This is a genomic window from Terrabacter sp. NPDC080008 (assembly GCF_040702505.1).
Taxonomy (GTDB): domain Bacteria; phylum Actinomycetota; class Actinomycetes; order Actinomycetales; family Dermatophilaceae; genus Terrabacter.
This window is the reverse complement of sequence record NZ_JBFBLC010000007.1, coordinates 54221-110047: the sequence shown is the minus strand read 5'-3', so window position 1 is coordinate 110047 and position 55827 is coordinate 54221. Positions and strand designations below refer to the sequence as shown.

Sequence of the window (55827 nt, the reverse complement as noted above, 5' to 3'; positions counted from 1 at the left end):
ACTGGGCCTCGGTGATCCGCGCCATCGTCATCGGCCTGCTCATCGCCGGGGCCTTCGCCGCCTGGGTGCCGACGAGCTGGCTGCAGTCCTTCTTCCTCGAGGGGCACGGGCTGCTGTCCTCGATCTGGGGACCGATCGTCGGGCCGCTGCTGGCGGTGGCCAGCTTCGTGTGCTCGGTCGGCAACGTGCCCCTGGCCGCGGTGCTGTGGAACGGCGGGATCAGCTTCGGCGGCGTCGTCAGCTTCCTGTTCGCCGACCTCATCACGTGCCGATCATCGTGATCTACCGGAAGTACTACGGCGCGAAGGCAGCCATGCGCATCACCGGCACCTTCTACCTCGCCATGGTCCTCGCCGGCTACGTCGTCGAGCTCGTGTTCACGCCCCTTGGGCTCATCCCGCAGGAGCGCAACGCCAGCGTCGTGAGCAGTTCGATCACGTGGAACTACACGACCTGGCTCAACATCGTCATGCTCGTCCTCGCGGCCGTGCTGCTCGTCCGCTTCGTGCGGACCGGCGGCGTGCCGATGCTCCGGATGATGGGCGGCAGCCCCGATGACGGCGACAGCGAGCACGCCGGGCACGAGCAGGCGGGGCGCGAGGACGAGGCCCCCGAGCCGGCCGGCGGGAGGCGCTCGAGCGAAGAGGCGTCGGGATGACCGCGATCGTGTGGTGGGACGCCGCACGGGCGTTCCTCATGGCGCTCGGCCTCTACGCGTTCGTCGTCCTCGCCTTCCGCGCCGGCAAGCGCCGCACCGTGGCCGAGCTCGCGCCCTTCGACCTCGCCGCCGTCATCGCCGTCGGCGCCATCGTGGGCCGCACGGCGACCGGGGGCAACCCGCTGGCCGTCGGGATCACAGCGGTGGCGGGACTGCCCGTCGGTCACGCCGTCGTCTCCCGGCTGCGACACCTGCGGTCCTTCCGCGCACTCGTCGACCACCCCACCTCCGTCCTCGTCGTCGACGGAAGGATCCGGCCCGTGGAGCTGCGACGGTCGGGCCTGACGCGTGGTGACCTCGAGGCCGCGCTTCGCAGCCACGGCGTCCAGGACATCGGCGACGTGGCCGTCGCGGTCTTCGAGACGCGCAACGGCGTCTCGATCCTCACCAAGCACGGTCCGGCACCGCTGTGGCAGCACCTGTCCGACGAGGAGTCGGCGACGGCGTCCTCCGACTGAGCCGCAGACCGGGCAGCGCCCAGGCCCTTCTGACGGGCACACCGGCGTACGCTGCTGGAACCGGCGTACTTGTAACCCACGGGGCCACCGGCCACGAGACGGTAGGTCCAGACATGCAAGACCCCGAGCGCGCAGCGTCCCCGCTGGCCGACCAGTCGGCGCCGGAACGACAGCACAGCAGCCTCGAGATCCCGCCCGAGCAGCCCGTCGAGCAGCTCGAGCCTGCTGAGCCCGTCGAGCGCGTCGGCGGCCTCGTCGACTCGACGCTGCTCGAGGAGATCACCCTGCTGTCCGACGTCATCACCGACGTGGCCGGCTACTCCGGGCACCTCGACCCCGAGGCGGTCGACCACGTGCTCGGCGTCGACGAGCCGGTGAGCTAGCAGGCCCGAGCGACCGCGGCTTCCCAGCCCTCCCGATCGCGCCTGTCGTGCCAGTCCTGCCCGTCGTGCCGGCCGTCACACCCAGCGGCGGACCTGCTTCTTGCGGAACGTGCGCCACTGGCGCTCGAAGTCGGCCTCGGCCTGCTCGGCACGCGCCTGCTCCAGGGCGTGCAGCCGTCCGAAGGTGAACGCGTTCTGCCCGTCGAGGTGGGCCTGCATGCCGTACTCGCGCAGCCGCTGGCGCGCCACCACCGTGTCCTGGTGGATCCCGAGGATCTCCTGGATCTTCTTGGTGTCCGCAGCGAGCGAGCGGGCGCGCTTGCCGAGCACCGGGACGGCCGACTCGGCGGCATACCGCAGCCGCTTGGCCTTCTTGCGCGCCTCGTGGAAGGCCGGGTCGCGGTCGGTCGGGGCAGCCGCCGCCTCGATGGCGCGCACCGCGCGCCGCAGCCTCTTGACGTCCCGGGCCAGCAGGCCGGGCATGACCTTCCTCGCGGGGCGGTCGCCGTCGGAGCGCAGCGGGGGCGACGTGCTGAGCTGCTCGAGCGAGCCCAGGAGCCGCACGTAACGCTCGCTGTCGAGCGCACGGACCGCAGCCTCCCGGCCACTGACGTATGCCGCACCGAGCTCCTCGTCGAGGCGCACCTCGACCGCGCCCACCACCAGCTCCGGGGGCTCGGCGGCGAGCACCGCACCCAGGTGGTCGCGCAGCACCTGCGCGTCCCTCGCCCGCGCGAACTCCTCACCGAGCCAGCGCAGCTCCTCGCGCACCGGGTCGGTGACGGTCGTGTCGAGCAGCGGACGGAAGGTGGTGAGCACCGAACGCAGCCGCCGGGCGGCGATGCGGACCCGGTGCACCGCCTCCGTGCGCTCCGCCCGGACACCGGCGTCCTGCTCGAGGAGCCGGTCCAGGTGCTTGCGCAGCTGCGCGGCCAGCAGCCGCTCGACGCTGGCCTCCTTGCCGGGTGGCGCGGTCGAGCCCGCGCTCTCGGGCAGCTCGCCCAGCACGCGCGCGAGCTTGGAACCGATTGTGGCCACGGTGGCGCCGGCCTCCAGGAGTCGGCGCTCCACGACGTCCAGCAGGTGGGCGGTGCCCGCGACGAGCTCGACCTCCCACTCGCGCCACACCAGCTCCTCCCGGTCCCCGCCGAGGCGCTCGGCGTGGACGCTGTCGTCCGCGACGAGCGCCATGACGGCGCCCCCGACGTCGTGGAGGGGATACTCGCGGCGCCTCGTCTCGATGGTGGCGACCGGCTGCAGGGCCCGGCCCCGGGTCAGCGGGCGCACCCGCAGGACCAAGCTCTCGGGAACTGCGGCCTCCTCGCCGCCCAACGGCTCGCGCAGCTCCGTCCGGGTGTCCGTCCCGGCCGGTAGCTTGAGGTGCCACCCGGCATCCGTGCCGCCGGTGCGGCACCGGAGCGTCACGCCACTGCGCACCAGGTCGAGGTCGGGGGTGTCGAAGTAGACCGCCTCGAGCCGGTGCTCCAGGGGCTTGCCGACGGCGTGAACGCCGTCGGCCTCGGCGAGGTTCGGGAAGACGGTGGCCGCGTCGACGTCGTACTTGCGTTCCGTCTCGTCGTGGTGTGAGGCGCCCATGTGCTGATCCTCGCTCACGCAGCCCGTGCCCGGGCCCGAGTTCGAGCCCGACTTCAGGTTCGTGCCACCGCAGGCGCTTCGTGCCGAGGCGCCGCCAGAGTCGGCACCGCCGGCGTCGACCCGGACCGCCCGCGCGGCCTGCGCAAGGTCACCGAGACCTTCTGAGCGACGCAGGTCTTCCCCACCTCACGGCATGGGGACGGCCGGCTCGCCGGCGAGCGCGGCGGTCATGATGCGCCGCCAGATCGGGGCCGCGTAGCAGGCGCCGGTCATGGCGGTGCAGCTCTTGCCGGCCATGGAGACGTTGAACATCCGGCGCGTCTGGTCGACCGGGTTGCCGACCCAGACCGCGGTCGTCAGCTGCGGCGTGTAGCCGACGAACCACGACTGCGCGTTGCCGTCCGCGGTCCCGGTCTTGCCGGCCGAGGGCCGTCCCTTGAGCTGGTTGAGGATGCCGGAGCCGTGGGTCATGTTGTACATCAGGTACTGCGTCGCCTGACTCACAGAGCCGGCGTCGGCCACCCGGTGGCACGACGGCTGAGAGGCCAGGATCACCTTGCTGCCCTGCGTGATGCTCGTGACCGGCCGCGTCCGGCAGAGCACGCCGCCGGCTGCCAGGGCGGCATACGCGTTGGCGAGGGTCTGCGGCGAGACCTGCTGGGCGCCGAGCACGACCTGGGGCGGGAAGGTGCCGATGGGGGCACCGCTGGCGTCGTGCATCCCGAACGCGGTCATCGTCTTGTGGATCGCGCAGACGCCGATCTTGCTGGCGAGGGCCACGAAGGCGGTGTTGGTGGACTGGGCGGTCGCCTCCATCAGCGGCATGGTCCCACCGCCCCAGGCCGTGTCGTTGTAGACGTGCCACGCGTTGTAGAGGCCGCACGGCTGGGGGAACTGGCTGCGGCTGAAGGTCGCGGCCTGGCTCGGTCCGGCGGCCGGCGCGTCGATGGAGGCGTGGGTGCCCAGCCCCTGCTCCATGGCCGTCACGAGCGAGAACGCCTTTGCCGTCGATCCGAACTGGAAGCCGCGGGACCCCCCGTAGGCCGTGTCGACCGCGTAGTTCACCTCGGTCTGCCCCGCGCTCGCCGAGGTGCCGTATGCCGTGTCCTGTCCGAGCGCGAGCAGGTTGCCGGTGCCCGGCTGCGTGACGTAGGCCGCGGCCGCGACTCCCAGCCCGTTGTTCTCCGGCGCGACGGCGCGCAGGGCCTTGTTCGCGTCCTTCTCGACGGCCGGGTCGAGGGTGGTCTGGACCGTGAGGCCGCCGCGGAAGAGCAGGTCGCGCCTGGCCTGCCGGGTGGGCCCGAGCGCGGGCTGGTCCTCGAGCCAGTTGATGATGAAGGAGCAGAAGTAGGGGTAGGGCGACGCGGGGCAGGTGGCGCGTGGATAGGTCACGTTCAGGTCGGCCGTCACCGGGTGGCGCACGGCCGCACGCATCTGAGCGGTGGTGATGAGTCCGAGCTCGTGCATGCGGCCGAGCACGACGTTGCGGCGGGCCGTCGCCTCCTTCGGGTGGTGCACCGGGTCGGTCGTGCTCGGGCTCTGCACCAGGCCGGCGAGCAGGGCCGCCTCGGGCAGCGTCAGGGCGCTGGCGTGGACCCCGAAGTAGTGCCGGGCGGCCGCCTCCACCCCGTAGGCGCCGTCGCCGTAGTAGGCGAGGTTGAGGTAGCCCTGCAGGATCTCGTCCTTGCTCCACGTGCGCTCGAGGCCTGTGGCATAGCGCAGCTCGGTCAGCTTGCGGGGCAGGGTCTTGGCGACGGCGGCCTCGGCGGCGGCGTTCTTGCCCTCGCGCAGCGCCTGGGCCTGCAGGGTGAGCTTGACGAACTGCTGGGTCAGGGTCGAGGCGCCCTCGCTGGCCGTGCCCGTGCGCACGTCCTGGATGACGGCACGTGTGAGGCCGGTGAGGTCGATCGCCCCGTGGGTGTAGAAGCGGCTGTCCTCGATGGCGACCTGAGCCTGCCGCATGATCGGGGCCACTTGGCTGAGCCTGACGACCTTGCGGTCCTCCTCCTCCGGGGTGGCGATGACCGTGCCGTCGGCGGCGAGGATGCGTGAGCCCTCCGGCAGCTGCTTGACCGTGAACGAGGAGGGCAGCGACATGAACGCCTCGTCGCCGGCCGACGTCAGCGCGCCGAGCGCCGCCACGGAGGGCACCGAGAGCCCGGCCGCCAGCACACCGAGGACGGTGGCGGCGACCAGGAAGGCGACGAGGAGCGGCACCAGCCGGTGCAGTCCCCGTCCACGTCCACGAGCGCGGGCCATGTCTCGACGGTAGGCACGCTCTCTGCGCGCCCGCTGGAACTTCGCCGAGTCCGGCTGTGAAACCCGCCGGGGGCCCTAGAGGCACCCGGAGGTGTCCGGGGCGCGGTCACGCCGTGCACGCTCCGGCATACGGCCACGACGTCATGGCCGGCTCCGGCGACCTAGCCTTGGGGCATGGATCTCGGCCTGGACTTCGGCACGACGCACACGGTGGTCGCCCACGCCGACCGGGGCAACTACCCGGTGGTGGCGTTCCTCGACGAGCAGGGCGACGCCCACGACCACGTCCCCTCCGTCGTCGCGGACGACGGGGGCACGCTGGTCTACGGCTTCGCGGCGCTCGAGGCCGCCCGACGCGGTATGCCGTCCGTCCGCTCCTTCAAGCGCCTGCTGGCCGAGCCTCGGGTGAGTCCGGACACGCCCATGCGCATCGGGGAGCGCGAGGTGCCCCTCTTCGACGTGCTGACCGGCCACTTCGCCGCCGTGCTCGAGGCCCTGCGGTCCTCGTCCGCCGTGGAGGGCCGGCTCGACGGGACGGCCGCGCCCCGCGCCGTGCTCGGCGTGCCGGCGCAGGCCGGGAGCGCCCAGCGGTTCCTCACGCTGGAGGCGTGCCGACGCGCCGGCTTCGAGGTCGCGGGCCTGGTCAACGAGCCCTCGGCGGCCAGCTTCGAGTTCGCGCACCGCCAGGCCCGCTCGATCACCTCGCGGCGCGACCTCGTCATCGTCTACGACCTCGGCGGCGGGACCTTCGACGCGTCGCTCCTGCGGCTGTCCGGCACCCGGCACGAGGTGCTCGACTCGTTCGGCGTCAACCGGCTCGGCGGCGACGACTTCGACGAGGCGCTGGCCACCACCGCCCTGCAGCTGGCCGGCCGCTCGCGCACCGCCCTGGCCGACGACGCCTGGGACGAGCTGCTCGACGACTGCCGCGAGGCCAAGGAGCGCATCGGGCCGCAGTCGCGCCGCGTCGTCGTCGAGGTCCCCGGTGGCGACGGTGAGACCGGCACCGGATCCGGCACCGCCGTGACGGTGCCCGTCGACGACTTCTACGCCGCGGTGACGCCGCTCGTGGCGGCGACCACCGAGGCGATGGAGCCGCTCGTGCAGTCGCTGGGATCGCCCGAGGACGACGTCGATGAGCTGCAGGGCGTGGCCGGCATCTACATCGTCGGCGGCGCGAGCGGGCTGCCGCTGGTCCCCCGGCTGCTGCGGTCACGCTTCGGGCGCCGGGTGCATCGGTCACCCATGCCGAGCGCGTCCACTGCCGTCGGGCTCGCGATCGCCGCCGACCCCGACGTTGGGTTCTCGCTGCGCGACCGGCTCTCCCGCGGCTTCGGCGTCTTCCGGGAGCGCGAGGCGGGGGCCGCCGTGTCGTTCGACCCGGTGCTCGACCGGTCGCTCCCGACGGCAGACGCGCTCGGCGAGCCGGCCTCCGCCGAGCCGGTGGTGGTGACCCGCCGCTACCGGGCGGCCCACAACATCGGCTGGTTCCGCTTCGTGGAGTACTCCTCGGTCGACGACCAGGGCGAGCCGCGGGGCGACCTCGCACCGGTGGCCGAGATCGTCTTCCCGTTCGACCCCGAGCTGCAGGCCCGTGACGGGCGCTCCGGTGGTGGCACCGACGGGTCGCACCTGGCCACGGTGCCCATCGTTCGCAGGGAGGCCGGGCCCCTGCTCGAGGAGCGCTACACCGTCGACCCGGCCGGCATCATCGAGCTGTCGCTGACCGACCTGACGACCGGCTACCGGCAGGAGCACGTGTTCCGCGCCTGAGCCGGACCGCCGCCGACGGCGCGGCGGCCTCGTCGTCCCGGTGTGCCGGTCAGGTCAGCCGGACGGCGAGCATGCAGACGTCGTCGGCGCGCTCGGGAGCATCCAGCAGCCCTCGCTCTGCGACGGCGCACAGCTCGTCGGCCGTGCCGGTCGCCGCCTCCGCGAGGGCGTCCGTCAGGGCCGTCAGCCCTTCGTCGAGCGAGCGGCCACGGCTCTCGATCAGGCCGTCGCTGTAGAGCAGCAGGCCGCACGGGCGCGCCAGCGCGCGCTCGGCCGTCGCGTAGCGTGCCGACGCGACCGCTCCCAGCAGCAGGCCCCCGGCGGCGTCCAGCAGCTCGGGCGCACCACCGTCGACCAGGACGGGGGGCGGGTGGCCCGCGGACGCGTACGCCAGCCGCCCGGTCGCCAGCTCGAGCCGGCCGTAGAACACCGTGGCCAGCGTGTCCGGCAGCAGGCGCCGCACCGCCCGGTCGGTCCGTTCCAGCACGCTGCCGGGGTCCGAGTCGTCGACGGCGTAGGCGCGGAGCGCGTTGCGCACCTGGCCCATGGCCGAGGCGGACCCCAGGTCGTGGCCGACGACGTCACCGATGACGAGCGCGAGCCGGTCGTCGTCGACGAGGAACGCGTCGTACCAGTCACCGCCCACCTGCGTCCCCTCGGTGGCCGGCAGGTAGCGCAGGGCGAGGTCGAGTCCCGCCAGCGCCGGGAGCGCCTCCGGCAGCACCGCCCGCTGGAGGGTCTGGGCGACGCTGTGGTCCCGGGCGAACTCCTCGAGGTTGGCCAGTCCTGCGCCGAGCCGCCGTCCCAGCTCCTCGACGACCTGGACGTCGGAGGCACCGAACGGCGTGCGGTCGCCGCTGCGGCCCACGATCAGCAGCCCCGCCCGCCTGGTGTGCGTGACCAGGGGGACGGTGACGAGGCTGTTGGCCGACAGCTGCTCCATCGCCGTGGCCAGTCCCGTCCCGGAGGCCGCCCAGCCGCTGCGGGCGGCACGTCCCGGCCGCAGCAGCTGGGCGCCGGTGGCGGTGAACGCCGTCTCCAGCGTCCATCCGCGACCCGGTCGGGACGAGTTCGGCCGATCCACCGCCTCGACGAGGCTGCGACGCTCGGGGGCCACGTGGTCGGCTGCCGCGACGGTCAACCGCCCGGACCGGTCGGGCAGCAGGACGGCCACGAAGTCACCGATGACGGGCACGATGAGACCTACCGACTGCTGAAGCATCTGACGTGGGTCGTGCGTGGCGGCCACCACCGCGCCGGCACGGAGCAGCAGCCCCAGCCGCTCCTCGACCTGCTGCGCCTGGGCCCGGGCGCCTTCGGCGGCCGACCGCAGCCGCGCCCGTTCGGCCTCGGCCGCGTGCCGCTCGGACTGGTCGAGGATGAAGGTGATCCACTGCAGCGGCTCGTGCCCGATCACGGCGGCCCCGAGCAGGATGGGCACCCGGTGCCCGTCGACGTGGAGGTACTCCTTTTCGAAGGGACGGCACGACCCGGTCGACCGCAGCTGCTCCAGTGCGGCGGCGTCGAGCGGCGCCCACTCGGGCGGCGTCATCTCGGGCCACCGGATGCGACCGGCCGCCAGGTCATCCGTGGTGTAGCCGAGCATCCGCAGGAAGGCCCCGTTGGCGTCGAGGATCCGGCTCTCGTCGGCCAGCACGATGCCGAGGACATCCGCGTCGCGCAGGCGGCCGATGAGCCTGTCCCGTTCCTGGAGGGCAGCGGCGGTGTGCCGCTGCAGGGTGACGTCCTCGAACATCGCGTAGACGCGCCGCGGCCGCCCATCGGGGCCGAAGCTGTCCGGCACGGCGGTCACGGACAGCCAGCGACGCTCACCCGTCCTGCCGTGCCGGACGCCCATGACCTGCCCGCGCACGGTGGTGCCGGTGCGCAGCGCCACCGCCGCCGGGTGCTCGTCACCGGCGAACGGGAAGCCGTCTTCCCGGACGGCATTCCACTGCTCGTCCTCCGGGCCCAGACCCACGAGCCGCTCGGGGTCGACACCGAGCATCTCCCCCGCCGCGGGGTTGGCGGCGATGATCCTCCCGTCCGCACCGTGGTAGACCACGCCCTGCACCATCGTCCGGAACAGGCTCTGGTAGCGCTCCTGCTCCTCGGCCACCTGCTGCGCGAGCTGCTCGAGCCGCTGCCGGTCGTGCACGTGCTCACTGACGTCGGCGGCCTGCACCAGCACTCCGCCGGGCACGCCGCCCTGGTCGCGCACCGGCTGGCAGACGAGGTCGACGAACCGCTCGAGGGCCCTCCCGCCGGGGTCGGTCACCAGGAGTCGGGACTCATCGGCGTGCTGTGCCTCGCCGGTGCGCAGCACGCGGTCCAGCAGCTCGACGTAGCCCTGTCGCTCCAGCTCCGGCAGCGCCTCGCGGATGGTCGCGCCCTCCACCAGCCGTCCCCCGACGAGGCGCCGGAAGGCGTCGTTGGTGAGCTCGAACCGGTGCTCCGGACCGCTCAGGTAGGCCACCGCTGCCGGCAGCTCGGCCAGCAGCTCACCGATGAGCTCGGCGCCCAAGCGTGGGCCGTTCTCGTGGATGGAAACCACCGACACCTCCCCCACCCGGGCAGCAGCAGGAACGACCGTGGCCCTCGGCGTGGCCAGTGGGAACAAGGGTCGCGCACCCGGCCGGTGTCGTCCTCGGAATGGACACGAACGCTCGACGGGTCTGCGGCCGACGGTGTGCGGCCGCCGGGTTCGCTCGCCGAAAAATGGCATGCCGGTCCCACGCGACGGCGCTACGTTCTCGTCGACGATTCCGAAGGAGCAGACCGATGACGACACGCACCTACCGCGTCCAGGTGGCCGGTCAGTTCGCTGGGCTGAGCCCGGAGCTTGCGGCCCAGCTCCGCCGCGAGCAGGCCGACCACGACGTACTCGTCTCGGCTTTCACTTCGGAGGGCTCCTTCACCTACACCTCCAGCCTGACCCGCTTCACCCTGCGCTACCTGCTCGAGCTCCAGGAGGGATCGGCAGCCGAAGCGGACGAGATCGCGCCGGCCGAGGGCGAGCTGCGTGCGGCCGACTTCCTCGACAGCCGCGGCATCACGCACCAGCCGCTCAGCGTCTCGGCTGTCTGCCTGCAGGACGTCAAGCCCCGCCGCCGCTGAGGAGCCTCAGACGCCGTCGGCGACCAGCAGGTGAAGGGCGGCACCGACGGCCATCGCGGTCTCGTCGTAGACCACGTCGTCGGAGTGGTTGAAGGAGGTGTTGCCGGGCCCCTGCGCGCCGAGATACACCATCGCCCCCGGCCAGCGATGGAGGAAATAGGCGAAGTCCTCGATGACCATCGACGGCGCCGACATCCTCGTCACGCTCGCGGAGATGTCGGCCTCGCTCAGCCGCGAGATGAGACGGCTCGTGAATGCCGAGTCGTTGACGACCGCGGGATACCCCTCGTGGATCGTCACGTCCCCGCTCAGGCCATGCCTGTCGACGACTCCGGAGACGATGCCATCCAGACGCTCCATCAGGGCCGCCCGTGATCGGGGGCTGAGACTGCGCAGAGTGCCGCGAAGGCGACCGTAGGCGGGGATCACATTGACGGTGTTGCCGATCCGGCTCTCGGTCACCGTTGCGACCACGGCGTCGGCCTCCGAGAGCTCTGCGACGGCGCGCCTGAGGGATGCTGTGATCTCAGCCGCCGCTTCCACCGGGTTCCCGACGAGGTGAGGTTGGCTCGCGTGACCTCCTGGGCCGCGCAGCTCGATCGTGAACCAGTCTCCGTAGGCCATGAAGACATCGGGTCGCCAGAGAACCTGTCCCGGAGGCGCCGTGGCGTGGACGTGCACCGCGAAGGCCTGGGCCTTGCCGCTGAGGCGCAGGTTCGCGTGCTCGAGGACGGCCAGGGCCCCTCGATCCGACTCCTCCCCCGGCTGGAAGACGAGGACGGTGTCCCTGCAAGGCGGCGTCTTGGTGAGCACCTTCGCCGCTCCCAGCAACATGGACATGTGCAGGTCGTGCCCACACGCGTGCATGGCCCCCTCGTTGAGCGACGGGTAGGGCACGACGGCCCGCTCGGTCACAGGAAGCGCATCCATGTCTGCACGCAGGACCGCGGTGACGCCGTCCGGAGCGCTGCCGGCGATTCGAGCGCTGAGCCCGCCCGCGGCGTGCGCCTCGACATCCAGGCCGAGGTCACGGAGGACGCGCGCGACGTAGTCGTGCGTCTCCGGAAGATCGAGACCCACCTCGGGGTGCTGGTGCAGGTGTCGCCGGTGGGCGACCATCCACGCGAGCGTGTCTCGCGCCTGTTCCAGACGGGTCACAGCGACCTGGCGTCCGCTGAGCCAGGGGGATGTGCCGCGGGGTCGGGCTGGGCACCACGGTGCAGCGTGCTCCGCCCGGCGACCTCGATGGCGCTCTCGACGCTCTCCCGCAAGGTACGTCCTCGAGCTATCCCGAACGCGAGCGCACCGCAGAAGGCGTCTCCGGCCCCTGTCGTGTCGACCGGTTCGACCCGTAGCGCCGGGAGGTGCTCCGGGTCGCTGCCCGGCTCACGCACCATGGCCCCGTCAGAACCGAGAGTCACGACAACCGAACCCTCGAACGCGAGGCTGTCCAGGCACTCCCTCACCTGCGCCAGGGTGCGCGGCTCCTCCTCACCGGCCAGCTGCCCCAGCTCCTTGCGGTTGGGGACGAGCACGTCGACGCGGCGCAACAGGTTCTCCAGAACCCTCCCGTCGGGAGGCATCGGTGCCGGGTTGAGCACCAGGACCGCGTCGCCGGCGATGACGGCAGCAGCCGCTTCAAGTGCTGCCACAGGGACTTCGAGCTGCGCGAGCACCACTTTCGCGGAGGTGCCCGAGAGCACGTGTCGCACCCAGAGCCCATCCAGCAGCGCGTTGGCCCCGGGCTCGACCACGATGAGGTTCTCACCCGAGTCGTCCACGAGGATCATGGCCGTTCCCGTGTCGCTTCCCTCGAGCTGCGCCACCCCGGCGACATCGACATCGAGACCGCTCAGGTGCTGGAGATAGCTCAGTCCCTGCTCGTCCTGACCTACCGCTCCGACGAACTGGACCTCGGCACCGAGCGCAGCGGCCGCCACGGCCTGGTTGCCTCCCTTGCCGCCGAAGGAGCGGGCCCGGTCGACGGCCAGGACGGTCTCGCCGGGAACCGGCATCATCCTGACCCGGTAGCTGACGTCGACGTTGAGTGACCCGACGACGCTGATGAGGCTCACGGGCGGCGTCCGACTCGGTCGATCGCTTCGATGACGAGATCCCAGTAGCGGCCGGCGTCGAGGGTCATGGCGACCTGGCAGTTGGGACGTTCCTCTGCATACCGGTGGTGGAGGTCCACGACCGTCGTCCCTCGCGTCCACCTACCGTCCAGCTCCACCGCCACGAACGCCTCACGCCACGAAATGACATCGGGATCGATCAGGGCAGCAATGGTGCACGGGTCGTGCACAGGCGGCGCGTCGAACTCCCACACCTTGTTGTAGGAGTCGCCGAAGAAGCCCATCCACGCCGCCGACGTCTGACCCACCGTGTGATCCATGGCGGCCATCCGCCTGACCACTTCAGGCGTGGCGAGGGCCTGGTGCGTGAGGTTGAGGCCCACCATCCGGACCGGCAACCCACTCCGCAGGACGACGTCGAGGGCTTCGGGATCTGCGAACGTGTTGAACTCAGCGGTGGGCGTGTGGTTCCCGCGCTCCGTGGAACCACCCATGAAGATGATCTCCGCGATGCCGTCCTTGACCTGAGCGTGGTCGAGCAGGAGCTGGGCCACGTTGGTGATCGGTCCAGTGGCTGCCACCGTCACCGGCTCGTCACTCGACTCGATGACACGCCGGAGCAGCTCCACCGCCCCCTCCTGCGCCACCTCGAACGCTGGATCGGGCATCGCAGGACCGTCCAGCCCGCTGGCCCCGTGCACGTAGTTGCCCAGCGTGGACACCCCGTCCAGCGCGCCGGCCGCTCCACGCGCCACCGGCACGTCGGTGACGCCGGCCAAGGTGAGGATCTGGACCGCGTTGCGCGTGGCATCGTCGACGGAGCAGTTCCCGAAGGTCGTGGTGACCGCCCGGAGATCGATCTGCGGCGACCCGACCGCAAGCAACAGGGCCACCGCGTCGTCGTGCCCGGGGTCGCAGTCGATGACCAGGGGGCGCGCAGACGTCACGATGCGCGCCCCGCACCGAGCCAGCGCAGCATGGATCCCACGAGCGGAGCGAAGCCCTCCCACTCGAGGAACTCCGTGGGGCACCAGTGCGGACCGATGTCGGATGTCCACACGAGCGACCGACCCTGCCCGAACTCCCGCGTGGCGATCAGCACGTCGTCGTCCACGGTGGCGACAACCTGCGCGTCCGGCTTGGCGGTCACGACGTTGTATCCCAGCAGCTGCGGGGCCTCCCCCGGCCACGCTGCTGCGATCTCGTGCTCGCGCGCAACCACGCGGCATACGGCGCCCTGGGGCGTCTCCGCACGGTCGTCGCTCGTCAGCATGTCGACCGGGAGCACCTCGGCGATGGGGCTGCGCGCGAAGTTGGCGCGAGCCTGGAAGCCCTGGAAGCTCAGATAGCCGCCGGCCATCATGAGCCCACCGCCGGCGCGGGTCCACTCGACGAGGGAGACGAGGGCGTTCTCGGTGCGCTCGCCGCGCAACCACACGGAATTCGGCAGGACGAACGAGTTGTAGCCGATGTCGGAGAGGACGACGACGTCGTACGCCGACAGGGCCTCGACGGTGCGCGGGAAGCGGTCAGGCACGTCGTGGGCGTACATCTGGTCGACCTCGATGCCTTGGGAGCGGGCGGCCTCGATGAAGGCGTCCGCCCCCGTCTCGAACGTGGTCGACGAGAAGCTGTCGAACCCCTTGTAGTGGGTCGACTGCGAAATCCAGCTCTCGCCGGCGAGCAGCACGCGCGCCATGTCAGTTCTCCTTCTGTGCGGTCTCGAAAAGAGTGCGGGGGTTGGTGATCAGCAAGTGGTCGATGTCGGCAGCGGTCATGCCGAGGCGGCGTAGCCGCGGGACGAAGTACTGCAGGATGTGGCCATAGCCCGGTCCGCCGTAGTGGCGCAGCAGCGACTTGACGAAGATGTCCTGGGAGATCAGCAGTCGCGAGAGATGGCCTGCCTCGGCGAGGCGGCAGAGCCATTGCGCGTTCTCCTCGTCGGAGGGGCACTGCACGCCCTGGTCGGCATAGAAGACCTCCATGCCGATCATGTCGTACTGCACCCAGGCGCCCCGTCGGAGCAGCTCCATCTGGTAGTCGAGGTCGTCACCGGACGGGCCCATGTGGCAGAGCACGACCGCTGCGGGGTCGACGCCGTGGCGTTCTGCGAGGTCCAGCACCTCTCCGCCGCGACGGAACCATCCCGGCAGGTGCACCTCGACGGGCAGACCCAGTTCCCGCTGTGCGCGCAGCGCACCCTCGAGGCTTGCCCGCTCCGCCGGCGTGAAGTCGGCACTCACCCCGATCTCACCGATGATGCCCGGCCGGATCCCGTCGACTCCCTCGCTCACGTCCTCCACGATGTGCTCTGCGATGGCCTCCGGCGACAGCCCCTTGACCTGCTGGGGCATGGCGCCGTCGAGGTAGTAGCCGGTGCCGGCGACGACTCGCACTCCGGTGCGCTCACTGACGCGGCGCAGCAGTGGCAGGTCACGGCCGATCCCCAGGCCGGTCGCGTCGATGATCGTCGAGCCGCCGAGGCCGGCGAACCGTCCGACCTCGGCGACGGCGAGCTCCTCGTCGTCGAGGCGGCAGTTGTCCCGGTTGCCGAAGGGGTCCTGCTTGAGGTCCCAGACGATGTCCATCGTCACGGGATGCTCGGCGAACTGCTCTGGATCCCAGCCGGTGGAGCAGGTGGGCTGCCACCACGACGTGACGTCGTTGACGATGTGCTCGTGGGTGAGCGTCGTGCCGAGGTCGGCCGCATCCACCGGGCCGGTGACGGTCATGACCGTCGTCATCGGCGTGACCTCACGAGTCGACCGAAGAGCTTGCTGTTGAGGAAGATGGCGACGATGAGGATGATGCCCTGGACGATCGGCACCCAGTAGACGTCGACCTTGAGCAGGACGAGACCGTTGCTGATGATGCCGAGCGTGAGTGCGCCGATCGCGGACCCGAGGATCGAACCACGTCCACCCATCAGGCTGGTGCCGCCGAGCACGACAGCGGTGATGACCTCGAGCTCGAACGCGGTGCCGGAGTTGGACGAGCCACTGCCGAGCCTGGTGGCCGTGATGATGCCGGCACCTGCCGCGAGGATCCCGGTGATGACGAGCACCGCCATCTGGATTCGTCGGATGTCCACGCCGGAACGCCGCAACGACTCGGCGTTCGAGCCAACCGCCGTCACGTAGCGCCCGAAGCGCGTGCGCGTGAAGACGTACCAGGCGATGACGACGATCGCGATCGCGATCCACGTCGGGGTGTAGAGGCCCAGCAGCTTGCCGTTCCCGATGGGCAGCAGGACCGTCGAGTCGATCGGGGTGCTGTAGCCCTGCGTGATGAGCAGCGCGATACCGCGCACCGCGGTGAGCGCCGCCAGCGTCACGATGAACGACTGCAGCCGGCCGTATGCGGTGAGGGCGCCGTTGATCGCGCCGATGACTCCGCCGATGAGCAGGGTCAGGAGCAGCGCGACGATCGGGTTCCCGGACTTGGCGAAGATCGCGAGCGCCGACGCGGTCAGACCCACGATGGATCCGACCGACAGGTCGATCGCACCGGTCGTGATCACGTAGGTCATGCCCATGGCGACCACCACTGTGGGGGCGATCTGCCGAGCGATGTTGACGAGGTTCTCACCGGTCAGGAACGCGTCGGCGCGGGCGCTGAAGAAGAGGAACAGCACCGCGAAGACGACGGAGATGGACAGCACTCCGAAGTGTCGACCGATGAACTCGGTGCGGGCGCCACGGGACAGCCGGGCGGTCTTGGTGATCGTGGTCACGGACGTGTCACTTTCCCATCATCGCGGTGACGAGACCGCCGAGGTCGGTCTTCGCCGGGTCGAGCTGCTGGTGGATGGTGCCCTCGTAGAGCACGACGAAGCGGTCGGCCACTTCGAAGAGGTCCTGCAACCGGTGAGTGATGAGAACCACGGAGACGCCTCGGGCCGAGACGTCCTTGATGAGCTGCAGGACCATCTCGACCTCCTTGGCGGCGAGTGCCGCCGTCGGCTCGTCGAGCACGAGGACCTTCGGGTCGAAGGTCACCGCGCGAGCGATGGCGATCGCCTGCCGCTGCCCGCCGGACATGTTGCCCACGTCCTGTCGGGTGTTGGTGATGCGGATGTGGAGCTTCTTCAGCTCCTCAGCGGCCTCGTCGTGCATCCGGTCGGTGTCGAGCCGTCGGGTGACGGGGTGGTACTGCTCCCGCCCGAGGAACAGGTTGGCCGTGACGTCGAGGTGGTCGCACAGCGCCAGGTCCTGGTACACCATCTCGATGCCGTGGGCTCGCGCCGCTCGGGGACCCGTCCCTGTCATCGCGAGCCCGTCGACGAGGATCTCGCCTCGGTCTGGTGTCTCCGCGCCGGCGAGCATCTTCATCAGGGTCGACTTGCCGGCGCCGTTGTCTCCGACGAGGCCGATGACCTCCCCGCGCGCAATGGAGAGGTCCACGCCCCTCAGCACGTCCAGAGCACCGTATGACTTGCGGATGCCACGCATCTCGACACGTGGAGGAGTGCCGTGCGCGCTCCCTGGGGTAGTAACTGGGCTGGTGCTCATCGAGGACGGTCCTTCTCTCCTGCTGTGCGTGACATGTCCGGGCCGCCGATCAGGGGAAGACCTTGCGGTACGGGTCGACGTTCGCCTTGGTGACGATCGTGATCGGCACGTCGATGAAGCCCTTGGCGGAAGCCCCACCGAGGACGGCCTTGATCTCCTTGACGGCCTCCTTGCCCTCTGTCTTGGGGTCCTGCTGGATCACGGCCGTCACGGCGCCACTGTCGATCCCGGAGATCACCTCGCGGGTCAGGTCCCAGCCGACGATCTTCGTGCTGCTGTTGCTGCCCAGAGCGCTGACGGCTCCGACAGTCGCCGGCTCGCCCGTGGTGTAGACGAAGTCGAGGCCTGGTTGGGCCGTGACGAGGTTCTGCGCCGCGGTGGCTGCCTTCTCCTGGACGTTGTCGCCGCTGACGCTCTGCGTGTAGGTCGCTCCGGCCGTGTCGATGGCCTTGCGGAAGCTGTCTTCACGCTGGTTCTGGATGAAGGAGTTCTTGGCATCGACGACGCCGTACTTCTTGCCCTTGACCAGGCCCTTGTCGATCATCCACTTGGCGGCCTCGTTGCCCGCCTTCTCGTTGTCCACGCCAACGAACGTGTCCACCGTCCCTTCGGCGAGCTTGGCGTCGATCGCGACGACCTTGATGCCTCGCTCGCGCGCCGCCTTGACCGCGGGGACAACGCCGTTGACATCGATCGCCACGACGATCAGGCCGGTGACGTTCTGCGTGACGAAGTTCTCGATGTCACTGTTCTGCTTCGACGAGTCGTTGTTGGCGTTGGCGATGGTGAGGTCGCAGCCGATCGCCTTGGCCGCTTCCTGCGCGCCCTCGTTCATCTGGGTGAAGAACGCCGCGGTCTGGTTGATCTGCGTCATGCCGATGACGCACTTGCCACCTGCACTGGCGCTCGAACCGGCCCCACCTGCGGCCGCCGGCTCGTTTCCGGTGCTGCAGGCGGACGTCGCGGCAAGAGCAGCGATACCGGTGATCGCGAGCAGGGAACGCGCTCGGGACGTAGACATCTTTGTCATGCTGGCCTCCTCATTGAGCTTCGGCAATCGATTACCGAGATGCGAGTAAGGTACAGGCATCGCCCCCACCAGTGAGGTCACAATTGCGTAACGACGACGATGCGGTCGCCAATCCGCCTGTCGGGCAAGAGAACTCGACTCGTCCTGTGACGATGGCCGACGTGGCGGCACGCGCCGGCGTGTCCGTTGCCACGGTGTCACGTGTCATCAGTGAGTCGCGCCCCGTCGCAGAGTCCCTGCGTGAGGCCGTGCTCGGCGCGGCCGCTGACCTCGGCTACCAGGTCAATCTCGTGGGTCGGGCACTGCGCAAAGGCCGCACGTCCACCGTGGGCCTTCTCGTCCCTGACCTCGACAACCCGTTCTTCTCATCCTTGGCTCAGCACCTCTCCACGGCGTTCAAGGGCTCGACGACGGACATGCTGGTCTTCAGCACGTGCGGCGACCTCGGGGTCGAGCGCCGAGGGGTGGAGTCATTCCTCGGTCGACAGGTCGATGCCATCGTGATGATCCCCTGTCACGAGACGGACAGCGCGGACTCCGTGCGGCGCGCGTCGCAGGCCACGCGGACGATTCAGCTGGACCGCCAGGTTGTCGATGCCGACGTCCACTTCGTCGGCTGCGACAACGCGTACGGCATGGAGCTGATCGGGGACCATGTCAGGCAGAACGTCGCCACGGTCGACGGGCCCGTGATCTACGTCGGTGCACGCGCGGTGTCGTCCACCGGACACGAGCGCTACGAGCACTTCGACCGCGACTTCCCCGGCAGCCCTGCCTACCTGGGCGAGTTCGACTTCGGTTGGGGACAGGAAGCGGTTGATCTGCTCCTCGAGGACGGCCACACCAGCGGAACCATCGTCGCCGCAGCCGACATCATCGCCCTGGGTGTCATGGCCCGCCTGCATCACCGTGGGTACAGGGTTCCCGAGCACTTCCGTGTGATCGGCTTCGACGGCATCGGCGTTGCCCGCTTCGCGCAGCCAAGCCTCACGACCGTCCGGCAACCGGTGGAGGAGATCGGCCGAACGGTCCTCGACCTGATCTCGGACGCCCCGGACTCCATCTCGCAGACCATACGGATCCAACCCGAGCTCGTCGTCGGTGAGTCCAGCCCGGTCCAGCCATGACCTGAGCCTCCTTCTCGCCCTGGCCATCCCGGCCCGCCACCCGCCGGTCGTTCCGGCGGCTGCTCGATGGTGGTCTGCTCAGAGCAGGACGACGGTGCGGTTCCCATGGAGGACGACGCGGCCCTCGCAGTGCCACTTGACGGCGTTCGACAGTGCCCGGCACTCGGTGTCGCGGCCGGCCGCGACGAGGTCCTCGGGCCCGAAGGAGTGGTCGACCTCGCGTACCTGCTGCGAGATGATCGGCCCCTCGTCGAGCTCGCTGCTGACGTAGTGCGCCGTCGCGCCGACCGTCTTGACCCCGCGCTCCCAGGCCTGGTGGTAGGGCTTGGCACCCTTGAAGCTCGGCAGGAACGAGTGGTGGATGTTGATCGCCCGGCCGGTCAGCTGGGTCGTCAGGTCGTCGCTGAGGATCTGCATGTAGCGCGCGAGCACGACGAGCTCGACCTCGAACCGGTCGACGAGCTCGAGCAGCCGCGCCTCCGCCCCGGGTTTGGTCGCGGCGGTGACCGGCACGTGGAAGAACGGGATGCCGTGCCACTCCACGAGCGCCCGGTGGTCGGGGTGGTTCGAGACCACCGCCACGATCTCGGCCGGCAGCTCGCCGATCCGCGACCGGAAGAGCAGGTCGTTGAGACAGTGCGCGAACTTCGAGACCATGACGAGGACCCGCCGCTTCGCCGAGGCCTCCCGCAGCTCGAAGCGCATCGTATGCCGTGTCGCCAGGACCGCGAACGCCGCGCGGAGGGCGTCAACGCCAGGGTCCTCCTGGTCCTCGGCGATGGCGAAGTGCACCCGGAGGAAGAAGTGGCCGCCCCGGTTGTCGTCGAACTGCTTGAGCTCGCGGATGTCACCGTGGTGCTCGAGCAGGAAGCCGGTGACGGCGTGGACGAGGCCCGGAGCCTCCGGGCAGTCGAGCGTCAGCACGTAGCCCGCCCCGGCCGATGGACCCGCTGTGCTCATCCCACTGCTCATCCCACTGCCCATCCCACTGCTCATCCCGATGCACCTCTCTGTGCGTAGCTCGACAGTCGGCGTCGTGACGCCGCCTCAACACTCGATGACGTTGACGGCGAGGCCACCTCGCGACGTCTCCTTGTACTTGATCTTCATGTCGGCGCCGGTCTCGCGCATCGTCTTGATGGCCTGGTCCAGGCTCACCCGGTGCTCCCCGTCGCCCTGCCGGGCGAGCCGGGCGGCGTTGACGGCCTTGACCGACGCGATCGCGTTGCGCTCGATGCACGGGATCTGCACCAGTCCCCCGACCGGATCGCAGGTGAGTCCGAGGTTGTGCTCGATGCCGATCTCCGCGGCGTTCTCGACCTGCTCCGGGGTGCCGCCGAGCACGGCACACAGGCCGGCTGCGGCCATGGAGCAGGCCGACCCGACCTCGCCCTGGCACCCCACCTCGGCGCCCGAGATCGAGGCACCGAGCTTGAAGAGGATGCCGACGGCAGCCGCGGTGAGGAGGAACTCGACGACGCCGTCGTCGTCAGCCCCGTCGACGAAGCGGGTGTAGAAGTGCAGCACAGCCGGGATGACGCCGGCCGCCCCGTTGGTCGGCGCGGTGACGATGCGGCCGCCCGAGGCGTTCTCCTCGTTGACCGCGAGCGCGTAGAGGTTGACCCACTCCATGGCCCACAGCGGGTCACGGCCGCCAGTCCCCTCACGACGCAGCGCGTCGGCCTCCTGCTGGCGCAGCCGCTCGCGGAGCTCGGGCGCACGCCGCCGCACCTTGAGCCCGCCGGGCAGGGTCTGCTCGGCGCGGGTGCAGCCGCTCTCCACGCACTCCTGCATGACGTCCCACAGGTGCAGCAGCCGCGCGCGAACCTCGCTCTCGGGCCGCCACGAGCGCTCGTTGGCCATCATGACGCCGGCGATCGACAGCCCCGACTCCCGGCAGCGCGCCAGCAGCTCGGCCCCGGTCGTGAAGGGGTGGGGCACCGGTGTCTCGTCGACGACGACGCGGTCGGCGCCGACCGCCTGCTCGTCGACGACGAAGCCGCCGCCGACGGAGTAGAAGGTGCGCTCGCGCAGTGACCGGCCGGTGTCGTCGAAGGCCTCGAAGGTCATGCCGTTCGGGTGGGCGGGCAGCGCCTTGCGGCGGTGCATGACCAGGTCGGTGTCCGGGTCGAAGCCGATGCGGTGATCGCCGTTGAGGGCGATCTTGCGGTCGGCACGGACCGCCTCGACCCGCTCGACGGCGTGCGCGGTGTCGACGGTCTCGGGGTCCTCACCCTCCAGGCCCAGCACGACCGCACGGTCGGACCCGTGGCCGTGGCCCGTGGCCCCGAGCGAGCCGTAGAGCTGGGCCTCGACCCGCGCCGTGCGGTCGAGCAGCCCCGACTCGGCCAGCCCGGCGGCGAACCGCCGGGCTGCCCGCATCGGGCCGACCGTGTGGGAGGAGGACGGGCCGATCCCCACGGAGAACAGGTCGAGGGCGCTGAGAGCCATCAGCGGTACTCGCGCATCCCGTCGAGGAGCCAGCGCACCACGTGGGTGGCGAACGAGGCCCGGGGCAGGACCCGCCAGGTCTCCTCGCCCGTGCGCCACAGGATGACGCCGGTCGAGTCGAGGAGCGTCGCGACGGCCTGTCCGACCGCAAAGGCCCGGGGGTGCAGGTCGAGCTCGCAGCTCTTCTGCAGCACCGAGAGCGCGCGCGGCCCGGAGAGCTCGAGGGTCGTGCGGTTCGCGGACACGTCCACGACCTGCCCCGGCTCGCCGGCCACGGCCTCGGCCAGCTCGCCCACCCACACCTCCGGGGAGACGCCGCTGTCGGCCTCGTCGGGACCGACGGCGAGCATCTCGTCCGGCGAGAGCCACAGGACGGCGACCCCGTTCCCGTCCGCAGCGCCGGCGACCTCGCCCGCCCGGGTCGGGAGGGAGAGCCCGAGAGCGGCGCCGAGGGCCTGCGCCGTGCGGCTGCCCGACGACGCGCGCACCGCGACCTGGGTCAGGAACGGCACCTCGCGCAGCTGCACCGCCTCCCCAGAGCCGGCACGCATCTCGTCCACGAGGTCGTGGGCCGGACTGCGCCGGTGGGCGAGGACCCGCGCCCGCGCCGCGGCGACGCCGGGGGAGGAACCGCCGATCGAGGAACCTCCGCCCAGCGAACCGCCGGCCTCCGTGTCGCGCTCGTCCATGGTCAGTGTGCTGTCAGCCATCTCGCTTGGCTCCTTCCGAGTCGTAGAGCACCGCGTCGGCCACCTCGACCTCGGCGAAGCGTCCGGAGAAGGACGCGATGAGGGTCTGGCCGATCCGGTCACGGCCGCCCTTGACGAGCGCCAGGCCGAACGAGCGGCCGAGCGCCTGGGAGTGGTAGCTCGACGTCACGTGGCCGAGCATGGGGATCGGCTTCCCGGGCAGGCCCTCCCCCGTGTAGTCGCCGAGCGCGTCGCGTTCGACGAGCTGGGCGCCCTCGGGGAGCCGCAGCGACCGGTCGACGGGCAGCACGCTGACGAGCTGCTTGCGTCCCTCGGCGTGGTGCGAGGCCCGCGAGTAGGAGCGGTTGCCGATGAAGTCCTTCGTCTTGGAGACGATCCAGTCCATCCCGAGGTCCTGAGGCGCCACCGTCCCGTCGGTGTCCTGACCGACGATCGGGTAGGCCTTCTCGGCGCGGAGCACGTGCATCGTCTCGGTGCCGTAGGGCGTGATGTCGAGGTCGGCGCCGGCCTCGGCGACGTCCTCCCACACCTTGAGGCCGTACCACGTCGGCACGTTGATCTCGAAGGCGAGCTCACCGGAGAAGGTGATCCGGCAGATCCGGGCGGGGATGCCCGAGGCGAGCTCGGTCTCCCGGAACTCCATGAAGCCGAAGCCCTCCTTCGACACGTCGAGGCCGGGCGCCATCCGGGCGATGACCTCACGCGACTTCGGACCGACCACGGCGATCGTGGCCCACTGCTCGGTCACCGAGGTGCAGACGACGTCGAGGTCGGGCCACTCGGTCTGCGACCACTCCTCGAGCCACTCGAGCACCCGGGCCGCGCCGCCGGTCGTCGTCGTCGCGAAGTAGCGGTCCTCCTCGAGGCGCAGCACGACACCGTCGTCGAAGACCATGCCGTCGGGCTTGCACATGACGCCGTAGCGCGCCTTGCCGACCCCAAGCGTCTTGAACGCGTTGGTGTAGATGCGGTTCAGGAACTCGCCGGCGTCGGCGCCGCGGATCTCGATCTTGCCCAGGGTCGTCGCGTCCATGAACGCGACGCCCTCGCGGGCGGCCCGGCATTCTCGGGCGACCGCGGCGTCCATGTCCTCGCCGGGGCGGGGGTAGTACCACGGCCGCTTCCACTGGCCGACGTCCTCGAAGAGGGCGCCGTGCTCGACGTGCCAGGGGTGGATCGGCGTCGTGCGTGCGGCGTCGAAGAGCTCCCCGCGCGAGCGTCCGGCGAGGGCCACGAACGCCACGGGCGTGAACGGAGCGCGGAACGTCGTGTTGCCGATCGTCCCCGGCGTCGGGTTCGCCGCACCGGCATTGCGTATGCCGTCACGCGGGCTCCCGGCGCCGAGCGCACCCTCGTCCTGGCCGGGCTGTCCGGGCGGGATGGCGCGGGCGTCGTCACCGGTCAGCACGCGGGTGAGCAGGCCGATGGCGTTGACGGCCCCGATCTTGCCCTGGTCGACACCCGTGCTGATCGAGGTGTAGCGCTTGACGTGCTCCACCGAGCGCATGCCGGCGCCGGTGGCGCGCAGCACGTCGGCCGCGGTGTTGTCGCGCTGCGGGTCCACGAAGTGGGTCGCGTAGCTGCCGTCGCGGCCCTCCACGAGCCACAGCTGGCGGGTGCGCCCGGCACGGGCCACGCGCTCCTCGTCGACGGCACCGACGTCGAGCGGGCTCGCGCCGCTGTCGTCGTCGGGCTCGAACCCCGCGGCCGCAGCCGCCGCACGCCCGGCCGCGCCACCCTCGACGAGGCAGCCCTCGGTCCAGTAGGTGCCACGGACGGCGCCGGCCAGGTGCTGTGCCGCGACCGGAGCCGTCGGCACGAAGCCGGCGAGGTCGTCGTCCCAGTGCAGGGCGCCCTGACGCTGGCTGTGCAGGCTGACGTTGGGCGTCCACCCGCCGGAGACCGCGACGAGATCGCAGGCCACCCGCTCGGGGGCGCCGACGCGGTTGCCCTCGTCGTCGAGTTGAGCCAGCCACACGGCCTCGACGGCTTCCTCACCGTCGACGCCGATGACGGCCGAGCCGGTCCGGACCGCGATGCCGGCGGCGCTAGCCGCGGCCGCGACGGCCTCGCTCGCTCCCTCGTCGCGGGCGTCGACGACCTGCACCCGGGCACCGGCCTGGAGCAGCGCGTGGGCGGTGGCGTAGCCCGAGTCGTTCGTGGTGAAGACGACGGCGTCGCGACCCGGCACGGCGGCATACCGGCCGATGTACGCGGACACCGCGGAGGCGAGCATGACGCCGGGGACGTCGTTGTCGGCGAAGACGATCGGGCGCTCGAAGGCTCCCGTGGCCAGCACGACCTGACGGGCGGTGACGTGCCACACGCGCTGGCGGGACACCCCGTCACGGGCCTGAGCGGTCAGGTGCTCGGCACGCTTCTCGACTGCGATGAGATAGTTGTTGTCGTAGCTGCCGAAGGCAGTTGTCCGGGTCAGGACCGTCACCTCCGGAGCGGCCTCGAGCTCGGCCGCGACGTGCTCGACCCAGCTCTCGGCCCGCTCACCGTCGACGAGGGCGTCCGGCTGGGAGACCAGGCTGCCGCCGAGACGGAAGTCCTGCTCGAAGAGGACGACCCGGGCCCCGGTGGCGGCGGCCTCACGGGCCGCGGCCAGGCCGGCCGGCCCCGCACCGACGACGGCCACGTCGGCGTGGACGTGCATCTTGTCGTACTCGGCGGGATCGGGTCGCTGGTCGAGCACCCCGATGCCGTCGAGCAGCTTCAGGTCGAGGCCGGGGACCAGCTCGAGCGTGGTGGCGGGCAGCATCGACTCGTCGTGCTCGCCCTTGACGAGGACGAAGGCGTTGGGCTCCTCGACCCCGGCTGACAGGATGCCGCGCGGGCGGCGCCGGTAGATCGAGTCACCGACGCGCAGCCGGCCGTTCGCGACGAGCGCCGAGGCGACGGTGTCGCCGGCGAAGCCCGTCACCGGGGTGCCGTCGACGACGACCTCGATCGGCGTGGACCGGTCGATCGTGCCGCCGGACTCGAGGCGCTGGGGCTGGTTGGCTCCCATGGTCAGGCTCCCTTGCTGAGGTCGGGTCGGGGCTCGTCCAGGCCGTAGACCCGGGCGATCTGGTAGGTGCGGGTGTCACGCACCGCGTTGAACCACTTGCGGCAGCCGGCCGAGTGGACCCAGCGCTCCGCATACGCGCCCTTGGGGTTGTCGCGATAGAAGAGGTACTGCGCCCACTCCTCGTCGGTGAGGGCGTGCGGGTCCTCGGGGTAGGCGACGTGGGCCTGGCCGCCGTAGCCGTACTCGGTCTCGGGCCGGGGCCCGCAGTTCGGGCAGTCGATGATGAGCATCGTGTCGTCCTTTCGATGCGTGGGCGGTCAGTGGGCCACGGCGGCTGCGCCGTGCTCGTCGATGAGGGCGCCGGTGACGAAGCGGTCGAGGCCGAACCCGCGGTTCAGCTCGTGCGGCTCGTCGGTGGCGATGGTGTGCGCGTAGGCGAAGCCGGCACCCGGCACGGCCTTGAAGCCGCCGGTGCCCCAGCCGCAGTTGACGTACATGCCGTCGACCGGGCTGCGGCCCATGACCGGGGAGGCGTCCATCGTCACGTCGACGATGCCGCCCCAGGTGCGCAGCAGGTGGGCGCGCGAGAAGGCGGGGAACAGCTCGACCGCCGCCGACATCTGGTGCTCGATGACGTGGAAGGAGCCGCGCTGACCGTAGCCGTTGTAGGAGTCGATGCCGGCGCCCATGACGAGCTCGCCCTTGTGCGCCTGCGAGACGTAGACGTGCACGTGGTTCGACATGACGACCGTCGGGTGGATGATCTCGTGCAGCTCGGAGACCAGGGCCTGCAGCGGGTGCGACTGGATCGGCACCCGGAACCCCGCGAGCTCGGAGAGCACCGAGGTGTGGCCGGCGGCGCAGAGCGCCACCTTACCGGCGTTGATCCGGCCCCGGCTCGTCTCGACGGCGGTCACCCGGTCGCCGTCCATGACGAAGCCGGTCACCTCGCAGTTCTGGATGATGTCGACCCCCAGCTCGCTGGCCCGGCGGGCGTAGCCCCACGCGACCCAGTCGTGCTTGGCGATGCCGGCGCGCGGCTGGTAGGTGCCGCCCATGACGGGGTAGCGGATGTCGTCGCCGATGTTGATGATCGGGCACAGCTCCTTCACCTGCTGCGGGTCGACCCACTCGGCGTCGACGCCGTTGAGCCGGTTCGCCTCGACGCGGCGCACCGAGTCGCGCACGTCCTGCAGCGTGTGGGCGAGGTTGAGCACCCCGCGCTGGGAGAAGAAGACGTCGTAGCCCAGCTCGTCCTCGAGCCCCTCCCACAGCTTGAGGGAGTGCTCGTAGATCGCGGCCGACTCGTCCCACAGGTAGTTCGACCGGATGATCGTGGTGTTGCGGGCCATGTTGCCGCCGGCGATCCAGCCGCGCTCGAGGACCGCGACGTTGGTGATGCCGTGGTTCTTGGCGAGGTAGTAGCCCGTCGCCAGGCCGTGCCCGCCGGCGCCGACGATGATCACGTCGTAGCTGCTCTTGGGCTCGGGGTTGGCCCAGAGGAAGTCGGGGTGCTCGGGGAGCTCACGCTGGTTCATCGTCACTGTCCCTCGTCGAGGTTCGGGTTGAGGTTCGGGTGGAGGTTCGGGTAGAGCGGGAAGCGGGCGGCGAGGTCGTCGACGCGGGCCCGCAGGGAGCCGCGCGCCTCCTCCGAGCCGTCGCCGGCGAGCGCGGTCGCGATGATGTCGGCGACCTCGGTGAAGGCGCCCTCGTCGAAGCCGCGGGTGGCCAGCGCCGGCGTACCGATGCGCAGGCCGGAGGAGACCATCGGGGGCCGCGGGTCGAAGGGCACGGCGTTGCGGTTGACCGTGATGCCGATGGAGTGCAGCAGGTCCTCGCCCTGCTGGCCGTCGAGCTCGGAGTGCCGCAGGTCGACGAGGACGAGGTGGACGTCGGTGCCGCCGGTCAGCACGCTGATGCCCTTGGCGGCGACGTCCGGCGCGGTCAGGCGGTCGGCGAGGATCGCGGCCCCCGCGAGGGTGCGCTGCTGCCGGTCGCGGAACTCGTCGGTGGCGGCGACCTTGAAGGCGACGGCCTTGCCGGCGATGACGTGCTCGAGCGGGCCGCCCTGCTGGCCGGGGAAGACGGCCGAGTTGATCTTCTTGGCGATGTCGGCGTCGTTGGTGAGGATGATGCCGCCGCGCGGGCCGCCGAGCGTCTTGTGGGTCGTCGAGGAGACGACGTGCGCGTGCGGCACCGGCGAGGGGTGCAGCCCGGCCGCGACGAGGCCGGCGAAGTGCGCCATGTCGACGAAGAGGTACGCGCCGGCCTTGTCGGCGATCCGGCGGAACTCGGCGAAGTCCAGCTGCCTCGGGTAGGCCGACCACCCGGCGACGATCATCCGCGGCCGGTGCTCGAGGGCGAGCCGCTCGACCTCCGCCATGTCGATCACGTGGGTGTCCTCGCAAACGCCGTAGGCCGCGACCTTGTAGAGCCGGCCCGAGAAGTTGAGGCGCATGCCGTGCGTCAGGTGGCCACCGTGAGCCAGGTCGAGGCCGAGGATGGTGTCGCCGGGGCGGAGCAGCGCGTGCATGACCGAGGCGTTGGCCTGTGCCCCGGAGTGCGGCTGGACATTCGCGAACTCGGCACCGAAGAGCGCCTTGACCCGCTCGATCGCGAGCGACTCGATGACGTCGACGTGCTCGCAGCCGCCGTAGTAGCGCCGGCCGGGGTAGCCCTCGGCGTACTTGTTCGTCAGCACCGAGCCCTGCGCCTGCATGACCGCGACCGGTGCGAAGTTCTCCGACGCGATCATCTCGAGCGTCCCCTGCTGGCGACGCAGCTCCGCGTCGATGGCCGAGGCGATGGCGGGGTCGAGGTGCGCGAGCTCGGTGTCGAGGGTCGACGGGGCAGTGGTGACCTGGGACATGGGCCCTCCGTGCGTTGATATGACTGTCGTCGATGACTGATATATCATCGGTCCGGCAATAGTATGTCTGTCGTGGGACCCCGTCAACGGTCAGTTCCACCCCGTCACCGCCAGCTTCACCACCGCTTCACCACCAGCTTCCCCACCGGCTTCACCGCGACCCAGGAGGACCTGTCATGGCTGCAGAGGCGTCCGCACTGCCCTACGGCTCACTGGCCGAGCAGGCCTACCACGTGCTCCGCGACCGTCTCGTCATGCTCGACATCGCTCCCGGGGCCCCGATCAACGAGGGGCGGCTCGCCGGCGAGCTCGGCATCGGGCGCACCCCCATCCGCGAGAGCCTCAAGAAGCTCGAGCTCGACCACCTCGTCGTGTCCTATCCGCGGCGCGGCACCTTCGCCACGCAGGTCGACATCACCGACCTCGCCGAGATCTCGGAGATGCGGCAGGTCCTCGAGCCGCTCGCCGCCCGCCGGGCCGCCCTGCTGGCCCGCGTCGACCTGCGCGCCGAGCTCGCGGCCAAGGCCGAGCAGATCGCCTCGATGGGCAGCGAGCCCGACGACCGGCGCCTCATGGAGTACGACATCGACGTCCACCGCCTGATCTACCGCGCCGCAGAGAACCCACACCTCGAGGAGACCCTCGTGCGGCTCGACAACCTCGCCACTCGCATCTGGTGCCTCGTGCTCGAGCGCCTCCCGTCCGTGTCGGAGCACATCAAGGAGCACGTCGCCCTGCTCGAGGCAATCGTGGCCAAGGACGCCGACCGCGCGGCCGAGCTCGCCGGGGAGCACGTCACCCACTTCGAGGCAGCCATCCGCGCCGTGCTCTGACGCGATGAGCGGGTGACCGGCCGGCTCGTGCGCATTCTCCCGGGCTCGGGCGGGTCAGCCGCGGGCGTCGTCGCGCAGCTGGGCGCCGCCGCGCACGAGCCGCACCGCGAGGGAGAGTGCGGCGAGCTGACCGCGACCGCGCGGGTCGCCGCCGAGGGCCTGGAAGATCCGGCGCAGCCGCTTGTGCAGCGACTGCCGCTCGAGGAAGAGCACCTGGGCCGACTCCGTGGCGTTGCAGCCCGTCGAGAGCCAGACGTCGAGGGTGCGCACCAGGTCTCCCCCGTGGCGCTGGTCGAGACGGACCAGCTCCCCCAGCGTCTCCTCGACGAGCGCGTCGACGACGCCCCGGGACAGCGACCGCTCGGCCATCCGCTCGACGAGGAAGTCCGAGGCGTCGTAGACGGCGTCGGGCCACTTCGCGGACCGGCCGAGCCGCCAGGTGGTGCGGGCCTCGGCGAGCGAGAAGGCCGCCTGCCGGACGGTCGGGGCCGTGGGCCCGAGCGCCCCGGTGAGCCCCGTCCCCGCCCCGGCCGAGCGCAGCGCTGCGAGCGCCTCGGCCCGCTCGGCGTGGGTCGCGGCGCGGAGCGGCATGAGGATGTCGAGCCAGTCGCCGTGGGCGACGACGAGCGTCGAGGGCAGGGCCCGGCGCGTGCGTTGCTCGGTGTCGACGTGCCCCTCCGCCGGACGCCGCACCACCGCCATGGCCAGGGGATGTTCGGGGTCGATCCCGCCCGCCTGGCTGAGCTCGATGAGCCGCTCGCCGCCGCCGCCGGCGCCGATCAGTCGGAGCAGCTCGTCCTCGGCGACGCGGACCAGGCTCGGGCGGCTGTGGCGGGCGAGCGCCAGCGAGACGATGCTGCGGACCCGGGTCAGCACCGTCTCCAGCGTCTCGAGGTCCGCGTCCGCGCCGCCGACGAGCTCGAGGTGGGCCACGCCGATCCCGTTCACGGCGAGCTCGGCCGCCCGGCGGTCGGCGTCCTCCTCCGGCTCCGGGCCGGCGGCCCCCAGCAGCCCTCCCCTGGTGTCGAGCACCCGGACGTGGACGCCCAGCGCGTCGGCGACCTGCTCCAGCAGCGGCTCGAGGGCCGTGCCCGAGCTGGCCATGCGCTCGGTGAGCGCCTGCGAGAGCTGGTCGGCGGCCCGCAGAGCGGCCACCTGCGCCGACACGATGCGGCGGTTGACCTCCTCGGCGACCTCGACGAAGGGGACCACCTGTCGCAGCTCGATGAGCGGCAGCCCGGCTGCATCGGCCGCCGCCATAAGCTCGGGCGGCAGGTGGCGCCCGCTCCCGGCGGTCTCGACGGCGAGCGCCGCGACGCCGCGTGATGCCAGGCTCCAGACGTACTCCGCCTGCGCTGCCGGCTTCAGGGCGAGCAGCGCCGTGCCACCGGTGAGGAGCAGCTCGCCGCCGGAGAGCAGCGGGGCGATCTCGAGCACCTCGCTCGAGTGCACCCACCGCACCCGGGCACGCGACACCGTGCGGGCGCCGGCGACGACGGCGGGCGAACCGGCGGCCAGGACGCCACCGGCGAGGATCTCGCTCAAACGGAGGGACATGACCGAACCGAGCTCGAATGCGGTGGCTGAGCTGATGACTGCGCCGTCCTCATGGGTGACACTCTGTCACCCGAGGATGTGCCCACAGGCGACACCACGCGGCTGACGGTGACGGGAGGGAGAACCTAGCGTTGACGCCAGCCGGCAAGCCATCCGCAGGGGAACCACCCGAGAAAGCAGTCCCCACATGAGCCTTTCAACGCACAGCCACTCGGAAGACGTCACGCAGACCGTCGAGGACGTGCTGCAGCCCGTTCCGGAGTCAGCCCGGACCACGAAGCTCTCCGGTCAGTTCTGGATCTGGGCCGGCGCCAACGTCGCGCCGATCAACTGGATCCTCGGAGCCCTCGGCATCGGCCTGGGCCTCGGCCTCTGGGACACCATGATCGTGCTGGTCATCGGCAACGTCATCGGCATGGTCGGCTTCGGCTTCTTCGTCCTGCTCGGCCAGAAGACCGGAGCGACGGGCATGCTCCTCGCCCGCGGCGCCTTCGGCCGCCGGGGCGCCTACCTGCCGGCCGCCATCCAGGCCGTCGTCGCCGTCGGCTGGTCGGCGGTGAACACGTGGGTCATCCTCGACCTCGTCATGGCGCTCTTCGGCATGATCGGCTGGGTCGACCCGGCGCAGTCGAACCTGCCGTGGAAGATCGCCATCGCCGCCGTGATCATGAGCATCCAGGTGGCCATCTGCTACCGCGGCTACAGCGCCATCGCGAAGTTCGAGCGCATCACGATGCCGCCCACCCTGCTCGTCCTCGTCGCCATGTCGGTCATCGCCTGGACCAAGCTGCCGATCCAGTGGAGCTACGCCGGCCCCGCCGGGCACGTGCTGCAGGGCGGCGAGCGCATCGCCGCGATGTCCGGGATCATGACGGTCATCGGGATCGGCTGGGGCATCGGCTGGTTCACCTACGCACCGGACTACTCGCGCTTCGTGTCGTCGAGCGTGCCGAAGGTGAAGCTGTATGCCGCCTCCGTCCTCGGCCAGTTCCTGCCCGTCGCGTGGCTGGGCCTGCTCGGCGCGAGCCTCGCGACGATCAGCGGGTCGGTGGACCCGGGCCAGCTCGTCGTCAAGAGCTTCGGGGTGCTGGCGATCCCGGTGATCCTGCTCGTCATCCACGGCCCGATCGCGACGAACATCATCAACCTCTACACCTTCGGCGTCGCCTTCCAGGCGCTGGACGTGCGGATCTCGCGCAAGCGCCTGTCCCTGCTCGTCGGGATGCTGTCGATGGCGGCGGTCGTGCTGTTCCTCTTCGCCGGCGACTTCGCGACGCTGCTCGACAACTGGCTCGGCACGATCGTGGCCTGGGTCGCCACGTGGGGCGGCATCATGGCGGTCCACTACTACGGCTTCGAGCGGCGCCACCACAGCTTCGACTACCTGTTCCTCAGCCCGCGCGACACGCGCCTGAAGTCCGTCAACACCGCGGCGCTGGTGGCCTTCGTCGCCGGACTCGTCATGACGTGGATGTTCATGTACGGCTCGCTGCCGATCTTCCAGGGCCCGATCGCGACCGCGATGGGTGGCGTCGACCTCTCCTGGCTGGCAGGCACGCTCACCTCCGGCACCGTCTACTTCGCGCTGGGCTACCCCCGCTTCCGGGCCCGCATCCACGCCGGCGTTCCTATCGGGATCCGGTCCGACGTCAGCGACGAGGACTACCTGCGTGACCACGGTGACGCGTGCGAGCACCAGCGTCCCGGCACGACGACCGAGCCCGCGGCACCTGCCGCGCTCGGGTCCACGGCGGCCACGGATCCCGCGAGCGCCGCGCCGTCGACCACGCCCGCCCTGTCCTGAACCCTCGCGTCACTCGGCGGGGTGGGGAGACCGTCCCCATCCCGCCGTTCCCGTCCCCACTCCCATCTCCTTCCGTCCCCTGCGGCACCGACGCCGCCCACCAGCCCAGGAGCAGCCATGCCCACCACCGTCCTCATGGAGGAGCTCGACGCCTTCACCTACCGCGAGCGCATCGCTCGCGGCGCCCCCGTCGTCGTGCCCGTCGGCGCGATCGAGCAGCACGGTCCCCACCTGCCGATGAACACCGACGTCGTGCTGGCCCAGGCGATGAGCCGCCGGCTGGCCGAGGCCGTGGACGGCATCGTGGCGGCACCGGTCGTCTACGGCTACAAGTCGCAGCAGCGCTCCGGCGGTGGGAACCACCTCGGGGGCACGACGAGCCTCGACGCGACGACGGTCATCTCGATCGCGCGCACCCTGACGCTCGAGTTCGCCCGCCACGGCGCGCGACAGGTCGTCTTCCTCAACGGCCACTTCGAGAACTACCAGTTCCTCTACGAGGGGGCGGAGCAGGCCACCGCCCAGCTCGCCCAGCGGGGGGAGGACGTCTCGGCCCTGCTCCTCTCCTACTGGGACTTCGTCGACGACGACACGATCGAGCAGATCTACCGCGGGTCCTTCCCCGGCTGGGACGTCGAGCACGGCGGCGTCCTCGAGACCTCGCTCATGCTGCACCTGCACCCGGAGCTCGTCCACCTCGACCGCGTCATCGACCTGCCGCCGGCCCGGCTCCCCCGCTACGACCGGCTGCCGGTGCGGCCCGAGCTGACGCCCGGCTCGGGGTGCCTGTCCTCGGCCGCCTCGGCATCCCCGGAGGCAGGGCACCTGCTCCTCGAGCGCACCTCGTCGGCGCTCGCGGCCGCAATCCGCGAGGAGCTCGCCCTTGGCCTCCCGACCGCCAGGAGCGCCGACCTCACGACCGTCTGACCTCTCCGTCCGACACCTCAGCGGCAGCCCCGGACCACCGGGGCTGCCGCTGTCGTATGCCGTGTACCCGACGTCCCGGTCGCACGCCGTATGCCGTATGCCGGGGGCTCGGTCAGCCCGCGCCGCCGAGCCGGCGGGAGATCTCGTCGGCCGCCGCCCGGGCGCGCTCCCCCAGCTGCGCCGCCCCCGGCTCGGTCACCCGGTAGGCCGGCGCCGCGACGAGCACGGCCGCGACCGTCTCGCCGCGGTGGTCGCGCACGGGGGACGCGACGCCCACCTCGTCGTCGGACGTCAGACGGTAGTTGACGGCATACCCACGCTCGAGGGCCCGGGAGAGCTCGGCGACGTACGCGTCCACCGGCATCGCGAGCAGCGGCACCGACCCGCTGGCGGCGACGACCCGGGCGACCACCTCGTCGTGGGGCAGGTCGGCCAGGAAGACCTGGACCGAGGCGCTCTCGAAGGTGTCGTAGCGGGTGCCCAGCGGGTTGGTGTGCTTGATCTGCTGGGCGCTCGGGACCTGCTCGACGGTCACCGCGTCGCGCCCGCTCCACACCACGAGAGCGGTCGTCTCGCTCGTCTGCTCGGCGAGGTCGCGCAGGACGGGCAGCGCCGCTCTCCGGACGTCGAGGTCGGCCAGCAGCGAGCCGGCGATGGAGAGCAGGCCGAGGCCGAGGCGGTACTTGCGGCTCTGGGGGTCGCGCTCGACCACCTGCTCCTTCTCGAGGGTGGCGAGGATCCGCGACACGCTCGACTTGTGCAGGCCGACCCGGGCGGCGATCTCCGTCACGCCCTGCAGCGGCTGGTCGACGGTGAAGCAGCGCAGCACCTGGATCACCGTGACGATGACCGAGCTGCCTTTGTTCTCAGGCGTTTCCGTACGGGCCTCGCGGCGGCTCGCCACCATCTGCCTGCTCTCCTCACCGGGGTCGGGACGCGGACAGCGCGGTGCGGCCGGAGGGCTGCCCGCCCCCGGCCGCACCGCGCACCTGCTGCTCAGTCGACGATGTTGTGCTCGGGGCCGAACGGGAACTTCGTGATGTTCTCGGCGCCGTCCTCGCCGACGACGAGGATATCGTGCTCGCGGTAGCCACCGGCTCCAGGCAGACCGTCGGCCACGGTGATCATCGGCTCCATCGAGACGACCATGCCCGGCTCGAGCACGGTGTCGATGTCCTCGCGCAGCTCGAGGCCCGCCTCGCGGCCGTAGTAGTGCGACAGCACCCCGAAGGAGTGCCCGTAGCCGAAGGTGCGGTTGGGCAGGAGGCCGTAGCCGATGTAGATCTCGTTGAGCTCGGCGGCGATGTCCTTGCAGACGGCGCCGGGCTTGATGAGCTCGAGGCCGCGGCGGTGCACCTCGACGTTGATGTTCCACAGCTCGAGCGAGCGCTCGTCGGGCTGCCCGAGGAAGAGCGTGCGCTCGAGGGCCGTGTAGTAGCCGGAGGTCATCGGGAAGCAGTTGAGCGAGAGGATGTCGCCGCGCTGCAGCTTGCGGGTGGTGGCCCAGTTGTGGGCGCCGTCGGTGTTGATGCCGGACTGGAACCACACCCAGGTGTCGCGGATCTCCGAGTCGGGGAAGGTGCGGGCGATCTCGTGGACCATCGCCTCGGTGCCGATGAGGGCCACCTCGTACTCGCTGATGCCCTCACGGATGGCGGCCTTGATGGCCTCGCCGCCGAGGTCGCCGATGCGGGCGCCGTGCTTGATGACCTCGATCTCCTCGGCCGACTTGACCATCCGCTGGCGCATGGCGTCCTGGGCGACGTCGACGAGCTCGACGCCGTCGAAGACGCCCTGCAGCTTGGCGTGCGCATCCAGGGAGAGGGTGTCGAACTCGACGCCGAGGCGCTGGGGCGTGATGCCGCGCTGGGCCAGGGCCTCGTGGACGCCGTGCTGGAAGTTGTCGCGGCGCCAGTCGGTGTAGACGATGTTCTCCCCGTAGCTGCGGCGCCACGGCATACCCGCGTCGATGTTGGCGGTGACGGTCACCTGGTCGTCGGGCGTGACGACGAGGGCGTAGGAGCGGCCGAAGTAGGTGAAGAGGAAGTCCGAGTAGTACTTGATGCCGTGGTACGACGTGAGCACGACGGCGTCGAGCTCCTTCGCGGCCATGATCGAGCGAAGGCCCGCGAGCCGGCGCTCGAACTCGGCGTCCGAGAAGGTCAGCGGGACCTTGGCACCGTTGTGCAGGACCTTGAGTCGCTCCAGTTCGCTGACGGAGGTGACGGGGGTGGCGAGCGCGGACATGTGGAACCTTTCCGTTGGGGTGGTCTTGAGGGTGGTGGGGCTGGTGCGAGGGGTCACTCGTGGTCACTCATGGCGCAGCGGCCGGCGGCTCGTCTCACGGGCGTACGCCACGGCGACGAGGGAGACCAGGGCAGCGGCCATGAGGTAGAAGGCGGGGGCGAGGTCGCTCCCGGTCCTGGCGATCAGCAGGGTCGCGACGAACGGGGCGGTGCCGCCGAAGAGCGCGTTCGAGAGGTTGAAGCTGACGGCGAACCCGCTGTAGCGGTTCTTCGTCGGGAAGAGCTCGGCCAGGAAGCTGGGCAGCGTGCCGTCGTTGAGCGTCAGCATCCCCCCGAGCCCGACCATGACGAGCAGGATGACGGCGAAGTTGTCGGTGTTGAGCAGCATGAAGGCCGGGACGGTGAGCAGGATGAAGAGCACCGAGGCCGTGAGCAGGACTCGCCTGCGCCCGAACCGGTCCGAGGCGACCCCGGTCAGCAGGATGAAGCCGATGTAGGTGACGAGGGCGATCGTCGTCGCGAGGTAGGACCGGGTCGCGTCGAGGCCGATCTGCTCGCTGAGGTAGGTCGGCATGTAGCTGAGGATCACGTAGAAGCCGACGGCGTTGAGCAGCACGGCGCCGGTGGCGACGAGCAGCACCTTCCAGTAGTTGACGAAGAGGTCGCGAGCAGGCGCCTTGACGACGTGGTCCTCCTGCGTGAGCTCACGGAAGGCCGGCGTGTCCTCGAGCTTGGTGCGGATGAAGCGGCCGATGAGGCCCATCGGGGCGGCGAGCAGGAACGGCAGGCGCCAGCCCCAGCTGTGCAGCTGGTCGACGTCGAGCAGGCCGGTCAGCAGGGCTGCGAGCAGCGACCCGAGGAGCAGGCCGGCCGCGGTGGAGGCGGGCACGACGGCCGCGTAGAGACCGCGACGGTTGGCAGGGGCGTACTCCACGAGGAAGGCGGAGGCCCCGGCGTACTGACCGGAGGCCGAGAAGCCCTGCACGACGCGTACGACCAGCAGCAGGATGGGCGCCCAGACGCCGACGGTGGCGTAGGACGGCAGCAGGGCGATGCAGAAGGTCGCGAGCGACATGATGAGGATCGACCACGAGAGGGCCGTGCGCCGGCCGATCTTGTCGCCGAGGTGTCCCCAGACGAACCCGCCGAGGGGCCGGACGAGGAACGAGATGGCGAAGAGCGCGAAGGTCGCGAGCAGCGCCGCCTGCCGGTCGGTGTCCGGGAAGAAGACCGCAGCGATGGTGGTGGCGAGGTAGCCGTAGACGGCGTAGTCGAACCACTCGACGAAGTTGCCGATGAAGCTCGCTCCCACGACCCGGCGGCGGGTGGCGGCGCCGACTCCGGCTGGATCGGGTCTGTGCTGTCCACTGAGAGTGGGACCGAGGTCCGGGGCCACCGCTGCCACCGGTGCCGCGGGGGCCGGGGGACGAGTCGGGCTCTTCGACATGGGAACTCCAAGCGCCGGTGCGTTGCATCCGTTGCAACGCCGTTGCGCCAGTATGAACACGCGGCGAAGTGAGCGTCAAGAGTCTGACTGCGCCTTGATTCCATCCCGGGACAGGTGCGCGGGACAGTCGCGCAGGCAGGTGCGCGGGACCGCCTGCCCCTCCGGGAGCTCAGCCCGTCAGGCCGAGCGACCGGGCGCCGATGTAGAGCGCGACGAGGACCAGGAGCGTCGCGAAGGCCAGGGTGAGGTGCCGCGGGTCGGCCCGGCCGGCCACCCGCCCACCGACGAGGCTGCCGGCGATAGCAGCAGCGGTGAAGACGCCGATGAGCGCCCAGTCGAGGTGCGCCCCACCCGAGCCGATGCGGGCCGCGAGGGCGGTGGCGCTGTTGACGGCGATGACGAGCAGGGAGGTCCCCACCGCCACCGGCATCGGGAAGCCGAGGGCCAGCACGAGCGCCGGCACGAGGGCGAAGCCGCCGCCGACCCCGAAGAAGCCGGTGAGCAGGCCCACCGCCGTCGCGGTGACGACGACCTTGGCCACCCGGGGACAGGCGCAGGTGAAGGGCCGCAGCGTCAGCATCGGCTCGACGCCGAGGTCGAGCCCCTGGCCGGAGTCGCGGGGGACGCTGCGGGCGCGACGGAACATCAGGGTCGCCACGACCAGCATGAGCACGGCGAAGGCGGTGAGCAGCGTGGTCGGCCGCACCGAGGCCGACAGGGCGGACCCGGCGAGGGAGCCGGCGGTCCCGAGCACGCCGAAGAGCAGCCCCTGGCCGAAGCGGACCCGCCGGGCCCGGGCGTGCAGCACCAGGGCGATCAGCGAGGTGAGCCCGACGATGACGAGCGAGCTCGTCGTGGCCGTCCGGGGGTCCTGGCCGAGGACGTAGACGAGGGCGGGGACGGTGAGGATCGAGCCCCCACCGCCCAGCGCCCCGAGGGAGAGCCCGATGGCGATCCCCAGCGGGACGGCGATCACCATCATGGCCATTCCTCCCGTGCGTCGTCGGCTCGGCTCAGCGGCCGAACAGCCGCGACAGGAAGCCGCCGGACGCCGACTCGCTCTTGTCGTGACCGGCGCAGCGCTGGGCGGCCGGGACGTTGCGCATGACCTGGTCGACGTGCTGTCCGCAGCCGGCCCAGGTGGTCTTGCCGCAGGTCCGGCAGGTGACGGGTCGACACATGATGGTTCTCCTCAGGTGGTTCCGGCAGGTGCCGGGGATGGGTTCCGCGCAGGTCAGCGCGGCTGTCGGGAAGCGAGATGGCGTATGCCGTGTGCTCGGGCGACGAGTTCCGTTGCGTCAGTGGGCCGCTGGGACGGCGCGCTCGGATCCCGCTGCGGCTCACGGCATACAACCGTTCGATGACTGGGGACGTGCGGTCAGCACGCCGCGGCGCGGGCGAGGCTCCAGGCCCCGTAGCCGCCGAGGACGTCCGAGACATCGGCGAAGCCGCTCGCGCGCAGCAGGCTCGCACCGACCGAGCTGCGCCAGCCGCCGGCGCAGTAGACGACGACGGGTCGCGCCGGGTCCAGCTCGTCGACCCGACGGCCCAGCTCGGCCAGCGGGATGTGCCGGGCCTCGGGGAGCATCCCGGCCTCGAGCTCTCCGGCATTACGGAGGTCGACGACCTGGACGTCGCCGCCGGCGACGAGCCCGTCGACCTCGACGGCCGGGAGACGGCTGGCCCGGCCGAGCTCGTCCTGGTGCGTGAGGAAGTAGGAGTCCACGTCGGCCACGTAGCCGACCACGCGGTCGTAGCCGATCCGGGCGAAGCGGGTGGCGACCTCCTGCTCCTGCCCCTCGGGAGCGACGACGACGATCTCGTCGTCCGGGGAGAAGACCATGCCCACGGTCTCGGCCATCCGGCCGTCGACGGGCACGTTGATCGAACCACGCAGATGGGCCGCCGCGAACTCCTGCACGTCGCGGGCGTCATGCACGTGAGCGCCACGCAGCAGAGCCGCGTCGACGTCGGCAGCATCCAGGGCCGGCACGCCGACGTCCGGATCGCGAAGATCGCGGACCTGCTTGTTGAGGGTCGCGTTGTAGGCGAAATACGTTGGGGCTGGGGGCTGCCCGGCCGTGACGAGGTCGAGGAACCGCTCCTGCGTCATCGGCTGGCACGCGTAGTTGAGGCGTCGCTGCTCGCCGATGGTCGACTGCCGTTCGGTGGAGAGGTTCTTCCCGCAGGCCGAGCCGGCACCGTGCGCCGGGAAGACGCGCACGTCGTCGGGCAGGGCCATGAGCTTGTGCTGGACCGAGTCGTAGAGCATGCGCCCGAGCTCGGTGGCGGTGACGCCGACGGAGGCGAGCAGGTCTGGACGGCCGACGTCACCGATGAAGAGGGCGTCGCCGGTGAGGACGCCGTAGGCCACCTCGTCGTCGGGGTGCTCGAAGACGAGGACCGAGACGGACTCCGGCGTGTGGCCAGGCGTCGTCATGATCTCGAGGGTCACGTCGCCGAGGCTGATCCGCTCCCCATCGGCGAGGGAGCGCACCGGGAAGTCGGCAACGGCAGCCTCGCCGTAGCCGATCCAGGCGCCGGTCGCCCGGGCCAGCTCGAGGTGGCCGGAGACGAAGTCGGCGTGGAAGTGGGTGTTGACGATGCCGACGACGCTCAGACCCTGCGCCCGCGCGTCGGCGAGGTACTCCGCGACGTCGCGGCGCGGGTCGACGACGACGGCCTTGCCGGTGCTCTCGTCGGCGATGAGGTAGGACGCCTGCGAGAGGCAGTCGAGGTAGTACTGCGTGAAGATCACGGCGTGCCTCCGGGTCGGACTGGAACTCCGGACGACTGTAACAGGTACCCCCGGGGGTATGTCGAACCGTCGGGCGGCGCGGGTTCCCGGTCGCTCAGCCGGCAGCTGCGGCCGCGCAGCGGAAGCCGATGTGCGTCGTCGCCGAGTCGATCGACTGGGGAGAGCGGGCCGCAGGGCGGTAACGCAGGCAGTACTCAGGGGCGCACAGGTGCGACCCGCCCTTGAGCACGCGACGTGGCAGCAGCTCGCCGGGGGCCACCGAGCGCCGGGCCACCCCCTCCTCGGCGGCGTCGTCACCGAGGTCGTCGGGGGGCCCCGAACGGGCGAGCACTGCGGCGGTCACCGTCGGTGCGCAGCACGTCCGCTGCGGGGCCGGCCGCACCTCCGCGAGCTCCGACCGTCGTGACGGCTCCGGGGCTCCGGCACCCAGGGCATCCGCCACGTCGCGGTCCTCGCCCGTCGCGTAGAAGGTGCTCGTCCACTCCCACGTGTTGCCGATCATGTCGACGAGGCCGTAGCCGTTGGCGGGGTACGCGCCGACCGGGGAGGTCCCGGTGCTGCGGTGGGCGCCGGTGTCGAGGTACGGGAAGCGGCCCTGCCACGTGTTGGCCATGAGCCGGCCACCGGGCCGGGCCTCCTCCCCCCACGCATACGTCGTCTCCGCTCCCCCGCCACGGGCGGCGTACTCGAACTCCGCCTCCGTCGGCAGGCGACGGCCGGCCCACGCCGCGTACGCGAGGGCGTCCGCGTGGGCCACGAGCACGACCGGGTGGTCCTCGAGTCCTGCAGTGTCGGTGCCCGGCCCGCGCGGGTGGCGCCAGGAAGCACCCGGCACCCACCGCCACCACAGGTCCCAGCGGTCCAGCGGCACCGGCCCGCTCGTCGGGGCGAAGACGAGACCGCCGGGGACGAGGTCGGCAGCCGGGACTCCGGGGAAGTGCCGTGGGTCGGGTGGGCGCTCGGCCACGGTGAGGTAGCCGGTGGCAGCCACGAAGCGGGCGAACTGGGCGGTCGTGACGGGATGGCGTTCGAGCCGGAACGCCGCCACCTCCACGTCGCGCACGGGGCCCTCGTCGGGATAGAAGGACGTCGAGCCCATGCGCAGGTGGCCCGCCGGGATGTCGACCAGCTCGGTGAGGCCCTCCGCAACCCTCTCCTGCGACACGCCGCCCACCGTCTTCACCCCGGGCGCCCGCCCGGGATCAGGCGGCCCTCCGGGCCTTCCACCAGCGCCATCCGGCCGTGACGACGACAGCCCCTGCGAGGGAGCCGATGATGCCGCTGGGGCGCAGCTGCAGGCCGTCCCCGGCGAGCAGGCTGCCGACCAGTCCTCCGAGCAGCGAGCCGACGAGACCGGCGGCCAGCGCGGCGGACCAGTCCACGCGGCCGTTCTCCCGGCCGAGCAGCAGCTGGGCTGCCGCGCCGACGAGCATTCCGAAGAGGATGACCCCGATGATCAGCATGATCCGACCCTAGGCCGGAGGTGTGCTGCAGCCCATGGCTCAGCGCTGCGCAGCCGGAAAATCACTCCCGTCGGGTGAGTGCCGGGCGCTCGCCTGCCGGTTCGGGGCCTCGCGTCCCCCGCTCAGTCGGCCAGCGGGACGGGCACGTCGACCCCGCCCTGAAGGGTGGCGCGCCGACGCACCCTGACGATCGCCGGCAGCGGGACGAACCCGCCGGCCAGCAGCGCCTCGCCCTGCACGAAGCGCGAGGCCCGCTGGAGCATCGCCTCGGGGACGTAGCCGAAGAGCTCGGCGAGCTCGGCGAGGTCCGAGCGGGAGTTCATCCGCATCAGGGTGAGGTTGTCGCACTGCGACACGACCCCGGGATGCACCTTGCTCGGCCGCTGGGTCGAGACGACGAGCCACAGTCCGTACTTGCGCCCCTCCGCCGCGATCTGGACCAGACGGTCGCGCACCTCCCTGCCCAGCGCGGTCTCCGGCTCCGGCGGACAGAGGTTGTGGGCCTCGTCGACGACGAGCAGCAACGGACGTCGCTCGGCGCGTCGGTGCCACAGGTCCTCCAGCACGGCCAGGGCCACGACGAGCTGCTCCTCGAGCCGGTCGTAGCCGCCGAGGTCGAGGACCGTGGCCGCCGGCCGCTCGGCGATCACGTCGGTGGCCGCCACCGCTCCCTGGGCCCACGTGGTCTGCCACGTCGCGATGCCGAGGTTCTCGATGCGCTGGGCGAGGGCCTCTGCGTCGGGGCTGCCCTGCATCCTGAGCTTCGGGACGACCTCCGACGCCTCCCTGCCGTCGAAGTCCTCGGCAGCCCGGACGAGGGTGTTGTACTCGGCACGGTCGCGGACCGGGTCGAGGCGCAGCAGCGCCGCCTTGCCGCGGAAGGACAGGTCGGTGAAGCGCACCCGGAGGGGCGAGCCGGAGTCGTCGGGGCGCAGCACGCGGACGTCCCGACCCGCCACCTCGCGTGCCTCGTCCGCCGACGCGTCGGGGCTCGGCGACCCCAGGGACACGAAGTCGCTGTTGGGGTCGAGGACGACGATCGGCAGGCGGGTCGCCGCCAGGATGCGTTCCAGGGCCACGCCGAGGGCGTACGTCTTGCCCGAGCCACTCTGCCCGCACCAGAACGTGTGCCGGTTCATCCGCTGGGCGACCAGGCCCACCGCCACGTCGGGTCGGCGGACGAGTGTGCCGAGCCTCAGACGCGAATCCGCCCCGCTCATGACCGCCGACGCGTCGGCGCTCGACGCGGGACCCACGAGCGCCGGGATCCGGCCGAAGGCAGTAGGCCCCGGTGTCGACGACGTGCTCAGCAGAGCGCCCGCGGCCGTCGACCCGCCGCTCCCGCGACCGCGCGACTCGACCCACCCGAGCAGGCGGCCCCACTGCGCGCGGATCTCCACCAGGTCGCCCACCTGGACATCAGCGGGCGCGCCCCGGAGCACGAACGTCCGACCGTCGTCGGACTCGACCGTCGTGCGGGGCGGCGCGCCTGGCCGAACACCTGCCTCGGCCGCGTCGACGCCCTCGTCGAGGTCAGCGGACTCGCGGGCGGTCATGAGCACCTCGGCAGGACCGCGGCGAGCGCTTCCCGGCCGCGTCCCCGGCTGCAGCGGCCTCGCACGGTCGCCTCAAGCTCCGGCCACGGCTGAGGGCACCCGCTCGGCGGGCGCGGAGCGCGGGGCCTGCGCGGTGGGGGTGACGGCGGGTGCGGGGGATGACACCGCGGGCTGCCGCGACGGCACACCCGACGGCATACCCCTGTCTCGCCGGTCGAGCTGCGCATCCAGGGTGATGGCGGCGTCGATCAGCGCCAGGTGCGTGAAGGCCTGGGGGAAGTTGCCGACCTGCTCGCCCGTGAGGGCGATCTCCTCGGAGAACAGCCCGAGGTGATTGGCGTACGTGAGCATCTTCTCGAAGGTCACCCGCGCCTTGCTCAGCTGGCCGGCACGCGCCAGCGACTCGACATATGCGAACGTGCACAGCGAGAAGGTGCCCTCCGAGCCGCGCAGGCCGTCGGGAGAGGCCTCCGGGTTGTAGCGGTAGACGAGGCTGTCGGTGACCAGCTCGCCGTCCATGGCCTGCAGGGTCGAGGCCCACATCGGGTCGTTCGGCGTGATGAAGCCGACGGTGGACATGCGCAGCAGGGCGGAGTCGAGCACGTCGGTGGCGTAGTGCTGCACGAACGCCCCGCGCTCGGCGTTCCAGCCCCGCTCCATGACCTGGTCGTAGATGGCATCACGCGCGGAACGCCACCGGTCCACCGGCGCCGGGCGTCCGTGGCCCGCGGCGAGGCGGATGCCCCGGTCGAGGGCCACCCAGTTCATCAGCCGGCCGTAGGTGAAGTCCTGCCGGCCGCCGCGGGTCTCCCAGATCCCCTCCTCGGGCTGGTCCCAGTTGTCGACGACCCAGTCGAGCACCTCCCTCAGCCGGAGCCAGCCCTCATGGCCGGCGGTGAGACCGCGTTGGTCCATGAAGTAGATGCTGTCGAGCGCCTCGCCGTAGATGTCGAGCTGCAGCTGGTCCGCTGCACCGTTGCCGATCCGCACGGGGCTCGAGCCCCGGTAGCCCTCCCAGTGCTCCAGGACCTCCTCGGTCAGGTCGGAGGAGCCATCGATGCGGTACATGATCTTGAGCGGTCCGCCCCCTCCCCCGCGGGACGGCTCGTCCAGGCGGCGACGCAGCCACTGGCCCAGGGCCGCGGCCTCCTCGGTGAAGCCCATGCCGAGCAGCGCGTAGACCGAGAAGGAGGCGTCGCGCACCCAGGTGTAGCGGTAGTCCCAGTTGCGCTCGCCACCGACCAGCTCGGGCAGGCCCGCGGTCGGTGCGGCCACCAGGCCGCCCGTCGGCGCGTACGTCATCAGCTTCAGCGTGATCGCCGACCGGTTCAGGGCCTCCCGCCAGCGGCCGGTGTAGGTGGACTGCGCCAGCCACTCCTCCCAGAAGCGCACGGTGTCGTCGTGCAGCCGCCAGACCTCGGCCACGCGGACCGGGCGCACGGGGCCCGCCGTCCCGGTCTCGAGCACCATGCCGCGTGTCTGGCCGTGGCTCAGCGTGACCTCGGCGTGGAGGTCACCCCGGTCGTCGACCTGGAAGCGGCCCAGCCGCTCGTCCTCCGGCTCCCTGACGAGGTTGACCGTCAGGGAGGTGCGCGACCCCTGGAAGACGACGCCGTCCTCGGTCGCGTGGGTCTCGTGCGCCTCGCGCCCGTAGTCGAAGCGCGGCGCGATGTCGACCGAGAAGGCCATCCGGCCTCGGACGCAGCGGACCACGCGCACGAGCAGGTGCCGGTCGGTCGCCACCCCGGGGCTGGTGATGGGCATGAAGTCGACCACCTCCCCGACACCGCCCTCGGTCATGAAACGGGTGACCAGCACCGCGGTGTCGGGGAAGTAGAGCTGCTTGCTCGTGTAGGCGTCGGCGGTCGGCCGCACCCGGCAGTGGCCGCCCTTGGCGTGGTCCAGCAGCGCGGCGAAGATGCTCGGCGAGTCGAAGCGCGGCGCACAGAACCAGTCGATGGAGCCGTCCGTGCTGACCAGCGCGCTCGTCTGGAGGTCACCGATCAGGCCGTGGTCCGCGATGAGTGGGTAGTCGAGCATCTTCATCAGTCCTCAGCGGGCGTTCTCTTCACCTGAAGCCGAGGTGACCGCCTGCACCCCGCTGTGGGGCGAGGCGGGCACCCGGGCACATGCCGTCGCGCCGGGACGCCGACGGTGGGCTGGGTCCGTCGTCGGTCAGAAGCGGCGCTCGCGCCGGTCCTCCCGCCGGTCCTCACGGTCGTCACGACGGTCCTCGCGTCTGTCGTGCCGTCGGTTGACGCCGTGGGCGACGACGACTGCGCCACCCACTGCGGCGGCGGTCCTGCGCCTGCGTCGGGCTGCCAGGGGCATGGTCAGGCTCCTTCCTTCGCGTCTTCCTTCGTGTATTCCTTCGCGTCGGCCTCGATGGCGGCCAGCACTGCCTGGATGGGTATGCGGCCACTGGCCACGAGCTGCCCGCCGGCGTGTCGGACGGCCGACCCGAACGGCGCCGCCCAGCTGTTCTCCCACACGAGCACCGCTGCCGAGTTGCCCGGTTCGATGGTCTCCGCCAGGTCGATGACGTCCTGCTCGGAAAGCACCATCGCCAGCTCCGCCTCCGAGGTGCGCAGCTCCCCCAGCTCGCTCTGGTCGAGGTCGGAGATCTCGCCCATCTCGAGCGTCCCGTCCTCGTCCTTGCGCAGGAACACCATGTCGAGGATGCGCACGAGTCCCCGCTCCACCAGGTCCTGCAGGTGGGGTGCGACCTGACCCTTGCCGTAGTCCGTCCCCGGGAACTGCACCACCAGCCAGTCCACCGGGCCCAGTTCGTCGATTGTCTCCGTCATCTGGGCTCTCCGCTGTCTCCGTTGTTGATCGGGCCCCTCCACCGTCGGCGAAGCGCGCCGGCAGGGGCATCACCCGAGCGGGGTGAGGTGGGTCGCACGGCGCCCGGCGGTCGGGAGAAAAGGCCGCGAACCCCGGAGTTTCCGTCGGCCGGTGCACGGATGCGGGTACTCCACCTAGAAGGTCGGAGGTGGACGCGGTGAGCAGATTCAACTTCCTCAGGAGGCGACCGCTCGAGAAAGGGGACGACGAGCAGATCCGACGGGTCCTTGCGCCGCTGAACAAGGACGGGCGGTTCCTGATCCAGCGCTGCATCGACCCCGACGGGTCTCCGCGACTCATCCGCGTCATCGACGTCCGCGACCGGCACACTGCCGACGCGGACCGCCATGCCGACGAGATCCGCAGGGCGGCGGCGATGCTCTGGGAGGCAGGGTTCGACGTGTACGAGCTGCCCACCTCCCGCTCGGACTGGGGGGACCTGGAGATCCACGAGCGCAGCTGACCTGCCCACGGCGAGAGGGGGACGAGGACAGTCCCAGCGCCCGGTGAACCGACCGGACGACCTCAGGGACGGCCCCGCCCGGGTGACGTCCCGTTCAGCAGCACCTCGATGACACCGTCGGACCACCCCGGTCGGGCGCGACCGTGCCGCAGGAGCTCACCGAGGTACGCGCCGAACGCCAGCCCGGCCACCGCTTCGGCATCGGTCTCCGCGCGGATGCGGCCCGCGGTGATGTCGGCGTCGATGCGCTCCTGCAGGGCCGTCAGCTGTCGCACGAGGTGCTCCCGGAACGCCGCCGTGAAGTCCGGGTCGGCGTCTGCGAGCACCGCGGCGATCGCGCCACGACCCAGCTCGACCTCCACCAGCTCGAGCGCCTGCTCGAGGACCCAGCGCAGCTTGTCCTGGAGCGGCAGGTCGGGCGAGGGGAGAGGCGCTTCCGCGAGCTGTCCGAGGGTGGCGGCCAGCAGCGCCGCCCGGTTGCGGTAGCGCCGGTAGACCGTCGTGCGGGCGACCTTGGCACGGGAGGCCACGGCGTCGATGTGCACCGCCGCCGGACCCTCGTCCCGCAGCAGGTCGACAGCTGCTCGTGCGATGCGGTCGTCAGCCTCGGCATCGCGCGGACGACCTCGTGCAGGGACCACCGCTCCTCCTCGGGGAACAAAGCGCGTCACAAAAACGCTACAGCAAGTGTAGCGATAAAGGTGGGCGCAGCCCACCAGGAAGGAGCACGACGTGACAGCCACCGAGGCCCTGGTCCCGGGCGCGATCGCCATCCTCTTCGTCGTCAGCTGGTTCGCCGCGGGCCTGCTCGACGCGTTCCGCCACGACAAGCGAGCCCAGAGCGGGCAACGCTCGGCCCATCCGGTGCGCGAGAGCGCCCACCGGAAGGACGCGAGCCGCTCCCGCTGACTCCGGCCGAGCGGCCGACTGCGCGGCAGGCGACCCGGGGGCCGCGGGCCGCGGGCCGCGACGGAGAGCCAGAACCACACGTACGACACGACAGAGCCGGCCGAGGAGGCCGGCGGAGAAGGAGAGCTGGCGACATGGTCGTCTACAACGAGCTGGTGGCCATCACCGCGGGAGCCGGGTTGATCGGCTTCGCGCGGTTCCTGACACGCCTCATCCGCGGGAAGAGCATCGAGAGCGAGGGCTGGGCCGGGTTCTTCGGCGTCACCGGCCTGCTGCTGCTCGCGCTCGGCCTGCACACCACCGTGACCTGGCCCTTCGGCGGGGACGGTTTCGAGTACGCGAACGTCGCGTTCGGCCAGCCGGCGGCAGGCTTCGGCGCGCTGCTGCTCTTCGCCGCCGTCTACCTGTGGCGCCAGAGGACCCCCTTCGCCGATGACCCGGACGCCGCGGGCGCCACCGCCCTGCGCGCCTTGAAGCCGATCTCCTGGTTCATCGGCGCCCTCGGCCTCGCCATGGGCGTCCTGGCCATCAGCTTCGTCCGCTTCCAGCTCGGGGCCGCTCCGCCGGAGGAGCCCATCAGCGGACGCTTCGGGCACCTGCCGATCCTCGAGGCGCTGTTCCTCGGTGGCCTGTGGGGCGTCGTCGCGCTCGGCGCCATCCTCTTCGCCGTGGCGCAGCTGGCCGACCGCGCCGGCCTGCTGCTCTGGGCGGCGCGCGCGTGGGTCGTCGGCGGAGTCGTCTTCCTCCTCTTCGGCGCCCTGAACTACTACACGCACCTCGGGATGTACTTCAACATCGCCCACGGCACCTCGTACCTGTGGTGACTCCCGGCTGAGAGCGCTGCCACGGTGTCCGGGGGGGTAATACTGCTGGGAGGCCCGCCCGACATGCTCACGAGGACCACCGGCCCCCGAGACCTTGGACGAACCGCGACGTCACCCACGTGAGCCCGGAGGGCGAGATGGCTGAACGACTGCGCGACCGGATGCCGACCGTCCTCGTGTGCGGCGCCGTGTTCGACGGGCACGCCGAAACGCTCACCGGCCCGGCGGAGATCCTCGTCGAGGGTGCCCGGATCACCGAGGTCGGTGACTCCGTCTCCCGTCCGGCCGGGGTGCAGGTGGTGGACCTGTCCGACCGGACGGTCACCCCCGGGTTCATCGACTGCCACGTGCACCTGACCATGGACGGCTCGAGGATCGCCGCACAGACCCTGGCGACCTCGGCCGGCAAGGCCCTCAGCGGGCTCGGGCTGGCCCAGCGGTACCTCGCGACCGGGTTCACCACCGTGCGCGACCTGGGCAGCATGGACCCGGAGTGGCCGACGGTCGACCTGCGCAACGCGATCGCTGCTGGCACCGTGCCCGGTCCACGGCTGGTCGTGGCCGGGCACCTGATCGGGGCCACCGGCAGCCACGCCGACATCGGCGGCATGTACGCGCCACGCTGGCACCTGCCCGTCGCGGCTCCCGCGGACGGGCCCATGCAGGTGCGCGAACGAGTCCGCACCGAGCACAAGTACGGCAGCGACTGGATCAAGACCGCGAACGCCGGCGGCTACTTCAGCGCCGGCGACGACCCGTCACGCATGACGTGGTTCGACGACGAGCTGACCGCGCTCGTCGACACGGCGACCCAGCTCGGGCTCCCGGTCGCCGCGCACACCGGGGCGGCCCAGGCCTGCCGACAGGCGATCCGCGCGGGCGTCCGCAGCCTCGAGCACGCGTACCTCATCGACGCGGAGGGCATCTCCATGGCCGAGGAGGCCGGCACCTTCATCGTGCCCACGATGCAGATGACCCAGGAGGACCTCGCCGAGCTCGAGCGCGGCACGCTCCCCCCACAGGCCGTGGGCAAGTTCACCCGCGACCACACCCACATCCTCGAGGCGCAGCAGCGGATCGCCGCGAGCAACGTCAAGATCGCCTTCGGCACCGACTGCGGCATGTTCCCGTTCAGCCACGGCGTCCGGGAGTTCCAGGCCATGGTGGGCGCCGGGATCACGCCGGTCCGCGCGCTCCGGGCCGCGACCGGGGTGGCTGCCGAGCTGCTCCAGCGACCGGACCTCGGTGTCGTCGGGGCCGGCGCGTGCGCCGACCTCGTGGCCATGCCCGGCGACCCGACCACCGACATCACGGCGACCGCGAGCGTCGACTTCGTCATGGCCCGCGGACACATCTACCGACACCACTCCCACCACCCCCAGGAGGACCGATGACGAGCACGCAGCCCCCTGTCAGCAGCATCTTGGACGACCTCGCCGAGTGCCGGCCCTGGCAGGAGGACTTCTACCGGCAGCTGCACCAGCACCCCGAGCTGTCCCACCAGGAGCACGAGACGGCGTCCGCCGTGGCGACTCGACTGCGCGACAACGGGTTCGAGGTGACCGAGGGAATCGGGGGCACCGGGGTGGTGGGGCGCCTGCGCAACGGGGACGGCCCGTGCGTGCTCTTGCGGGCCGACATGGACGCGCTGCCCGTCGAGGAGGCCACCGGCCTGCCGTACGCGAGCACCGCGACCGCGCCCAACGCCAGTTCCGGGAGCGCTGAGCAGGTCCCCGTGATGCACGCCTGCGGGCACGACGTGCACGTCACCTGCCTGCTCGGCGCGGCCGAGCTGCTGGCGCGCCACCAGGACGCCTGGAGCGGGACGCTCATCACCCTGTTCCAGCCGGCCGAGGAGCTCGGCGACGGCGCCCGGCGGATGGTCGACGACGGTCTTGCCGGCGTGGTGGGCGCGGTCGATGTGGCCATGGCGCAGCACGTGCTCCCCGGCGTCGCGGGGACGGTGGGGACCCGTGCCGGGGCGGTCCTCTCCGCCGCCGACAGCATGCGGGTGACGGTCCACGGACGGGGCGCCCACGGCTCCATGCCCCAGGCCGCTGTCGACCCGGTCGTGCTCGCGGCGATGATCGTGGTCCGGCTCCAAGGGGTGGTCTCCCGCGAGGTCGCCCCGACGAACCCAGCCGTGCTGACCGTCGGCAGCATCCACGCCGGCACCAAGAGCAACGTCATCGGCGACCACGCGGTCCTCGAGCTGAACGTGCGCACCTACGACGAGCAGACCCGCTCCACCGTGCTGGACGCGATCCGCCGCATCGTCGTCGCCGAGTGCCAGGCTTCCAGGTCACCGGCCGAGCCCGAGTTCGAGCTCTACGACCGCTTCCCGCCCACTGTCAACGACGCCGAGGCGACCGCGCGGGTCCACGCCGCGTTCGCCGACCACTTCGGCGAGAACGTGGGTGAGCTGCCCCTGCAGAGTGCGAGCGAGGACTTCTCCGACGTGCCGACCGCCCTCGGCGTCCCCTACACGTACTGGGGAATCGGCGGGACCGACCCCGACACGTACCGCGCCGCAGTCGTGGCCGGCACGGTCGACAGCGACATTCCCGTCAACCACTCCCCCTACTTCGCGCCCGTCATGCAGCCCACCCTCGACACCGGCACCTCCGCCCTGGTGGTCGCCGCCCTGGCGTGGCTGGGCCGCTGAACCCTCTCGCCCTGCTGGCAGTGTCCGTCGGCTCGGGCCCCGGACGGCAGAAGGGCCTCTGCCCGGCGTTTCCGCTGGTCAGAGACCCTTCTGAGCACTGGGTGGCAGGTGAAGGATTCGAACCTTCGTAGCTTTCGCGACGGATTTACAGTCCGCTTCCATTGGCCGCTCGGACAACCTGCCTTGGTGCGTCTGGAAGGATAGCAAGAGATCGGGCGGGGTCCGTAATCGGGACCACGGCGACGCATCCGGCATGTCCGGATGCCCGCGCCCCACCGCCCGACAGCCCAGCCACACGCATCTGGAAGGACCCACCGATGGCCGACTCCTCCTTCGACATCGTCAGCAAGTTCGACAAGCAGGAGATCGCGAACGCGGTCAACAGCGCGAGCAAGGAGATCGCGACGCGCTACGACTTCAAGAACGTCGGCGCCTCCGTCGACCTCGCCGGTGACGTCATCAAGATGAAGGCGAACACCGAGGAGCGTTGTCTCGCAGTGCTCGACGTCGTGCAGACCCACCTCGTCAAGCGCAAGGTCAGCCTCAAGCACCTCGACGTGCCGGAGGCCGGCCCGCGCCTCTCCGGCAAGGAGTACCACCTCGACGTGCCGCTCAAGGAGGGCATCTCGCAGGAGAACGCCAAGAAGATCAACAAGCTGATCCGCGACGAGGGACCCAAGGGCGTCAAGAGCCAGATCCAGGGCGACGAGCTCCGCGTCTCGAGCAAGTCGCGCGACGACCTGCAGGCGGTGCAGCGGATGCTGCGCGAGGCCGACCTCGACGTCGCGCTGAGCTTCACCAACCAGCGCTGAGCGCCCGGGCTCGCTTGCCCGACAGGCGAGCCCGCCACGAGAGACCACGTATGCCGTCCACCCGGGTGGGCGGCATACGTGCGTCTCAGCGGGGGTGGGCGAGGTCGCGCAGGTCGGGGAAGACCTCGACCGCGAGAGGCCACCAGAACAGGTGAGCGCAGAGATCGGCGTACTCCTCCGGCGTGACCCACCGCGTCTCGTGGATGCCGTCGTCCCCGTCGGTGATCGGCGGTCGCGCGTCGTCGAGCCGCGTCCGGAAGACCTGGAGATAGGGCTTCTCCCGCATGAAGACGTTGTCGTCGGTGAGGGGCGTGAATCGCTCGTAGCCGCAGGGCAGCACGTCCGGGTGGCGCAGGGTCAGCCCGGTCTCCTCGAGGGTCTCACGGACGGCGTTCTCGACCGGCGTCTCGTCCTCCTCGCGCCAGCCCCCGGGCGAGCCCCACTGCGCCCGGCGGACGCTGTGCACGACGACGAAGTCTCCCCGCCGGTCGCGCACGAACACCATGGCGGCCCCGACCCGCGACGGGTCGACCGGCTCGTCCGAGGCGACGAGGTCGACGTCGCTGGCGCCGTTGGGGAAGGCCACGTCGAGGATGCGGGCCACTCCCCGGTCGCGCTTGCGCTTGCGCAGCCGCAGACCCGAGGCGTTGAGGCGACGGGCGAGGTCGAGCCCGCTCGTCGGGGTGGCGCCCGCGTCGACCGCGTCCTGCCAGCGCCCCTCGGGCACGTCGTAGTGGTCGCCGTCGAACGAGCGCGGATGCAGTCGCGCGGTGCGCGCGACCACGTGGAGCTCCTCGTACGACGTGTCGCTGACGAGGTGGGCGAAGAGCCGACCGTGCGCCGGCCAGATGGGCTGGTCGATCCACACCGTCATGCGGGCAGCCTAGGCCAGCCCGCCGACGTATGCCGTCCGCGGCCCTGTGGATGACGCCGGTCGGCCCTCCCCCGCCCCACCTAGCCTCGAGAGCACGCGGCCACCGTCCGGTCGGCCCACCGATCGAGGAGTGAACTCATGTCCCGTTCCGTCGTTGACACCGAACGCATCGCCGCTGCGGCGGGCGACATCCACCGGCTCGCCGACACCATCACCTCCAGCACTGCCGAGCTGCGCGGCCGCCTGGCTGGCATGGGCGCCGACTGGCAGGGTCCGGCCAAGGTCGAGTTCGAGCGTGTCATGCACGACTACCAGCGCATCCAGGCCCAGATGACCGAGGCCCTCGCCGACGTGGGTCGCCTGACGCTCAAGGCCTCCTCGGCCTACGCCGAGCACGAGAACGCGACTCGCGCCCTCTTCGCGCGCTGACTGACCCCGCCCGACCCAACCCGCCGACCCAACCCGCCGGCTGCACGCGTACGCCCCCCCCCGGAACGCGCCGAAGGGCGGCTCCCCCGTAAGGAGGAGCCGCCCTTCGGTCGTGCTGACCGCGATGAAGCAGGTGGAGCAGGGCTCAGAAGCCCATGCCGCCCATGCCACCCATGTCGTCGCCACCGGGCATGGCCGGAGCGGCCTTCTCCGGCTTGTCGGCGATGACGGCCTCGGTCGTGAGGAAGAGCGCCGCGATCGAGGCTGCGTTCTGCAGCGCCGAGCGCGTCACCTTGACCGGGTCGATGATGCCGGCGGACAGCAGGTCGCCGTACTCACCGGTCGCGGCGTTCAGGCCGTGGCCCGCGTCGAGACCGCGCACCTTCTCCGCGACGACTCCACCCTCGAGACCGGCGTTGATCGCGATCTGCTTGAGCGGGGCCTCGGTCGCGACGCGCACGATGTTGGCGCCGGTCGCCTCGTCACCCTCGAGCGCGAGCTCCTCGAGCGCCTTGGCGGCCTGGATGAGCGCCACGCCACCACCGGCGACGATGCCCTCCTCGACGGCAGCCTTCGCGTTGCGGACGGCGTCCTCGATGCGGTGCTTGCGCTCCTTGAGCTCGACCTCGGTGGCCGCGCCCGCCTTGATCACGGCGACGCCGCCGGCGAGCTTGGCGAGGCGCTCCTGCAGCTTCTCGCGGTCGTAGTCGGAGTCCGACTTCTCGATCTCGGCCTTGATCTGGGCGATGCGGCCCTCGATCTGGCTGCGGTCGTCGGCGTCCTCGACGATGGTCGTCTCGTCCTTGGTGACGACGACCTTACGAGCCTTGCCGAGCAGGTCGAGGGTGGCGTTCTCGAGCTTGAGACCGACCTCCTCGGAGATGACCTGGCCACCGGTGAGGATGGCGATGTCGGTGAGCATGGCCTTGCGGCGGTCGCCGAAGCCCGGGGCCTTGACGGCGACGGACTTGAACGTGCCCTTGATCTTGTTGACGACGAGGGTCGCGAGGGCCTCACCCTCGATGTCCTCGGCGATGATCAGCAGCGGCTTGCCGGACTGCATGACCTTCTCGAGCAGCGGGACGAGGTCCTTGATGCTGCCGATCTTGCTGTTGGCCACGAGCACGTAGGCGTCGTCGAGGACGGCCTCCATGCGCTCGGTGTCGGTGACGAAGTAGGCGGAGATGTAGCCCTTGTCGAAGCGCATACCCTCCGTCATCTCCAGCTCGAGGCCCATGGTGTTGGAGTCCTCGACGGTGATGACGCCTTCCTTGCCGACCTTGTCCATCGCCTCGGCGATGAGACCGCCGATCTCCTCGTCGGCCGCCGAGATGCTGGCGGTCGAGGCGATCTGCTCCTTGGTCTCGATCTCCTTGGCCTGCTCGAGCAGACGGGCGGAGACGGCCTCGACGGCCTTCTCGATGCCGCGCTTGAGCGCCATCGGGTTGGCGCCGGCGGCCACGTTGCGCAGGCCTTCCTTCACCATCGCCTGGGCGAGCACGGTCGCCGTCGTCGTGCCGTCACCGGCGACGTCGTCGGTCTTCTTGGCGACCTCCTTGACGAGCTCCGCACCGATCTTCTCGTACGGGTCGTCGAGCTCGATCTCCTTGGCGATCGAGACGCCGTCGTTGGTGATCGTGGGGGCGCCCCACTTCTTCTCCAGGACGACGTTGCGGCCCTTCGGGCCGAGGGTCACGCGGACGGCGTCGGCGAGGATGTTCATGCCCCGCTCGAGGCCGCGGCGCGCCTCTTCGTCAAACGCAATGGTCTTGGCCATTCGGGTGGTTCCTCCCACGCGAATCGTTGGTGGTGGCCCGCATGACGCCCGCGACGGACGGGACCGGTCTCCCCAGCTTCATGTCGCTGCGAACCCAGCCCCTCGGCATACGGCCCATTTCTGTCACTCCCACCGGGAGAGTGCTAACGCCATTATTGGCACTCGCCGGGTGAGAGTGCAAACGTCTGCCAGCACGAGATGAGGGCGTATGCCGTCCGCCCGGCTCAGGCGCCCACAGCGGGGGCCAGCGCACCCGCGATGCGGGCGGCATACCCGGCGGACTCCTGCTCGGACGCGTACTTCGTCCGCGGCCAGAAGAACCCGCGCAGGCCGTCGCCCTTGGTGCGGGGCACGATGTGGACGTGCAGGTGCGGCACGGACTGGCTGACGACGTTGTTCATCGCGACGAACGTGCCCTGCGAGCCCAGGCCCTCGACGGCGGCGGCGGCGAGGCGCTGGGCGGCGCCGAGGAGGCCGGCGTGCAGCTCGGCCGGCAGGTCGAGCAGCGTGTCGACGTGGGTGCGCGGGACGAGCAGGACGTGGCCCTTGAAGACCGGCCGGCGGTCGAGGAAGCCGAGGAAGTCCGGCTCGTCGAGCACCACGTCGGCGGGCAGGTCACCGGCGACAATCGAGCAGAAGACGCAGTCCATGGGTGACAGGCTGCCATGCGCCGCCGCCTGCACCAGCGCGCCGGGGTCCGCCGGCGCGACCGGTCAGCTGCAGAAGACGAACAGGATGCAGTGGTGCTTCGTCTTGGTCGGCGTCGGCGTCGGGATCCCGGTCGGTGTCGCCGTGGGGCTGAGGAGCGGGGTGCTGTCCGTCGTCGGCGTGCTGCTGGGGGTGCTCACGGTGGGGGCCGTGGTGCTGGGCGTCCCGCTCGGGGTGGGAGTGGCACTGGTGGTCGACGTGCCGGAGGGGGCTGCGGGCGACGGTGTGGACGGCGCCGAGGAGGCCGGGGCCGGAGAGCTGCTGGCGGTGCCGTGACCGACCAGCGGGCGCGGCTGGGCGGTCGAAGGCCGGACCGGCGCGATCGGCGCGGCCGAGCCCGGCGCGGCTGAACTGGGCGCGCCGGAGGGCGTCCCTGCCGGCGTGCTGCTGGGGTCGGCCGTCGGGGCGAGGGACGTGCGGGCCTCGCTCCGGCTGGCGCGCTCGGCATCCGAGGCGGTCGCGCCCGGCTTCGTGGTCGCGGCGGTGGGGTCCCAGGGCTGGCTCACCGGGGCCTTGCCGGTGTCACTGCCGGCTGCCCACGAGGACCCGGCCACGGTGGCGGCAACACGGGAGCCGACGCCGGGCCAGTAGGCGATCGTCCCTGCGGTCAGGACGGCGACGCCTGCAACGCCGGCGATGACGACGTGCTGTCGGCGGCGCTCGGTGGGGTTCGTGGAGGGGCTGGTGTCGCTGGGCATGGCATCACACCGTAGGGGAAGAGCGGCGAAACCGCCCACTCGGCCGCTCGTCGGTACGGTGGCTGCATGCTCGGCAGCGCAGCGGTGCGAGACGTGGTTCACAGGTGGGCAGCACGGTGACTCCCCCGGTGACCCCT

54 protein-coding genes and 1 tRNA gene (2 of these 55 only partly in view) are annotated in these 55827 nt (G+C 71.1%); 18 read left to right on the top strand and 37 right to left on the bottom strand.

All coding sequences use genetic code 11. The features are described 5' to 3' along the window. From AB0316_RS18325 to AB0316_RS18310, 4 genes are all read left to right on the top strand, one after another. Positions 1–281, top strand: partial view of a permease gene (locus AB0316_RS18325; protein ID WP_366274484.1) — the final stretch only. 583 nt of this gene lie to the left of the window's left edge; only the last 281 of its 864 coding nucleotides appear in the window; the start codon falls outside the window, past its left edge; its stop codon occupies positions 279–281. Then, positions 266–658 carry a hypothetical protein gene (locus AB0316_RS18320; RefSeq protein ID WP_366274483.1) on the top strand — a complete coding sequence of 131 codons (393 nt, stop codon included), beginning with the start codon at positions 266–268 and terminating at the stop codon, positions 656–658. Before AB0316_RS18325 ends, AB0316_RS18320 begins: the two co-directional genes overlap by 16 nt. Further along, the gene (locus AB0316_RS18315; RefSeq protein WP_366274482.1) at positions 655–1176 is read left to right on the top strand and encodes a YetF domain-containing protein; all 522 of its coding nucleotides are present in this window, start codon (positions 655–657) and stop codon (positions 1174–1176) included. Before AB0316_RS18320 ends, AB0316_RS18315 begins: the two co-directional genes overlap by 4 nt. A gap of 113 nt (positions 1177–1289) precedes the next feature. Then, positions 1290–1559, top strand: a complete 270-nt coding sequence (locus tag AB0316_RS18310) for a hypothetical protein (RefSeq protein WP_366274481.1) — start codon at positions 1290–1292, stop codon at positions 1557–1559. Positions 1560–1634: 75 nt separating this feature from the next. Here the strand turns inward: AB0316_RS18310 and AB0316_RS18305 are convergent, their stop codons facing one another. After that, entirely contained in the window at positions 1635–3155 is a 1521-nt protein-coding gene (locus tag AB0316_RS18305; RefSeq protein WP_366274480.1) for a CYTH and CHAD domain-containing protein, read from the bottom strand. Positions 3156–3341: 186 nt separating this feature from the next. Beyond that, positions 3342–5414, bottom strand: coding sequence for a transglycosylase domain-containing protein (locus tag AB0316_RS18300; RefSeq protein WP_366274479.1), 2073 nt, complete (start codon positions 5412–5414; stop codon positions 3342–3344). Between the two features lie 174 nt (positions 5415–5588). On the opposite strand from AB0316_RS18300, the gene AB0316_RS18295 reads away from it, so the two are divergent. Next, positions 5589–7187 carry an Hsp70 family protein gene (locus AB0316_RS18295; protein WP_366274478.1) on the top strand — a complete coding sequence of 533 codons (1599 nt, stop codon included), beginning with the start codon at positions 5589–5591 and terminating at the stop codon, positions 7185–7187. A 49-nt stretch (positions 7188–7236) separates the two neighbouring features. Here AB0316_RS18295 and AB0316_RS18290 read toward each other — a convergent pair whose 3' ends face one another. Continuing rightward, on the bottom strand, positions 7237–9741 hold the full coding sequence (locus AB0316_RS18290) for a SpoIIE family protein phosphatase (protein ID WP_366274477.1): 2505 nt from the start codon (positions 9739–9741) through the stop codon (positions 7237–7239). Positions 9742–9968: 227 nt separating this feature from the next. Here AB0316_RS18290 and AB0316_RS18285 point away from each other — a divergent pair, with 227 nt between their 5' ends. Next, positions 9969–10304: a DUF6204 family protein gene (locus tag AB0316_RS18285; RefSeq protein ID WP_366274476.1), complete on the top strand. Its 336-nt coding sequence runs from the start codon at positions 9969–9971 to the stop codon at positions 10302–10304. Positions 10305–10310: 6 nt separating this feature from the next. Here the strand turns inward: AB0316_RS18285 and AB0316_RS18280 are convergent, their stop codons facing one another. From AB0316_RS18280 to AB0316_RS18245, 8 genes are all read right to left on the bottom strand, one after another. Next, on the bottom strand, positions 10311–11423 hold the full coding sequence (locus AB0316_RS18280; RefSeq protein ID WP_366274475.1) for a M20 family metallopeptidase: 1113 nt from the start codon (positions 11421–11423) through the stop codon (positions 10311–10313). Between the two features lie 35 nt (positions 11424–11458). Next, entirely contained in the window at positions 11459–12379 is a 921-nt protein-coding gene (locus AB0316_RS18275; protein ID WP_366274474.1) for a ribokinase, read from the bottom strand. Further along, positions 12376–13326 carry a nucleoside hydrolase gene (locus AB0316_RS18270; protein ID WP_366274473.1) on the bottom strand — a complete coding sequence of 317 codons (951 nt, stop codon included), beginning with the start codon at positions 13324–13326 and terminating at the stop codon, positions 12376–12378. The genes AB0316_RS18275 and AB0316_RS18270 overlap by 4 nt, the downstream gene beginning before the upstream one ends. Further along, positions 13323–14078 (bottom strand): glutamine amidotransferase, encoded by a 756-nt coding sequence (locus AB0316_RS18265; RefSeq protein ID WP_366274472.1) that lies wholly within the window; start codon positions 14076–14078, stop codon positions 13323–13325. Before AB0316_RS18265 ends, AB0316_RS18270 begins: the two co-directional genes overlap by 4 nt. A gap of 1 nt (position 14079) precedes the next feature. Beyond that, entirely contained in the window at positions 14080–15123 is a 1044-nt protein-coding gene (locus AB0316_RS18260; RefSeq protein ID WP_366274471.1) for a phosphotriesterase-related protein, read from the bottom strand. Continuing rightward, positions 15120–16112 (bottom strand): ABC transporter permease, encoded by a 993-nt coding sequence (locus AB0316_RS18255; protein ID WP_366274470.1) that lies wholly within the window; start codon positions 16110–16112, stop codon positions 15120–15122. The genes AB0316_RS18260 and AB0316_RS18255 overlap by 4 nt, the downstream gene beginning before the upstream one ends. Before the next feature lie 7 nt (positions 16113–16119). Then, positions 16120–16782 (bottom strand): ATP-binding cassette domain-containing protein, encoded by a 663-nt coding sequence (locus tag AB0316_RS18250; protein WP_366274469.1) that lies wholly within the window; start codon positions 16780–16782, stop codon positions 16120–16122. Positions 16783–16939: 157 nt separating this feature from the next. Continuing rightward, positions 16940–17920: a substrate-binding domain-containing protein gene (locus AB0316_RS18245; RefSeq protein ID WP_366274468.1), complete on the bottom strand. Its 981-nt coding sequence runs from the start codon at positions 17918–17920 to the stop codon at positions 16940–16942. 152 nt (positions 17921–18072) lie between these two features. Between AB0316_RS18245 and AB0316_RS18240 the strand changes: the two genes are divergently transcribed. Continuing rightward, positions 18073–19047, top strand: coding sequence for a LacI family DNA-binding transcriptional regulator (locus tag AB0316_RS18240; RefSeq protein ID WP_366274467.1), 975 nt, complete (start codon positions 18073–18075; stop codon positions 19045–19047). 78 nt (positions 19048–19125) lie between these two features. Here the strand turns inward: AB0316_RS18240 and purU are convergent, their stop codons facing one another. The 7 genes from purU to glyA form a co-directional block, all read right to left on the bottom strand. Then, a complete protein-coding gene (gene purU / locus AB0316_RS18235) occupies positions 19126–20007 on the bottom strand; it encodes a formyltetrahydrofolate deformylase (RefSeq protein WP_366274466.1) in 882 nt (293 codons plus the stop codon). Between the two features lie 87 nt (positions 20008–20094). Beyond that, positions 20095–21498, bottom strand: a complete 1404-nt coding sequence (locus tag AB0316_RS18230; protein WP_366274465.1) for an L-serine ammonia-lyase — start codon at positions 21496–21498, stop codon at positions 20095–20097. Beyond that, positions 21498–22208, bottom strand: a complete 711-nt coding sequence (gene soxG, locus AB0316_RS18225) for a sarcosine oxidase subunit gamma family protein (RefSeq protein ID WP_366274464.1) — start codon at positions 22206–22208, stop codon at positions 21498–21500. Before soxG ends, AB0316_RS18230 begins: the two co-directional genes overlap by 1 nt. Beyond that, positions 22201–25224, bottom strand: a complete 3024-nt coding sequence (locus AB0316_RS18220) for an FAD-dependent oxidoreductase (RefSeq protein ID WP_366274463.1) — start codon at positions 25222–25224, stop codon at positions 22201–22203. The genes soxG and AB0316_RS18220 overlap by 8 nt, the downstream gene beginning before the upstream one ends. 2 nt (positions 25225–25226) lie before the next feature. Next, positions 25227–25514 carry a sarcosine oxidase subunit delta gene (locus AB0316_RS18215; RefSeq protein WP_366274462.1) on the bottom strand — a complete coding sequence of 96 codons (288 nt, stop codon included), beginning with the start codon at positions 25512–25514 and terminating at the stop codon, positions 25227–25229. Between the two features lie 27 nt (positions 25515–25541). Continuing rightward, positions 25542–26762 carry a sarcosine oxidase subunit beta family protein gene (locus tag AB0316_RS18210; protein ID WP_366274461.1) on the bottom strand — a complete coding sequence of 407 codons (1221 nt, stop codon included), beginning with the start codon at positions 26760–26762 and terminating at the stop codon, positions 25542–25544. A 2-nt stretch (positions 26763–26764) separates the two neighbouring features. After that, positions 26765–28093 carry a serine hydroxymethyltransferase gene (gene glyA / locus AB0316_RS18205; RefSeq protein ID WP_366274460.1) on the bottom strand — a complete coding sequence of 443 codons (1329 nt, stop codon included), beginning with the start codon at positions 28091–28093 and terminating at the stop codon, positions 26765–26767. 176 nt (positions 28094–28269) lie between these two features. Between glyA and AB0316_RS18200 the strand changes: the two genes are divergently transcribed. Continuing rightward, the gene (locus AB0316_RS18200) at positions 28270–28926 is read left to right on the top strand and encodes a GntR family transcriptional regulator (protein ID WP_366274459.1); all 657 of its coding nucleotides are present in this window, start codon (positions 28270–28272) and stop codon (positions 28924–28926) included. A gap of 54 nt (positions 28927–28980) precedes the next feature. Here the strand turns inward: AB0316_RS18200 and AB0316_RS18195 are convergent, their stop codons facing one another. Then, entirely contained in the window at positions 28981–30483 is a 1503-nt protein-coding gene (locus AB0316_RS18195; RefSeq protein WP_366274458.1) for a PucR family transcriptional regulator, read from the bottom strand. A 187-nt stretch (positions 30484–30670) separates the two neighbouring features. On the opposite strand from AB0316_RS18195, the gene AB0316_RS18190 reads away from it, so the two are divergent. Then, complete coding sequence (locus tag AB0316_RS18190; protein ID WP_366274457.1) at positions 30671–32287, top strand: cytosine permease; 1617 nt, start codon at positions 30671–30673, stop codon at positions 32285–32287. A gap of 117 nt (positions 32288–32404) precedes the next feature. Further along, complete coding sequence (locus AB0316_RS18185; RefSeq protein ID WP_366274456.1) at positions 32405–33214, top strand: creatininase; 810 nt, start codon at positions 32405–32407, stop codon at positions 33212–33214. A 112-nt stretch (positions 33215–33326) separates the two neighbouring features. Here the strand turns inward: AB0316_RS18185 and AB0316_RS18180 are convergent, their stop codons facing one another. The 12 genes from AB0316_RS18180 to AB0316_RS18125 form a co-directional block, all read right to left on the bottom strand. Further along, complete coding sequence (locus AB0316_RS18180; RefSeq protein ID WP_366274455.1) at positions 33327–34121, bottom strand: IclR family transcriptional regulator; 795 nt, start codon at positions 34119–34121, stop codon at positions 33327–33329. Between the two features lie 89 nt (positions 34122–34210). After that, positions 34211–35461 (bottom strand): M24 family metallopeptidase, encoded by a 1251-nt coding sequence (locus AB0316_RS18175; protein ID WP_366274454.1) that lies wholly within the window; start codon positions 35459–35461, stop codon positions 34211–34213. Between the two features lie 63 nt (positions 35462–35524). Continuing rightward, a complete protein-coding gene (locus tag AB0316_RS18170; protein WP_366274453.1) occupies positions 35525–36907 on the bottom strand; it encodes an MFS transporter in 1383 nt (460 codons plus the stop codon). A 169-nt stretch (positions 36908–37076) separates the two neighbouring features. Continuing rightward, positions 37077–37889, bottom strand: coding sequence for a sulfite exporter TauE/SafE family protein (locus AB0316_RS18165; RefSeq protein WP_366274452.1), 813 nt, complete (start codon positions 37887–37889; stop codon positions 37077–37079). Between the two features lie 31 nt (positions 37890–37920). Further along, entirely contained in the window at positions 37921–38088 is a 168-nt protein-coding gene (locus AB0316_RS18160) for a hypothetical protein (RefSeq protein WP_366274451.1), read from the bottom strand. A gap of 197 nt (positions 38089–38285) precedes the next feature. Further along, positions 38286–39665 carry an MBL fold metallo-hydrolase gene (locus AB0316_RS18155; protein WP_366274450.1) on the bottom strand — a complete coding sequence of 460 codons (1380 nt, stop codon included), beginning with the start codon at positions 39663–39665 and terminating at the stop codon, positions 38286–38288. A gap of 94 nt (positions 39666–39759) precedes the next feature. Further along, complete coding sequence (locus AB0316_RS18150) at positions 39760–40830, bottom strand: formylglycine-generating enzyme family protein (protein WP_366274449.1); 1071 nt, start codon at positions 40828–40830, stop codon at positions 39760–39762. A 37-nt stretch (positions 40831–40867) separates the two neighbouring features. Then, entirely contained in the window at positions 40868–41128 is a 261-nt protein-coding gene (locus tag AB0316_RS18145; protein WP_366274448.1) for a GlsB/YeaQ/YmgE family stress response membrane protein, read from the bottom strand. A gap of 122 nt (positions 41129–41250) precedes the next feature. Further along, the gene (locus AB0316_RS18140) at positions 41251–42684 is read right to left on the bottom strand and encodes an ATP-binding protein (protein WP_366274447.1); all 1434 of its coding nucleotides are present in this window, start codon (positions 42682–42684) and stop codon (positions 41251–41253) included. A gap of 72 nt (positions 42685–42756) precedes the next feature. Next, entirely contained in the window at positions 42757–44724 is a 1968-nt protein-coding gene (locus AB0316_RS18135) for a glycoside hydrolase family 15 protein (RefSeq protein WP_366274446.1), read from the bottom strand. Between the two features lie 135 nt (positions 44725–44859). Continuing rightward, a complete protein-coding gene (locus tag AB0316_RS18130) occupies positions 44860–45015 on the bottom strand; it encodes a hypothetical protein (protein ID WP_366274445.1) in 156 nt (51 codons plus the stop codon). 2 nt (positions 45016–45017) lie between these two features. Further along, positions 45018–45491, bottom strand: coding sequence for a DUF6325 family protein (locus tag AB0316_RS18125; protein ID WP_366274444.1), 474 nt, complete (start codon positions 45489–45491; stop codon positions 45018–45020). A 197-nt stretch (positions 45492–45688) separates the two neighbouring features. On the opposite strand from AB0316_RS18125, the gene AB0316_RS18120 reads away from it, so the two are divergent. Continuing rightward, positions 45689–45994, top strand: a complete 306-nt coding sequence (locus AB0316_RS18120) for a hypothetical protein (RefSeq protein WP_366274443.1) — start codon at positions 45689–45691, stop codon at positions 45992–45994. Positions 45995–46056: 62 nt separating this feature from the next. On the opposite strand, the gene AB0316_RS18115 is transcribed toward AB0316_RS18120, so the two are convergent. Further along, positions 46057–46635, bottom strand: coding sequence for a TetR/AcrR family transcriptional regulator (locus AB0316_RS18115; protein ID WP_366274442.1), 579 nt, complete (start codon positions 46633–46635; stop codon positions 46057–46059). 91 nt (positions 46636–46726) lie between these two features. Here AB0316_RS18115 and AB0316_RS18110 point away from each other — a divergent pair, with 91 nt between their 5' ends. From AB0316_RS18110 to AB0316_RS18095, 4 genes are all read left to right on the top strand, one after another. Continuing rightward, a complete protein-coding gene (locus AB0316_RS18110) occupies positions 46727–46903 on the top strand; it encodes a hypothetical protein (RefSeq protein WP_366274441.1) in 177 nt (58 codons plus the stop codon). Positions 46904–47037: 134 nt separating this feature from the next. Next, entirely contained in the window at positions 47038–47727 is a 690-nt protein-coding gene (locus AB0316_RS18105) for a DUF981 family protein (protein WP_366274440.1), read from the top strand. A 137-nt stretch (positions 47728–47864) separates the two neighbouring features. After that, positions 47865–49121 carry an amidohydrolase family protein gene (locus AB0316_RS18100; RefSeq protein WP_366274439.1) on the top strand — a complete coding sequence of 419 codons (1257 nt, stop codon included), beginning with the start codon at positions 47865–47867 and terminating at the stop codon, positions 49119–49121. Beyond that, on the top strand, positions 49118–50392 hold the full coding sequence (locus tag AB0316_RS18095) for an amidohydrolase (RefSeq protein WP_366274438.1): 1275 nt from the start codon (positions 49118–49120) through the stop codon (positions 50390–50392). The genes AB0316_RS18100 and AB0316_RS18095 overlap by 4 nt, the downstream gene beginning before the upstream one ends. Positions 50393–50494: 102 nt before the next feature. Here AB0316_RS18095 and AB0316_RS18090 read toward each other — a convergent pair. Beyond that, a tRNA-Tyr gene (locus tag AB0316_RS18090) sits at positions 50495–50575 on the bottom strand. 134 nt (positions 50576–50709) lie between these two features. On the opposite strand from AB0316_RS18090, the gene AB0316_RS18085 reads away from it, so the two are divergent. Beyond that, a complete protein-coding gene (locus AB0316_RS18085; protein WP_344063388.1) occupies positions 50710–51204 on the top strand; it encodes a YajQ family cyclic di-GMP-binding protein in 495 nt (164 codons plus the stop codon). An 85-nt stretch (positions 51205–51289) separates the two neighbouring features. Here the strand turns inward: AB0316_RS18085 and AB0316_RS18080 are convergent, their stop codons facing one another. Then, positions 51290–52078 (bottom strand): DUF4031 domain-containing protein, encoded by a 789-nt coding sequence (locus tag AB0316_RS18080; RefSeq protein WP_366274437.1) that lies wholly within the window; start codon positions 52076–52078, stop codon positions 51290–51292. A gap of 138 nt (positions 52079–52216) precedes the next feature. Here AB0316_RS18080 and AB0316_RS18075 point away from each other — a divergent pair, with 138 nt between their 5' ends. Then, positions 52217–52507 (top strand): WXG100 family type VII secretion target, encoded by a 291-nt coding sequence (locus AB0316_RS18075; RefSeq protein ID WP_020143387.1) that lies wholly within the window; start codon positions 52217–52219, stop codon positions 52505–52507. A 145-nt stretch (positions 52508–52652) separates the two neighbouring features. Here the strand turns inward: AB0316_RS18075 and groL are convergent, their stop codons facing one another. The 3 genes from groL to AB0316_RS18060 form a co-directional block, all read right to left on the bottom strand. After that, positions 52653–54284 carry a chaperonin GroEL gene (gene groL, locus AB0316_RS18070; protein WP_366274436.1) on the bottom strand — a complete coding sequence of 544 codons (1632 nt, stop codon included), beginning with the start codon at positions 54282–54284 and terminating at the stop codon, positions 52653–52655. Positions 54285–54508: 224 nt separating this feature from the next. Further along, complete coding sequence (locus AB0316_RS18065) at positions 54509–54934, bottom strand: HIT family protein (RefSeq protein WP_366274435.1); 426 nt, start codon at positions 54932–54934, stop codon at positions 54509–54511. A gap of 63 nt (positions 54935–54997) precedes the next feature. Next, complete coding sequence (locus AB0316_RS18060) at positions 54998–55690, bottom strand: hypothetical protein (RefSeq protein ID WP_366274434.1); 693 nt, start codon at positions 55688–55690, stop codon at positions 54998–55000. A 128-nt stretch (positions 55691–55818) separates the two neighbouring features. On the opposite strand from AB0316_RS18060, the gene AB0316_RS18055 reads away from it, so the two are divergent. Then, positions 55819–55827, top strand: partial view of an MBL fold metallo-hydrolase gene (locus tag AB0316_RS18055; RefSeq protein ID WP_366274433.1) — the beginning only. 870 nt of this gene lie beyond the right edge of the window; only the first 9 of its 879 coding nucleotides appear in the window; it begins with the start codon at positions 55819–55821; the stop codon falls past the right edge of the window.

Coding starts and splice junctions, on each gene's coding strand:
- AB0316_RS18315 (WP_366274482.1), top strand. CDS start 655: ATGACCGCGATCGTGTGGTGGGACGCCGCACGGGCGTTCCTCATGGCG.
- AB0316_RS18310 (WP_366274481.1), top strand. CDS start 1,290: ATGCAAGACCCCGAGCGCGCAGCGTCCCCGCTGGCCGACCAGTCGGCG.
- AB0316_RS18305 (WP_366274480.1), bottom strand. CDS start 3,155: ATGGGCGCCTCACACCACGACGAGACGGAACGCAAGTACGACGTCGAC.
- AB0316_RS18300 (WP_366274479.1), bottom strand. CDS start 5,414: ATGGCCCGCGCTCGTGGACGTGGACGGGGACTGCACCGGCTGGTGCCG.
- AB0316_RS18295 (WP_366274478.1), top strand. CDS start 5,589: ATGGATCTCGGCCTGGACTTCGGCACGACGCACACGGTGGTCGCCCAC.
- AB0316_RS18285 (WP_366274476.1), top strand. CDS start 9,969: ATGACGACACGCACCTACCGCGTCCAGGTGGCCGGTCAGTTCGCTGGG.
- AB0316_RS18280 (WP_366274475.1), bottom strand. CDS start 11,423: ATGGTCGCCCACCGGCGACACCTGCACCAGCACCCCGAGGTGGGTCTC.
- AB0316_RS18265 (WP_366274472.1), bottom strand. CDS start 14,078: ATGGCGCGCGTGCTGCTCGCCGGCGAGAGCTGGATTTCGCAGTCGACC.
- AB0316_RS18260 (WP_366274471.1), bottom strand. CDS start 15,123: ATGACGACGGTCATGACCGTCACCGGCCCGGTGGATGCGGCCGACCTC.
- AB0316_RS18245 (WP_366274468.1), bottom strand. CDS start 17,920: ATGACAAAGATGTCTACGTCCCGAGCGCGTTCCCTGCTCGCGATCACC.
- AB0316_RS18240 (WP_366274467.1), top strand. CDS start 18,073: ATGGCCGACGTGGCGGCACGCGCCGGCGTGTCCGTTGCCACGGTGTCA.
- purU (WP_366274466.1), bottom strand. CDS start 20,007: ATGAGCACAGCGGGTCCATCGGCCGGGGCGGGCTACGTGCTGACGCTC.
- AB0316_RS18230 (WP_366274465.1), bottom strand. CDS start 21,498: ATGGCTCTCAGCGCCCTCGACCTGTTCTCCGTGGGGATCGGCCCGTCC.
- soxG (WP_366274464.1), bottom strand. CDS start 22,208: ATGGCTGACAGCACACTGACCATGGACGAGCGCGACACGGAGGCCGGC.
- AB0316_RS18220 (WP_366274463.1), bottom strand. CDS start 25,224: ATGGGAGCCAACCAGCCCCAGCGCCTCGAGTCCGGCGGCACGATCGAC.
- AB0316_RS18215 (WP_366274462.1), bottom strand. CDS start 25,514: ATGCTCATCATCGACTGCCCGAACTGCGGGCCCCGGCCCGAGACCGAG.
- AB0316_RS18210 (WP_366274461.1), bottom strand. CDS start 26,762: ATGAACCAGCGTGAGCTCCCCGAGCACCCCGACTTCCTCTGGGCCAAC.
- glyA (WP_366274460.1), bottom strand. CDS start 28,093: ATGTCCCAGGTCACCACTGCCCCGTCGACCCTCGACACCGAGCTCGCG.
- AB0316_RS18200 (WP_366274459.1), top strand. CDS start 28,270: ATGGCTGCAGAGGCGTCCGCACTGCCCTACGGCTCACTGGCCGAGCAG.
- AB0316_RS18195 (WP_366274458.1), bottom strand. CDS start 30,483: ATGTCCCTCCGTTTGAGCGAGATCCTCGCCGGTGGCGTCCTGGCCGCC.
- AB0316_RS18190 (WP_366274457.1), top strand. CDS start 30,671: ATGAGCCTTTCAACGCACAGCCACTCGGAAGACGTCACGCAGACCGTC.
- AB0316_RS18185 (WP_366274456.1), top strand. CDS start 32,405: ATGCCCACCACCGTCCTCATGGAGGAGCTCGACGCCTTCACCTACCGC.
- AB0316_RS18180 (WP_366274455.1), bottom strand. CDS start 34,121: ATGGTGGCGAGCCGCCGCGAGGCCCGTACGGAAACGCCTGAGAACAAA.
- AB0316_RS18175 (WP_366274454.1), bottom strand. CDS start 35,461: ATGTCCGCGCTCGCCACCCCCGTCACCTCCGTCAGCGAACTGGAGCGA.
- AB0316_RS18170 (WP_366274453.1), bottom strand. CDS start 36,907: ATGTCGAAGAGCCCGACTCGTCCCCCGGCCCCCGCGGCACCGGTGGCA.
- AB0316_RS18165 (WP_366274452.1), bottom strand. CDS start 37,889: ATGATGGTGATCGCCGTCCCGCTGGGGATCGCCATCGGGCTCTCCCTC.
- AB0316_RS18160 (WP_366274451.1), bottom strand. CDS start 38,088: ATGTGTCGACCCGTCACCTGCCGGACCTGCGGCAAGACCACCTGGGCC.
- AB0316_RS18145 (WP_366274448.1), bottom strand. CDS start 41,128: ATGCTGATCATCGGGGTCATCCTCTTCGGAATGCTCGTCGGCGCGGCA.
- AB0316_RS18140 (WP_366274447.1), bottom strand. CDS start 42,684: ATGACCGCCCGCGAGTCCGCTGACCTCGACGAGGGCGTCGACGCGGCC.
- AB0316_RS18135 (WP_366274446.1), bottom strand. CDS start 44,724: ATGCTCGACTACCCACTCATCGCGGACCACGGCCTGATCGGTGACCTC.
- AB0316_RS18130 (WP_366274445.1), bottom strand. CDS start 45,015: ATGCCCCTGGCAGCCCGACGCAGGCGCAGGACCGCCGCCGCAGTGGGT.
- AB0316_RS18125 (WP_366274444.1), bottom strand. CDS start 45,491: ATGACGGAGACAATCGACGAACTGGGCCCGGTGGACTGGCTGGTGGTG.
- AB0316_RS18105 (WP_366274440.1), top strand. CDS start 47,038: ATGGTCGTCTACAACGAGCTGGTGGCCATCACCGCGGGAGCCGGGTTG.
- AB0316_RS18100 (WP_366274439.1), top strand. CDS start 47,865: ATGGCTGAACGACTGCGCGACCGGATGCCGACCGTCCTCGTGTGCGGC.
- AB0316_RS18095 (WP_366274438.1), top strand. CDS start 49,118: ATGACGAGCACGCAGCCCCCTGTCAGCAGCATCTTGGACGACCTCGCC.
- AB0316_RS18085 (WP_344063388.1), top strand. CDS start 50,710: ATGGCCGACTCCTCCTTCGACATCGTCAGCAAGTTCGACAAGCAGGAG.
- AB0316_RS18080 (WP_366274437.1), bottom strand. CDS start 52,078: ATGACGGTGTGGATCGACCAGCCCATCTGGCCGGCGCACGGTCGGCTC.
- AB0316_RS18075 (WP_020143387.1), top strand. CDS start 52,217: ATGTCCCGTTCCGTCGTTGACACCGAACGCATCGCCGCTGCGGCGGGC.
- groL (WP_366274436.1), bottom strand. CDS start 54,284: ATGGCCAAGACCATTGCGTTTGACGAAGAGGCGCGCCGCGGCCTCGAG.
- AB0316_RS18065 (WP_366274435.1), bottom strand. CDS start 54,934: ATGGACTGCGTCTTCTGCTCGATTGTCGCCGGTGACCTGCCCGCCGAC.
- AB0316_RS18060 (WP_366274434.1), bottom strand. CDS start 55,690: ATGCCCAGCGACACCAGCCCCTCCACGAACCCCACCGAGCGCCGCCGA.